This window comes from Streptomyces sp. MUM 2J, from assembly GCF_022414535.1.
GTDB lineage: Bacteria > Actinomycetota > Actinomycetes > Streptomycetales > Streptomycetaceae > Streptomyces.
The window spans coordinates 1-54,216 of record NZ_JADWYM010000033.1 but is presented as its reverse complement, the minus strand read 5'-3'; the positions used below and the strand labels follow the sequence as shown (position 1 = coordinate 54,216).

Here is a 54,216-nt window from a genome sequence, read left to right as displayed (position 1 = left end):
GACGTCCGGGCCGGGGCTCGGTCCGGACGGACGGGCAGGTGCGCCGGGCTGCCCGGCCCTTCCGGCGGATCTCGGCTACGCCGGAGGCGCCTGGCCCGCCGGACGGGACGCTCATCATGGGTTGCCGGACGTCCCGGACCCCGGGAAGGCGTACCGGGCGGGGAGCGGGACAGGGGCGGGGAATTCGTCGGCGGATGCGTGAACCGATCGGCGGGTCCCGTCCGATGAGGAGATGTGAGCGAAACGAGAAGCGACGGGGAGCTGCTGCGGGCCATCGCGGCAGACGGGGACCGTCACGCCTTCGAGGAGCTGTACCGGCGGTACGCGCCGTGGCTCGCTGCGCGCATGCGCAGCCGCTGTGCCGACGCCGGGATAGTCGACGACGTCGTACAGGAGACGTTCCTCCAGGTGTGGCGGGGCAGCGCCCGCTATCGCGAGGAGGGCGACGTGGCCGGCTGGCTGTGGCGCATCGGCTCGCGCCGGCTGGTCGACGCGCTGCGCGGCGACGGCGCCCGCGGCCGGCTGCGGCAGGCGCTGGCGCGGCTGCGGCACCGGGACGAGGCGTCGGCGGAGGAACGCGTGCTCGCGGGGGTGGAGCACGGGGACCTCGCCGGCGCCCTCATAGGGCTGTCGCCCGAACTCCGTGCCGTTCTCCAGGCAACCGTCATCGACGGGCTCAGCACCCGGGAGGCGGCCGTCGTCCTCGGCATCCCGCCCGGCACGGTCAAGACGCGGGCGCACCGGGCCCGCAAGCAACTGCGGGAGGCGCTGGCATGACGTGGCACGTGGCAGAAGAGGACCTGCGCGCGTACGTACGGAGTGACCTCGCGCCGCCGCTGCTGTGGTCGGCCGACACCCACCTCACCGCCTGCGCGGACTGCCGCGCCCTTCTGGCGGACCTGAGCGACCCGGTCGCGCTGGACACCGGCTGGGAGCGGCTGGACGCCGAGCTGGACGCGCCCCGGCGCGGTGTGTTCGAGGGGTTGCTGGTGCGGTGCGGGATCTCCGACCACTCCGCGCGGCTGCTGGCGGCCACCCCGGTCCTGCGCCGGTCGTGGCTGCTGGCGGTGGTGTTCGTGCTGACGACGACCGTGCTCATGGTCCGCCTCGCGGACAACCCGGGTCTCTTCCTCGGCCTGGCCCCGCTGCTGCCGCTGGCCGGGGTGGCGCTGTCCTACGGCCCCGTCCTCGACCCGACGTACGAGATGGCCGTCGTCGCCCCGCTGCACGGCTTCCGGCTGCTGATGCTGCGCACCGTCGCCGTCCTCAGCGCGGGCCTCGTCCTCAACGGCCTGGCCACGCTCGCCCTGCCGGCCTACGGGCTGCGGGCTCTGGCCTGGCTGCTGCCCGCGCTCGCCCTCACCGCGACCGGGCTCGCGCTCACCCCCCGCCTCGGCCCGGTCCTGGGCCCCGCGCTGGTCGGCGTGGTCTGGACGGCACTGCTGCTGATCGCCCGGGTGCGGGCCCACGGCACGCCCGCGCCGTTCACCGCGGCCGGACAGCTCGTGGCCGCACTGGTCGCCGCCGTGGCCGTCTGGCTGCTGATCCGGCTCCGCGAACGCTTCGACTCCACCTCCGCCCACACACCGTTCGCCGGCTTCACCCACGGGAGCGCCGCATGACCGTCACCGTCTCCGCCTCCGGGCTGACCCTCCGCTACGGCGGCACCCGAGCCCTCGACGAGGTCTCCCTGAGCCTGCGCCCCGGGGTGACCGGTCTGCTCGGGCCCAACGGCGCCGGCAAGACCACCCTGCTGCGGGTCCTCGCCACCGCCGTGCCCGCCGACCGGGGCTCCTTCACCGTCCTCGGGCATGCCCCCGGCAGCGCGGCCGGCCGGCAGAACCTCCGGCGCGCCCTCGGCTACCTGCCGCAGAACCCCGGCTTCCACCCGGACTTCTCGGCGTTCGAGTTCGTCGACTACGTGGCGATCCTCAAGGAGCAGACCGACCGCACCGCCCGCCATCGCGAGGTGCGGCGGGTCCTCGACGCCGTGGACCTGTCCGACGTGCGCGGCCGGCGTCTGAAGCGGCTGTCCGGCGGCATGCGGCAGCGGGTCGCCCTGGCCGCCGCGCTCGTCGGAGATCCCGGCTTCCTCGTCCTGGACGAGCCCACCGTCGGCCTCGACCCCGAGCAGCGGGTGCGTGTCCGCGAGCTGATCGCCCAGGCGGGCGAGGGCCGCACGGTGCTGCTCTCCACCCACCAGACCGAGGACGTGGCGATGCTCTGCCACCGGGTGATCGTCCTGGCCCGCGGCCGGGTCCGCTTCGAGGGGACCCCGGCCGAGCTGACCGCGCGGGCGGCCGGCCGGGTGTGGAGCAGCGCCGCACGGGACCCGGGCGCACGCGCCGGCTGGCGCACCGGCACCGGAACCTTCCGCAACGTCGGCGACCCCCCGAAGGGCGCCGATCTCCTCGACCCCGCCCTGGAGGACGGCTACCTGCTCACCCTCGACGACCCGGACGCTGCCGACGGCACACAGCAGGGGGAGGCCGCGGCGTGAGCATGACGACGATGCCGCCCGCGCCCGAGGTCACCGGGCGGCCCTCCGCCGGGGACCGCCCCTGGGCGGCGGTCCTCGCCCTCGCCCGCTTCGAGGCGCGCGAACTGCTGCTGAACATCCCGGTCCTCGTCCTCCTGGTCCTCTACCTCGGCTACTCCCTCTACGGCCTGGTGACCGCCGAGCAGGACGGCATGACGGACTATCCCGTGCTCCAGAACGCCGACCGGGCCTCCCAGACGGCGCCACAGCTCGTCGCCCTCGCGGTGCTGCTGTGCGTCAACCACGCGGTGCTGCGATCCCGGCGCCACGGAACCGACCGGCAGTTCGACGTCCTGCCTGTGCAGCCCTGGCGGCGCACCCTCGCCCACGCCCTGTCGGCCGTGCCGTTCGCGGGGCTCGTCGCCGTCGTCGTCGGCGCCGAGTTCGCCTGGGCGGCGAGCAAGCCGGGCGCGGTCGGGCACGGCTCGTTCTTCGAGCTGGCGGTCGCCCCGCTGTCGGTGCTGCTCGCCGGAGTCGTCGGGGCCCTGCTCGCCCGCCTGATCCACTCCGCCTTCGCGGCCCCGCTCTTCGTGGTCGGCCTGTACGTCCTGCTGGCCGTGTTCTCCATCCCCTCCAGCGGGTCCGACCCGCACTGGCTGCACTGGCTGTCCCCCGTCGTCCCGGAGTCGGGTGGCGACCCGCTCCCCTCCGACCTGCTGGGCCGCCCCGCCGCGTGGCACGCGCTGTACCTGGTGGGCCTGACCGTCGCGCTGCTGTGCGGTGCGGTGGCGGCGAGCGGGCAGCGGACCCGCACGGTTGCCGTGGCGACTGCCGTGGCCCTCACCGCCACGGTCGCGGGCATCGCGGGGCAGTCCCCCGGCGACGCGCGGGACCTGGCGGCGGCCAGGGCGACGGCCTCCATCCGTCCGGAGGAGGTGCAGTCCTGCTCCGTCCGCGGCACCGTCACGTACTGCGCCTTCCCGGAGTGGAGCGGTCGCACGGCCGACTGGGCCGGGGTGGTCGAGCGGGTGCAGCAGTTGGCGGGTGGCCGGCGCGACCGGCTGACCGTGCGCCAGCGCCTCGAAGCGCGCTACGGCCTGACGAGCGATGCCGCGCTCACCCCGCTGACCGGGCCCGGGCAGGTCACCGTCGGCACCGCCTGGGGCGGCAACCGGGTCCCCGAGTTCGCGGTCGGCGTCGCGTCCGTCCTCGTGGCGGGCGACGAGGAGGCGGCGAGCGCGGTGTGCGACGCGCGGGCAGTGACGATCATGTGGCTGGCACTGGCCGCCCAGCCGGATCCGGTGAGTGCCTTCGTCCACGTCCGCCTGGACGACCGCACGGAGGGTTCCGGCTTCGTCCTCGCCCCCACGGACCCGCTCGGCATGAGTGCCGGAGAGACCGCCATGGTCCGCGCGTTGCTGGACAGGCCGGGTGAGGCCGTCGCCGCGGCGGTGCGCGACCACTGGGCGGAGCTCACCTCGCCGAAGACCTCCCTGACACGGGTCGCGCAGCTGCTGGACGTGAAGGCTCCGGAGAAGGAGGACAGTCGTGATGCGTGCGAGGCGTAGCCGCGGGGAGGGGCCCGCGGTGATCCACTCCCTGCTCCGCCCGACCGCCCGGGTGCTGCCCCGCGCACCCCTGACCGCGGGCGTCGCGCTGGGGCTGCTGGTGGCGGCCCTGCCGAGGCTGCTGCCGGACGCCGAGAGCCAGCTGCTCGGTCTCGCCCTGCTCAGAGCGACCGCGCTGGCCTTCGCCCTGGGCCTGACGTTCCTCCTGGACGAACCGGCCCGGCCCACGACGGAGGCGGTACCGACAGGACGGCAGGTCAGGACCTGGCTCCGCGCCGCTCTGGCCCTCCCCGCCGCGGCCCTCGGCTGGTGTGCCGCACTGCTGCTCATACCGCAAGCCGCGCGGCCACCGCTGGCCGATGTGACGGCCGAGGCGGCGGCCCTCACCGCGACCGCACTGGCGCTGGCGGCGGCAGCCGCCCGCCGCTCCTCGGAGACCCGGCCGGGCAGGATCGCGGTCCAGGTACTGCCGGTGCTCGTCGTCGCCGGGATCCTGCTGCCCGAACGGTGGGGCCTGTTCGTCGCCCCGGGCAGCCCGGAGTGGGACGCGGCACACGACCGATGGGCCGCGGTGCTGCTCGTGGCCCTGACCCTCTGGACGGCGAGTGTGCGCGAACCGATCCGCCGGAGGGCACTCCGGAACGGGTTCGGCAGGGGCATGCTGCGGCCGTAGCAGGACAGCCGCCTGGTTCCGTGGTGGTGCTCCGGCCCTGCAACCGGGGGCCCTACGTCTCCGTGCGGTACATGAGGTCCGCCTCGTAGGTGGTGAAGCCCATCTGCTCGTACACCGACACCGCCGCCTTGTTGTCGGCATCGACGTAGAGCATCGCCGTCGGCAGGCCCTGGGCGGCCAGATGCCGCAGTCCGACGACGGTGAGGGCCTTGCCGAGGCCGCCGCCCTGGTTGCCGGGGGCGACGCCGAGGACGTAGACCTCGCCGAGCTGCTCCTCCGCGTGGACCTTGGTCCAGTGGAAGCCGACGAGTTCGAGGTCGCCGTCGGTCTCCCGCTCGGCGAGGAAGAAGCCGGCGGGGTCGAACCAGGGCTCGGCCTTGCGGTCGTCGAGGTCGCGCTGGGTGAGCGAGCCTTGCTCGGGATGGTGGGCGAAGGCGGCGGCGTTGACGGCGAGCCAGGCGGTGTCGTCCTGGCCGGGGACGAAGCTGCGGATGGTGACGCCCTCGGGCAGCACCGGCTCGGGCAGGGCCAGGCCGGTCAACGGAAGGCGCATCTGACGCAGTTCACGGAACAGCGTCAGACCGAGGACCTGGGCCAGGTGACGGGCGGCGGAGTGGCCGCCGTGGGCCCACACCCGCAGTCGCTTGCCGGAGGCGGCGAGCAGCGCGGAGCCGAGGGCACGGCCGTGCCCCTGGCCGCGGTGGGCGGGGTGGACCACGAGTTCGGCTGCGGGGGCCTCGATCGGGTCGGTGTCCTCCAGCTGGGCGTATCCGACGAGGACGCCGTCGACGGTGAGCAACAGGTGGGAGACGCCCTCCCGTTCGCCGCCGCGCAGTTGCAGCCGGCCCTGCTCGGACACCGCCTGCTGGCCGTCGGTGCGGGTGGCCTCCGTGAGCAGGCCGAGCACGGCCTCGATCTGGTCCGGGGAGAGCGCGGAGACGGTCTCGATGGAGCGTGCGCCAGGGAGCCGTGCGGTGTCGTCGCTGGTCATGCGTACGAGCGTAAAGGGAGGAGACCCCAAAGTGTCGGCAGGCGGAGGGCAAAGGGAAACCAGGATGTAACCCCGAACCCCCTGTCGTGCTACGCGCGTTGACTCTAGGCTGCGCCCGGAACAGGGCCCGTCTCGGCATTTTCCGAAGGGCCCGGCAGAGCCACGGGACCAGGTGGCGCGCACCGCCACGCCCGGTCACGAGGGCGCAGACGACCCACAGGGGGGCGACTTTGTCAGCCACAGCACAGCCGAAGCCCAGACGTCGTACGTACCGCCGGCTCGCCGCGGCCGCCGTCGGCCTCGTCACCGCCGGCGCGCTCGCCGCGGCGCTGCCCGGCACGGCGGCGGCGGGTGAGAACCACGGAAAGCCGGGCGGCCACCGGCCGGGCCGCTACCAGGACGTACAGCTGCTGTCCTTCAACGACCTGCACGGCAACCTCGAACCGCCGTCCGGGTCCTCCGGCCGCGTCACCGAGCTGCAGCCGGACGGCACGACGAAGACGGTCGACGCGGGAGGCATGGAGTACCTGGCCACGCACCTCCGCGAGGCCCGCCAGGGCCACCGCTATTCCATCACCGCGGCGGCCGGCGACATGGTCGGCGCGTCGCCGCTGCTGTCGGGCCTGTTCCACGACGAGCCCACCATCGAGGCGCTGAACAAGCTGGACCTGGACGTCACCTCCGTGGGCAACCACGAGTTCGACGAGGGCTCGACGGAGCTGGCCCGCCTGCAGAACGGCGGCTGCCACCCCACGGACGGCTGCTCCACCGAGGACGGTTTCGCGGGCGCCGACTTCCCCTACCTCGCGGCGAACGTCCTCGACGACGCGACGGGCAAGCCGATCCTCAAGCCCTACTGGGTCTGGCGGAAGGGCGGCATCAAGATCGGGTTCATCGGCGTCACCCTGGAGGGCACCCCGGGCATCGTCTCCGCCGACGGCGTCAAGGGCCTGACCTTCAAGGACGAGGTCGAGACCATCAACAAGTACGCCAGGGTGCTGCAGCGACAGGGCGTGCAGTCGATCGTGGCCCTCATCCACGAGGGCGGCTACCCGGCGTCCTCGTCGTACAACTACGACTGTGACGCGTCGGGCGCGGGTGACGGGATCTCCGGCCCCATCGTCGACATCGCCAAGAACATCACGCCGGCGGTCGACGCGCTGGTGACGGGGCACACCCACCGGGCGTACGTCTGCACGATCCCCGACCCGGCGGGCCGTCCCCGCATGGTGACGTCGGCCGCGTCCTACGGCCGCCTCTACACCGACACGACGCTGACGTACGACCGCCGGACCCGTGACATCGTCCGCACGTCGGTGAAGTCGGCGAACCGCGCGGTCACCCGTGACGTCCCCAAGGCGGCGGACATGACCTGCCTGATCGGCAGGTGGAACGCCCTCGCCGCCCCGATCGGCAACCGTCCCATCGGCTACATCGCCTCGGACGTCCCCAACACGGGCACGGAGTCCCCGATGGGCGACCTGATCGCGGATGCCCAGCTCGCGTACGCCAGAACCCTGGACCCGTCGACGGACCTGGCGCTGATGAACCCGGGCGGTGTCCGGGCCGGTCTGACCTACGCGGCCAAGGGCAGTGAGGGCGACGGCGTGGTGACGTACGCGGAGGGCTTCACGGTCCAGCCGTTCTCCAACACGGTGAACCTCCAGGACTTCACCGGCGCCCAGCTGATCCAGGTCCTCAAGGAGCAGGTCAGCGGCACCAACGCGGCTGCGCCGAGGATCCTCCAGCCGTCCACGGGTCTGTCGTACACGCTGGACCTGACCAGGACCGGCGAGGACCGCGTGGTCACGGACACCGTCCGGCTGAACGGTGCCCCGATCGACCCGGCGGCCACCTACCGCGTCGCGACGAACAGCTTCCTGGCAGGCGGCGGCGACGGCTTCCCGACGCTGGGCCAGGGCACCGGCGACCTGGTCGGCACCGACGACCTGACGGCCCTGGAGCAGTACCTGACGGCCAACTCCTCGCCCACCAGCCCGATCGCACCGCCGGCAGCGGACCGGATCACGATCGTGCAGTAGGCGGGCGGCGCCCCTCCAGCGCGTGACCGAGGGCCCGGGAGACAGCCTCCCGGGCCCTTGTCGCGTCCCGGGCCGGCGGCTCCCGCCCCATCCACCCCTCCGCCCCCCCGTCGTGCCCTCCTCCAGCGGTGCGCGGGCACGGCGCGCCCCGTCCCTCGGCCGGGGCGGCAGCCGGATCGGTCCTGCTGCGCCGCGGCAGGCCGGTGATAGGTTCGGGCACGTGAGGGAGGCTGGTTCATGACCGGGGGCGGGGAACAGCAGCAGGAGGTACTGCGGCAGTTGACCGGAACGGCGCCGCCGGCTCCCGTCGCGCCGTCGCCGACCATGGCCCCGGCCCCCCAGTCCCTGCCGACCGTCGACCCCCGTCTCGCCGTCGCCCTCGGCCCGCCCCGGCACGGCGACTCCCTGCCCCAGCGGGCCGGGCGTTCGCTGCGGAAGCTGGCCGCCGTCGGCGGGCAGGACGCGGCGGAGGAGGCACGGCTCGCGCAGGAGGTGCGGCGGCCGGTCGGGGCCGGCCGGATCGTCGCGGTGACCTCGATCCGCGGTGGCGTGGGCAAGTCGACCGTCGCCGCTCTGCTCGGCCGTACCTTCAACCACTACCGTCAGGATCCCGTGCTCACGCTGGAGGCGGACGCGGCCCTCGGCACGCTGCCGGTGCGGATGGGGGCGCAGACCGTGCGCTGGAGCGTCGCGGATCTCGCCCGGATCCTCCAGCCGCGCATGCGACTCACCGACATCATCGGCTACTTGGTGCCGGTCGCGGACGGTGGCTGGCTGCTGCCCGCGAGCCAGGGGCGGGTGGGGGCGCCGCTGGACGTGCGCACGTACCGGACGGTGACCCTGGGGCTGCAGCGGCACTTCGCGGTGACGGTCGCGGACTGCGAGACACTGCCGGGCGAGGTGGCGCGCACCGCGATGGACACGGCGCACGCGCGGGTGGTGGTGGCGCCCATGACCGCCGAGGGCATTCACGGGACCCGCCAAGTGCTGGACTGGCTGGGCCGGTTGCCGCACTCGGCGCTCGCCGCCACCGTCGTCGCGCTGATCGCCGGCTCACCGGACGCCACGCTCGACGCGAAGACCGCCGCCGCGCATCTGCGGGAGCCGGGTGTGCCGGTCGTGGCCCTGCCGTACGACCGGCACCTGGCCCAGGGCGGTCCGATCCACCCGCCGATGCTGGGGCAGAGCACCCGCGACGCCGCCGTGCGGCTGACCGCCGAGGTGATGCAGCGGGCCGTGAGCGCACCGATGCACTGAGCGGCTTCCGCGCCACCGTCGGCATGTCCGCGGCCCGATCCGGTCATCGCAGCCGCAGCCGCAGCCGCAGCCGCAGCCGCTGGTCACGCTCGCGCTCGCCGTGCCTGCCCGCCACCACCGCCGCAGCCCGGGACCGGCCCCGGCAGTCGCCCCGTCCCCTACGGGGCCGGCGGCCGGTCCGGGGGCGGATCCCGAGGCGGAGGCGTCTTCGCGCCCGGCAGCCGCACCGTCACCACCGTGCCGCCGCCCTCCGCGCGGCCGAGCGCCACCGTGCCGCCCGCTTCCTGGACCGTGCGGGCGACGATGGACAGGCCCAGGCCCGAGCCCGGGAGGGCCCGCGCGTCGGGGGAGCGCCAGAAGCGGTCGAAGACGTGGGGGAGTTCGTCCTCCGGGACGCCGGGGCCGTGGTCGCGGACGGTGAGGACGCCCTCGGACAGCCGCACCTCCACGGCCCCGCCGCCCGGGCTGAACTTCACCGCGTTGTCGAGGATGTTGACCACCGCGCGTTCGAGGGCAGCCGGTTCCGCGCGGACGAACCAGGGCTCCAGCGACGCCGTGATCGTCAGTTCCGGGCCGCGCAGGCGTGCACGGCGCAGGGCCGCCTCCACCGTCTCCTCCAGGGCCACCACCTGGACGCGTTCGCCGCGCTGACCCTGGGAGCGGGACAGCTCCTGGAGGTCGCCGATGAGCGAGGCCAGCTCGGTCATCTGCGCCTTCACCGATGTGAGCAGCGCCCTGCGGTCCGCGGGCGGGATCGGACGCCCCGTCTCCTCGCTGCGGGTGAGCAGCTCGATGTTGGTGCGCAGCGACGTCAGCGGCGTCCGCAGCTCGTGGCCGGCGTCGGCGATCAGCTGCTGCTGCAGGTCGCGTGAGCTGGCCAGGGCCGACGTCATCGAGTTGAAGGAGCGGGACAGCCGGGCCACCTCGTCCTCGCTGTCCTCGTCCACCGGGATGCGGATGCCCAGGTCCTCGGTGCGGGCCACGTGCTCGACGGCCTCCGTGAGCTTGTCGACGGGGCGCAGGCCGGCGCGGGCCACGGCGAGGCCGGCCGCGCCGGCGCCGATGACGCCGATGCCGGAGAGGAGGAGCAGCAGCAGCGCGAGCTCGTTGAGCGTGGCCTGGGTGCTGCGCAGCGGCACGGCGATGAGCAGGGCGGCGTTCTGCGCGGCGTAGCGGCCGGCGGAGCCGTCGACGACGAGCGCCGTGGTCAGCACGCGGACGGGATGGCCGTCGGTGTCGGTGCCGTTGCGGATCCGTTCGTGATCCTGGTCCGGATGCTCGGCCACGGCCTTGTCGCTCTCGGTGATCTTCACCGTGCCGTTGGCGCCGGGGAAGACGCAGACGGTCCCGTTGGCCTGCACGATCTGGGAGTAGCCCCGGACCCGGGGGCCGAACGGCCGTGAGGTCGGGGGCGTCTGCGAGCAGCTGCCGATGGCCTCCAGGAACAGGGCCTGCTGCACCGGGCGGGCCGCCGCCGAGTGCAGATCGCTGTCGAGCTCGCCGTACAGCTTGCCCCTCACGATGAACCAGCAGGTCACCGACACCGCTGCCACGGCGAACGCGACGGCCGCCGCGACCAGCAGGGCGAGCCGTGAACGGATCGGGAGGGTCCGGAACCGGCGGACGACTCTGTTCACTCGGCCCCGCCCTGTCGCAGTACGTACCCGACGCCCCGCACGGTGTGCACCAGCCGCGGCTCGCCGCCCGCCTCCGTCTTGCGGCGCAGGTACATGACGTACACGTCCAGGGAGTTGGAGCTCGGCTCGAAGTCGAAGCCCCACACCGCCTTCAGGATCTGCTCGCGGGTGAGCACCTGGCGCGGGTGCGCCATGAACATCTCCAGCAGGCTGAACTCGGTGCGCGTCAGCTCCACCGGCCGGCCGGCCCGCGTGACCTCGCGGGTGGCGAGGTCCATGCGCAGGTCGGCGAAGGAGAGGACGTCGTCCTCCTCGGCCGCCGCCGCGACGGCCGCGGCGTAGGAACTGCGCCGCAGCAGCGCGCGGATGCGGGCGAACAGCTCGTCCAGCTCGAACGGTTTGACCAGGTAGTCGTCCGCTCCGGCGTCCAGGCCGGTCACCCGGTCGCCGACGGTGTCGCGGGCCGTCAGCATCAGGATCGGGGTCGTGTCCCCGGCGCCGCGGATGCGGCGGGCGGCGGTCAGACCGTCCATGCGGGGCATCTGGATGTCGAGGACGACCAGGTCGGGCCGGTACGCCGACGCCTTCTCCAGCGCGTCGGCGCCGTCGACGGCGACCTCGGTGTCGTACCCCTCGAAGGCGAGGCTGCGCTGGAGCGCTTCGCGCACCGCGGGCTCGTCGTCGACGATCAGGATGCGCTGGATGTCACGGTCGCCTTCGGCGGGGCTCATCGGTGGCGGTTCCTCGGGGTGCGGTGGGGTGGTCGGGGGCCGTTCTCAGCCTCGCATGCCGACGGCGCGCCCGGCCAAGGTCCGGGTGTGGCGGCCGTGGGACGCCGGGGTGTCAGCCGCGGACCGCCGTCCGCCGCTTCAGCGGCACCTCGCGGCGGTGCGTCCGGGGCGTCGCGGCGGAGCGCGGCGCCGCCGGAACGGGGCCCGCGACCTCGGCGGGTCGCGCCTGCGCGGCCAGTGCGGTGGGCGCGGCGGACGGGGCCGCGGTCGTCGTGGGGGTGGGGGACGGGGCTGACGTGGTCGGCGCGTGGAGGTCGCCGGCCACCTTCAGGGCCAGGGCGGTGCCGGCCGGGTCGGTGCCGGGCACGGTGTGCGAAACCTGCTTGATCACGGGAGCCTCCTTCGGCTCTGTGGTCCGGGCGCGTGGGTCAGGTCGTGCGGGCCAGCCTTCGGGGGGTCCGGCTCCACGGGGCCGGCTCCGGGGCCCGGTTCCACGAGTCCGGTGGTGTGGATCCGGCTCTGCCCGGCGGGCGCTCCTCGCCGCGGGCTCGCCGATCAGCTCTGCGAGCCCGAGCGCAGTGCGGCCAGGTCCGCCTTGACGGTGTCGACGGGGATGGCGAAGCCCAGGCCCACGCTGCCGGCGTCCGAGGAGGAGGAGCCTGCGCCGGCCGAGTACATCGCCGAGTTGATGCCGATGACGCGGCCGTTCATGTCGATCAGCGCGCCACCGGAGTTGCCCGGGTTCAGGGACGCGTCGGTCTGGATCGCCTTGTACGTCGTCGTGGAGGAGCCGGTGTCGCCGTTGAACTGGCGGCCGCCGAACTCGAACGGCCAGCGACCGCCGCCGCCCTGCTGCCCCGGGGTCTCGTCGGTGGAGACGGTCACGTCCCGGTCGAGTGCCGAGACGATGCCGCTGGTCACGGTGCCGGTCAGGCCTTCCGGTGAGCCGATCGCCACGACCGTGTCGCCGACCTGGAGACCGGAGGAGTCGCCGAGCGTCGCCGTCTTCAGGCCCGAGGCGCCCTGCAACTTGATCAGTGCGAGGTCCTTCTTGCTGTCGGTGCCGAGGACGTCGGCGGTGTACTGCCTGCCGTCGCTGGTGGAGACCTTGATCTGCGAGGCGCCGGAGATGACGTGGTTGTTGGTGAGGATCTCGCCGTCGGAGGTGATGATCACGCCGGAGCCGGTGGAGGAACCGTCGGGCAGGGCCGCTTTGACCTCGACGATGCTCGGGGAGACCGCCGCGGCGATCGCCGCGATGTCGCCCTTCTTGCTGGAGGGCACGACGGTGGTGGCGGTGCTGCTCGCGGCGGTGCCGTTCTTGCCGGTGAGCTCCTGGATGCCATAGGCCGTGCCGCCGCCGATCGCCGCGGCCACGATCGCCACGGCGGCCAGCAGACCGACCGGTCCGCGGGTGCGCCGCGCGCGGTGGGTGCGGGCGGCGGGCTCCGTCAGGAGCGTGGTGGGGGCGGTCGCGGGAGTCCCGGGCTCACCGGTTCCCGTCGCCGGGCGGTACGGCGGCGGGGGCGGCCACTCGGGGTTCACGGGCGAGGAGCCGTGCTGCCAGGCGTTCGGGTCGGGCTGCTGGGCCCCCTGGTACGGGGAGTCGTGGTCGCCGCTGCGGCGAAAGCTCTCGGACATGCCACCGAGCTTCGTCACCGACCATGAGAGCTTCCTGAGTCCTGTCTGAGAAGCCCGGCAGAACCTCGTATGCCCGATATGAAGCCCGCCCTCGGCTGCTCCTGCGCAGCTCTGGTGCACCTCTCGGACAGCACCCGGCGAAAGCCCGGGGCGGTCCTGGTGCCCCCCGGAACCGCACGGCCGAAGTCCCGTCGAAGGAGCCGGCACGCGGGAAGGCTCCCGGTGCTCCCGGCCGGAGCCCCGAAAGGCCTCCTCGGAGGGCTCCCCGACGCCCGAAGGACTCCCTGATGCCTGAAGGACTTCCCCGTCCCCGAAGCTCCCCGGAGGGTTGTGGCCGGGCTCCGGCGGCGGCGCTGGTCACGCGGGATCTCCCCGGGGGCTCACCCGCAGCCGCAGGACCCCCGTACCACCAGCCGCGACGGGAACACCTTCAGCCGCTCGCGTCGTGATCCGGCCACCCGCAGCCCGTCGTCGAGGACGAGGTCGACCGCGGCGCGGGCCATCGCCGACCGGTCCGAGGCGACCGTCGTCAGCGGCGGGTCCGCCAGCGCGGCCTCCTTGATGTCGTCGAAGCCGGCCACCGCCAGCTCCCCCGGCACGTCGATGCGCAGCTCGCGGGCGGCGCGGAGCACGCCGAGCGCCTGGTCGTCGGTGGAGCAGAAGACCGCGGGCGGCCGGTTCGGGCCGGAGAGGATCTCCAGGGCGATCCGATAGGCGTCGTAGCGGTTGTACGGCGCCTCGAACAGCCGGCCCTCGGTGGATATGCCCGCCTCGTCCATGGCACGCCGCCAGCCCTCGACGTGGTCGGAGACCGGGTCGCCGACCGCCGGGGTCTCGGCGGTGCCGCCCATACAGGCCACGTACGCGTGGCCGTGCTCCAGCAGGTGCCGCACGGCGAGCTGGGCGCCGCCGAGGTCGTCGGTGACCACCGCGACGTCGTCGATGGCCTCGGGCCGCTCGTGCAGCAGCACCACGCGGGCGTCCCAGGCCTCGATCTCGGCGGCGGCGAGGTCGTTCAGCGCGTGTGAGACGAGGATCAGGCCGGAGACCCGCATGCCCAGGAAGGCCCGCAGGTAGTGCACCTCGCGTTCGCCGACGTAGTCGGTGTTGCCGACCAGCACCATCTTTCCGCGCTCGGCGGCAGCCCACTCGACGGCGTGCGCCATCTCCCCGAAGAAGGGCTGGCGGGCGTCGGGGATGATCAGGCCTATGAGGTCGGTGCGCCGTGACGCCATCGCCTGGGCGACCCGGTCGGGCCGGTACCCCAGCTCCTTGATCGCGGCGAGGACGCGCTCGCGCGTGGCCGGGGCGACCGGCCGGGGTCCGTTGTTGATGACATAGCTGACCACGGCGGTGGAAGTCCCCGCCAGTCGCGCCACATCGTCCCTAGTCACCTTGGCCACGCGCGGAGTCTACGCGGAGAGACCCGCTCTGGGCAGGGCGTATCAGGGCTTGGATGAGGGGCGGAGTGTGCGGAAGCAACGCCCCCGCACCCCCACCGGGTCGTCGATGGGAGCGCTTCCTAGGCGTCCGCGGCCACCTCGGCGGCCTCCGCGGGCGCCTGATTGTCCTTTTCCTTTACTTTTGCCCGCTCCGCCTTGGCCTTGGCCTCTTCGGCGGCGCGCTCCACCTTTTCAGGTGTAACGAATCGATAACCGACGTTTCGCACGGTTCCGATCAGCGACTCGTGCTCGGGGCCGAGCTTGGCGCGCAGCCGTCGTACGTGCACGTCGACGGTGCGCGTGCCGCCGAAGTAGTCGTAGCCCCAGACCTCCTGGAGCAGCTGCGCCCGGGTGAAGACCCGGCCGGGGTGCTGGGCCAGGTACTTCAGGAGCTCGAACTCCTTGAAGGTGAGGTCCAGGACGCGGCCCTTGAGCTTGGCCGAGTAGGTCGCCTCGTCCACCGACAGGTCGCCGTTGCGGATCTCCATCGGGGAGTCGTCGTTGACGATCTGCTGCCGGCCCATGGCCAGCCGCAGACGGGCCTCCACCTCGGCGGGACCTGCGGTGTCGAGCAGGACGTCGTCGATGCCCCAGTCGGCGGTGACGGCGGCGAGGCCGCCCTCGGTGACGATGAGGACGAGTGGACAGCCGGGGCCCGTGGAGCGCAGCAGCTGGCACAGGCTGCGCACCTGGGGCAGGTCACGGCGGCCGTCGATCAGGATGACGTCGGCGCCGGGGGTGTCGACGAGGGCGGGGCCCTCCGCCGGGGCGACCCGCACGTTGTGCAGCAGCAGGCCGAGCGCGGGGAGCACCTCCGTCGACGGCTGGAGGGCGTTGGTCAGGAGCAGCAGAGAACTCATACGTCTGGTTCCTCCTCGGTCCCTGCGAGGACGTTGTTCGGCACAGCACCTGCTCTGCGATCCCGGGGCCCCGTACACCCGCGGTCACCTGAGGTTTCCCGCTTCGTATACAACGCTTCCGAAAGCACAAAAGGACCCGGGGGCCACGATGCCCGGATCCTCTGCCCAGCAGAATAGCCCACATGAGCTCAGGTCCGGCAGGTCATGTGGCGCGTTCCGCCGTTCGTCCGAGGAGTGAGACGGGTGGGCGGACGTCCGTCCGTACGTTTCTGAGCACGGCCGACGGCGTGACGATCGACGCCGTGTACGACCCGGGAACGACCGCGGGCGACGCCGCGGCTTCACCTGGAAGCGGTCCGGTGTTCGTGATCGCCCACGGGTTCACCGGCGACGCGGACCGGCCGCACGTACGCCGCGCCGCGGCGGCGTTCGCGCGGTACGGCGCCGTGGTCACCTTCTCCTTCCGCGGCCACGGGGCGTCGGGCGGGCGGTCCACCGTGGGCGACCGCGAGGTGCTCGACCTGGCCGCCGCCGTCGCCTGGGCGCGCGGACTCGGCCACGCGCGCGTGGTCACCGTCGGTTTCTCCATGGGCGGCTCGGTGGTGCTGCGGCACGCCGCGCTGTACGGTCCCGGCACCGCGCGGGAGCACGAGGCGCGCACGGACGCCGTCGTCTCCGTCAGTGCGCCCGCCCGCTGGTACTACCGGGGCACGGCCCCCATGCGCCGGCTGCACTGGCTGGTGACCCGGCCGGCGGGCCGGCTGGTGGGCCGCCTCGGGTTCCGCACCCGCATCCACCACCGGCAGTGGGAACCCGTCCCGCTCTCCCCGGTGGAGGCGGTGCCCCGGATCGCCCCGGCACCCCTCCTGGTCGTCCACGGCGACCGGGACGGCTACTTCCCCCTGGACCATCCCCGCATGCTGGCCGAGGCCGCCGGTGACCACGGCGAACTCTGGCTGGAGGCGGGCATGGGGCACGCCGAGCACGCGGCCGATGACGAGCTGCTGGGGCGTATCGCGCGCTGGGCCGTCGTACGGGGCGGCTAGCCTGACGGTGTTCACTGCCGAACCGACGTGAGGGACGAGATGGCAAAGGTCACGGTGCGCTACTGGGCCGCCGCCAAGGCCGCGGCCGGGGTCGCCGAGGAGCCGCATGACGCGGACACCCTCGCCGACGCGCTGGGAGCCGTGCGGGCGCAGCACCCCGGCGAACTCGTGCGGGTGCTCCAGCGCTGCTCCTTCCTCGTCGACGGCGATCCCGTGGGCACGCGCGGGCACGAGACGGTACGGCTGACCGAGGGCGGCACGGTCGAGGTGCTCCCGCCCTTCGCAGGAGGGTGACCCACCGATGACCGACCGGCCGTACCAGCAGCCGCATCAGCAGCCGTATCAGACACATCAGCCGTATCAGACACATCAGCCGTATCAGACACATCAGCAGCCGTATCAGCCGCACCAGGCCCGGCCCGAGCCCTACGACGGTCAGGACCCGTACGCACAGCAGCAGGGGTGGCCGGCGCAGGAGCAGTGGTCGCAGCAGCAAGGGTGGCCCCAGCAGCCGCAGGCGCCCGGCGAGGATCCCCTGCAGCACACCCAGCAGTGGCAGGGGCAGACCTGGGAGACCCAGCTGCAGCAGCCGGTCGCCGCGCCGGAGTCGACGGAGACGGCCTACCTGCCGCCGCAGGGGCACGACGCCCCACCGCACCACGCCTACGCGCCCGTGCATCCCGCGCCCCACGCACCGCAGGCGCAGCACCCCCCGCGGCAGGCTCAGCCGCTGCCGGAGGAGCAGCCGCAGCCGCAGGCGCCCGCCGGCGCCGCCGGTGAGGCGTCCGGGCCCGGCTACGGGCCCGCCACGCTCTCCGGCAACGCCCGGATCACCGACTCCCAGCGGGCCCGCCTGGAGGGGCGTTCACCGATCATCGAGCCCGGCATGCAGCCCGCGGCGCTCACCGCGCTGCTCGGCCTGCTGCTGTCGGGGGCGGCGGCGATCGGGTCGTACGCGCTGCTCGTCCCGCTGGTGGCGCTCCAGGCGGTCACGGCGGCGGGCTGGTTCCGTCTGAACGGCATGTGGCCGGCCCGGCAGGGCATCGCGCTGGCCTTCCTCGGCGCCCTGGCCGCCGACGCGGCCGTCTCGGTCGCCGGGCGCGAGCACGGGCCCGCCGCGATCCTCGGCACGCTCGGGGTCTGGGTGCTGCTCTGCCTCGTGCTCCAGCTGCGCTCGCACGCGGACCCCGACGAGCGCATGTACGGCCTCATGGCGACCGTCGTCTCGTCAGCCCTGGCGATCATCGCCACCGGATACCTCGCGGCCGCGCCGGACGCCGTGTCGGTGGGGGCGGTCGCGGTCTCCGCCGCGGTGGTCGCGCGGGCGCTTCCCATGGCCACCCCCGCCTCCCTGGTGGTCGCGCTGCTGGCCGCGGCCGGCGCGGGGATCGCCGTCGGCGGGGCGACCGGCATGGGCGGGGGAGGTGCGCTGCTCGGCGCGAGCGCCGCGGCGTGCGCGTTGATCGGGCACCGGGTGGCGAGCTACGACTACCCCTCCCGTTTCGTGCACTTCACGGCGGGTGTGGCCCTGCCGCTGTCGGCGGCGGCTCCGGTGGTGTACGTGCTGGGCCGGGCGCTGGGGTAGCCGCTGCCGGCGTCTGTCACAGCTGATCGACAAACCCGCGGAGCTCCCCGCAGAGCGTTACCGTGGGTGGTCGTCGACCGCCGTCCGGGGGGCTGCACCGCATATGCGCGCACTGCGAACACTGCTGATCGTCGTCGTGGTCCTCGGGGGCCTGTTCGTGCTGGCGGACCGGCTGGCCGTGCACTTCGCCGAGGGTGAGGCGGCCGACAAGCTGAGAAGCAGCGAGAACCTGGCCGCCACGCCGGACGTGTCGATCAAGGGCTTCCCCTTCCTCACCCAGCTGGCCGGCGGCTCGCTGGACGAGGTCGAGGTCGGCATCGAGGACTACCGGGCGGACACCGGCACGAACGGTGGCACCGTCCGCATCGACGACCTCGACGCCGTCATGAAGGGCGTCGAGTTCTCCGGTGACCACAGCTCCGCCACGGCCGACTCCGCGAGCGGCACCGCCTCGATCGGCTACGCCGAACTGCTGAAGGCCGCCAGGACCGAGCCACGCCAGATCGGCCCGGCGACCGCCGAGGTGATCGGCCTGTCCGACGGCGGCAACGGCAAGATCAAGGTCAAGGTGAAGGTCTCCGCCCTCGGCCTGGAGCGCACGGCCTACGTGCTGTCCTCCGTCACGGCCGAGGACGACACCGTCCGCGTCCACGCCGACACCCTCCCCGACTTCGGCGGTCTGCGCTTCGCGGAGAGCCAGGTCCGTTCGGTCACCGACTTCGAGCAGCGGATCGAGAGGCTTCCGGGCGGCATCAAGCTGGACAAGGTCGAGGCGGAGCCGGACGGGGTGCGGATCACGGTGAAGGGCTCCCACGTCCGTCTGGCCGGGTAGGTCCGGCCCGACGGGTCGAGACGCAGGCCGGACGGGCGCGCGTCCAGTGGGTGAGACGCCTTCGTCCGCGCCTCAGAAGTGAGGCCGGGGAGGATGCGTCCGGGGGCCCCGCCCGGCCTCCCGGAAGCGTCACTTTATCCAGAATGCGGACGATCGCGTCTCGCGATATGACACGCCGGTGACATGTCCGCCTGTCCCTCCCTACGATCGACGGCATGAAGCGACAGGCGGATCTCACGAAGCGGCGGGCAGTGGACCTGTGCCGCGTTGCCGCCATGCTCTGTCGCCCGTTCTGACCGGAAGGCATCGCCTTCCGTTTCCCGCGCCCTGTCCCAGGGCATCCGTGCGTTGCTCCCCCTGAGCGCGCACCCCTCTCACCTGCACACCCCCGCCGCGACTGCCCCGGAGGAGAACGAGCATGAGCCGCAGCGACGTCCTGGTCGACGCCGACTGGCTGCAGGAGCACCTGGACGACTCGACGATCGCCATCGTCGAGGTCGACGAGGACACCTCCGCCTACGAGAAGAACCACATCAGGAACGCGATCCGGATCGACTGGACCCAGGACCTCCAGGACCCGGTCCGCCGTGACTTCGTCGACCAGGAGGGCTTCGAGAAGCTCCTGTCCGACAAGGGCATCGCCAACGACCACACGGTGATCCTCTACGGCGGCAACAACAACTGGTTCGCCTCCTACGCGTACTGGTACTTCAAGCTCTACGGCCACGGGAACGTCAAGCTTCTCGACGGTGGCCGCAAGAAGTGGGAGCTCGACGCCCGCGAGCTCGTCGCCGGTCACGAGGTGCCCGAGCGTCCCAGGACGGCGTACAAGGCCAAGCCGCAGGACGCCTCGATCCGCGCCTTCCGGGACGACGTCGTGGCCGCCATCGGCTCGTACAACCTGGTCGACGTGCGCTCGCCCGACGAGTTCTCCGGCAAGCTGCTCGCCCCGGCCCACCTGCCGCAGGAGCAGTCGCAGCGCCCGGGCCACGTCCCGACCGCCCGCAACATCCCGTGGTCGAAGAACGCCAACGACGACGGCACCTTCAAGTCGGACGAGGACCTCAAGGCCCTCTACGCCGACGAGCAGGTCGACCTGGCCAAGGACACCATCGCCTACTGCCGCATCGGTGAGCGCTCCGCGCTGACCTGGTTCGTCCTGCACGAGCTGCTCGGCGTGGAGAACGTCAAGAACTACGACGGTTCCTGGACCGAGTACGGCTCCCTCGTCGGCGTGCCGATCGAGCTCGGCGCCAACAAGTAACCCGACCGATCGACCTTCTGGTCCAACACCCCTCTGGAGAAAGACAATGTGCGGAGCGAAGGCCGGCGGCCCCGACGCCTCCACGATCAAGCCCGGTGAGACCACCATCCAGGGTCAGGTGACCCGCGACGGCGAGCCGGTGCAGGGTTACGTGCGCCTGCTCGACTCGACCGGCGAGTTCACCGCGGAGGTCCCGACCTCCGCCACCGGACAGTTCCGTTTCTACGCGGCCGAGGGCACCTGGACCCTCCGTGCCCTCGTCCCCGGTGCCACCGCCGACCGCACGGTCGTAGCCCAGCAGGGTGGCCTGGCGGAGGTCGCGATCGCGGTCTGACGCGGGCCCCGAGCGGCACGCCACGAGTGGCCGAGGGCCGCACCCCACGGGTTGGACGCCTGGGGTGCGGTCCTCCGGCGCGTCCGGCCGGTCCGCCGTACCCTGGAGCCATGTACGCCCGGCGCCGGCACGTGTATTTCGCCATGATGGGCATCTGCATCGCGCTGTTCGTCCTGGCGTGGGCCGTCGTGCGTATCTGGTCGGTGGCCGCTGCGGTCGTCATGTGCCTCGTGGCCATGGTGATCCCGCCGCTCGCCGCGATCGTCGCCAACCGGCGGGGCCCGGAGGACCGCTGGTGGGACGAACCCTCCGGGGACCCGCAGTCCGACGAGTGGTGGGACGAGCTGGACGGCAAGAAGAAGCCCCGGTAGGGCGCCGCCCGGCCCGCTCAGTAGACGAGTGCCTGCGTGTCGTCCGCGACCGCCTCCTGCACGAAGACCTGCGCCCCGGCGATCCGCACGCCCTCGATGACGTCCTTCTCCGTGATCTCCCTGCGGGCCGCGCACTGGGTGCACAGGGTGACACGGCCGCCGGCGAGCAGGGAGCCGAGGAGATCGGGCAGCGGCGCGGCGTGCGGCAACTCGAACTCCGCCGCGCGACCGGGCAGGGCGAACCACGCCGACTCCCCCGTCAGCCACAGCGACACGTCCACCCCGCTGGCCACGGCCACGGCCGCCACCGTGAACGCCTGCGAACAGCGTTCGGGGGCATCGGCCCCCGCGGTCACCTTGATCACGAGCCTCTTCGCCATGGCCGAATCGTAGTCAACTGCTTCACACCCGCTTGTGTCACCCGTGAGCCTCCCGTGCAGCGCCCCCGGAGCCACCTGCACCGTGGCCGATGCCGTTCCGGCAGACGGTCGTCCTGCAGAGCCGGCTGCCGGGCCGACGGCGGAGGTGCACCCCCGGGGCGAACCCGAGGGCGCACCTCGCCGGGAGGGCCGGGCCCCGGACGCGTAAGCTGGGGCCCGGCCTTGTGTACGCACCGCACCACCGCCCACCGCTAGGAGCACCCTGTGGAGATCTTCTTCGAAACCCTGCTGGCCCTTGTCTGCGTCGGTGTCCTCGCCTTCGCCGGGCTGACCGTGAAGAAGCTGTACCAGGGCCAGCGCTGACCCCTCTCTAGGAACCTCCGCTGATGATCGAGATCCCGTCCGACCTCCACAAGGACCTCGTCCCCCTCGCCTTCCTGCTCGGTACCTGGGCAGGCGCGGGTGTGCACGACTTCCCCGGCTCCGAGAAGTGCAACTTCGGGCAGGAGGTCACCTTCACGCACGACGGCAGGGACTTCCTCGAGTACCACTCGCACACGTGGGTGCTCGACGAGAACGGCAACAAGGTGCGCCCCCTGGAGTCCGAGTCCGGCTACTGGCGGATCGACGCCGACCGCAGGGTCGAGGTCACCATGACCCGCGACGACGGCACGGTCGAGATCTGGTACGGCGAACTCGCCCACAAGAAGCCGCAGATCGACCTGGCCACCGACGCCGTCGCCCGCACCGTCGCCTCCAGCCCCTACAGCGGCGGCAAGCGGCTGTACGGCTATGTCAAGAGCGACCTGATGTGGGTCGGTGAGAAGCAGACCCCCGAGGTCGAGCTGCGCCCCTACATGTCGGCGCACCTGAAGAAGGTCGTCTCCCCCGAAGAGGTCGAGCGCTGGGCGAAGGCCCTCCCGGACGACCTCCCGGACGGGATCACCTTCTTCCAGTAGGCCGCTTCCTTCCAGGTGGCCGCGGAGCGACTGGTCCTAGACTTGGCGGTGTGGTGAGCACCGACTGGAAGACGGACCTGCGGCAGCGCGGCTACCGGCTGACCCCGCAGCGGCAACTCGTGCTCGAAGCCGTGGACGCCCTGGAGCACGCGACCCCCGACGACATCCTCGGCGAGGTGAGGAAGACGGCGTCGGGGGTCAACATCTCCACCGTCTACCGGACGCTGGAGCTGCTGGAGGAGCTGGGACTGGTCAGCCACGCCCACCTGGGGCACGGGGCGCCGATCTACCACCTCGCCGACCGGCACCACCACATCCACCTGGTCTGCCGCGACTGCACCAACGTGATCGAGGCCGATCTCTCGGTCGCCGCCGAGTTCACCGCCAAGCTGCGCGAGCAGTTCGGCTTCGACACCGACATGAAGCACTTCGCGATCTTCGGCAGGTGCCGGAACTGCACCCTGAAGGGTTCAAGTACCGAGTCGTAGGCTTGGACCCATGAAGAGCCCTCTGCTGTCCCTGCCCGGCGCCGTCCCCGCCGAAGGCGCGGACGAAGGCGTCGCCGCCCACTACGGCGACCTGTTCCGCGAACAGCGCGCCCTCGCCGACGGCACCGGTTTCGTCGACCTCTCGCACCGCGGGGTCGTCACGGTCTCCGGTGAGGACCGGCTGGCCTGGCTGCACCTGCTGCTCACCCAGCACGTCAGCGACCTGCCCGCGGGCCGGGCCACGGAGGCGCTGATCCTGTCCGCGAACGGCCACATCGAGCACGCCCTGTACCTGGTCGACGACGGCGGGACGGTGTGGGCCCACGTCGAGCCCGGCACCCAGGACGCGCTGATCGCCTACCTGGAGTCGATGAAGTTCTTCTACCGGGTCGAGGTCGCCGACCGCACCGCCGAGTACGCGGTCGTCCATCTGCCCGCCGGTTCCATCGCCGAGGTGCCCGAGGGCGTCACCGTACGCGAGACGCCCTACGGCCGTGACCTGTTCCTGCCGCGCTCCGAGCTGGAGGCCTACGCCGCGCAGGCCGGTCCGCCCGCCGGCATCCTCGCAGCCGAGGCGCTGCGGGTGGAGCAGCACCGACCGCGCCTCGGCTTCGAGACCGACCACCGCACCATCCCGCACGAGCTGGGCTGGATCGGCACGGCGGTCCACCTGCAGAAGGGGTGCTACCGCGGGCAGGAGACGGTCGCCCGGGTGCAGAACCTGGGCCGGCCGCCGCGCAGGCTGGTCTTCCTGCACCTCGACGGCAGCGAGGTCCACCTGCCGGCGCCGGGAACCGAGATCCGGCCGGCCGGCGAGGGCCCCGACGGCCGCAAGGTCGGCTTCGTGACGACGTCCGCGCGCCACCACGAACTCGGGCCGGTCGCCCTGGCGCTGGTCAAGCGGAACGTTCCCCCGGATGCTCCGCTCCTCGCCGGCACGACCGCCGCCGCGCAGGAAGTGGTCGTGGAGCCGTAGGGGCACCCGGCCCCGGATCTCGCCTCAGATCTCCAGCAGGACCGTGAACGGGCCGTCGTTCGCCAGCGAGACCCGCATCTTCGCCCCGAACCGGCCCGTCTCCACGGTCGCGCCCAGGGCCCGCAGTTGGGCGACGACCTCGTCCACCAGCGGCTCGGCGACGTCGCCGGGGGCGGCGGCGTTCCAGGTGGGGCGGCGGCCCTTGCGGGCGTCGCCGTAGAGCGTGAACTGGCTGATCACCAGCAGCGGGGCCGCGACGTCGCTGCACGACCGCTCGTCGGCCAGTATGCGGATCGACCAGAGCTTGCGGGCGAGCTGCGCCGCCTTCTCCCTGGTGTCCTCGTGCGTCACCCCGACGAGGACGCACAGCCCCTCGCCCTTGATCTCCCCGACGGTCTCGCCGTCCACGACGACGCTCGCGCCGTCCACTCTCTGCACCACTGCACGCATACGACCATCATGCCGGGCGACCGGACCGCGCCCGTAACGAGCCATTTTTCGCCTCCTAACCGCCCATGTGCGGCCGTTCGGGGGCACTCGGTCACATAGCGGCCACTTGGGGTGGCACGATGCTGCCCAGCACCGGTCGAGGGAACGGTAGAGGCACATGAGCACATCGAGTACCGGGCAGCCTCCGGGGGCTGTCCCGCTGGCCTGTGCGGGGCACCGGGCGGCCGACCTCCGGCCGCCCGCACAGCGCACCGACAGCCCGCCCCTGCCCGCGGGGCCGACCGAGCGCGACCTGGCCGCGCTGAGCCTGCCCGAGCTGCGCGCCGTGCGCCGGGACGCGCAGCGCGACGAGGCCGACCTCAGCTACGTACGGCGCCTGCTCCAGGGGCGGATCGACATCCTGCGCGCCGAACTCGCGCGGCGCGGGCCGGCCCTGGTGGTGGCCGTCGGGGAGGCGTCCGCGGCGACCGTCGCCCCGTCGGCCGCGGGGCCCGCCGGCCCGGCGGCCCCCGGGGCCACGGTGCCCCGCGCGCGCTCCGGGCGCGCGGATTCCGCGGGCGCTCCGGGCGCGGCACGCTTCGTCGGCGCCGCGGGATCCGGGAGGCCTGTGGGCGCCGTGGGCTCGGTCGTGGAGTGGCTGCCGGAGGTCCTCACCGACGCTCCGGCCCGGCACCGCTCCTCCGCCCGGCACGTCACGCTGGGCACCCCGCACGGCGAGGAGTACCGGCGGCTGGCGGCCGAGATGCTGTCCGACGTCGAGCTGTCCGACCTGGCCGCCCGGACCGACCCGGAGCTGCACGAGGCGATGGGTCGCCTCGTCCGGTACGAGCAGCACGTCTCCCGGCGCCGGCAGCGGATGCAGCGGACCGCGGACGACTGCTCCGCGGAGATCGGCCGCCGTTACCGCGAGGGGGAGGCGCAGGTCGACGACCTGCTGGTCTGACGTCCCGGTGGGCCCGCCGGGGCCGGCGCCGCATACGTCTGCGGCGGGACCGGCACCTGCCCCGGGATCCCCGCCCGTCGTCCGGCGGAACGCCACCGGGTACGGGGCTCCAGGGGCCCGGCGGGTTCTGGCGGGGCGGGCGCGATCCGACCGTCGGGAAGCGCCACCGCCGGGCCCGCGGCACCGCCGGCCGTGTGCGCCGTTCCGGCCGCCCCGACGGCGCAACCGTCCGCCGGCGCCGCGTCACCACCGGACCGCCCGCCCCGCCTCGTACCCGGCCGCGGGAGCCTCCTCGGCCGGTCCGTCCACAGGCCCGTGGAGGAGCCCGGCGGGCGCGGCGACCGCCGGGACGGCGGGCCCCGCCCGAAATCCACGCGACGCCACCGCCCCCGCATGCCTACCGTGCCCTCATGAACCACCCCGTCCCGCACGACATCGACGTCCGTCCGATCACCGAAGACGAGTTCGCCGACTGGCAGCGCGCACTGAACACCGGGTTCCTGCGGGAGCCGGCCCTCCCCCCGGAGATCCTGGAGGCCCGCCGGCGGAACTTCGCCCCGGGCCGGCTGCTCGGCGCGTTCGACGGCGGGCGGTGCGTGGCGACGTTCCGCTCGTTCCCCCAGGAGGTCACGGCCGTCGGCGGTACGCCGGTGGCCGCCGACGCGATCACGAGCGTCACCGTCACCCCCACCCACCGCCGCCGTGGTCTGCTCACCCGGATGATGGGCAGCGATCTGGCGGCGGCCAGGGAGCGCGGCGACGTCGTCGCGTCGCTGATCGCGGCCGAGTACCCGATCTACGGCCGGTACGGCTTCGGCCCGGCGACCACGATGAACGAGTGGACCATCGACGTGCCGCGCGCCGGCTTCGGCCCGCGCGGGCCGGCGCTGCCCGAGGAGGGCGGCCGGGTCGACCTGGTGGACGCCGAGGACGTCCGCAAGCTCGGCCCGGAGCTGCACGAGCGGCTGCGGCGGGGCCAGCCCGGCGCCGTGAACCGGGACGAGCTGTGGTGGCAGGTGAACACCGGCGCCGTGCGCTTCTCCACCGATCCGTGGCAGGAGCCCTTCTACGGTGTGTACCGCTCGGCCGGCGGTGAGGTCGAGGGCATGGTGGCGTACCGGTGCGACGACAGCTGGGGCGACGCCAAGCAGCCGCTGAACACGGCGACGGTGCTCGGGCTGATGGCCGTGACCCCGGCCGCCGAGCGCGCCCTGTGGCACTACCTGTGCTCCGTCGACTGGGTGGTGCGGGTCAAGAGCGGCTGGCGCTCCCCGGACGACGTGCTGCCGCTGCTCCTGCCGGACCCACGGGCGGCGCACCTCACCACGCAGGCCGACTGGCTGTGGCTGCGGTTGCTGGACGTCGTACGGGCGCTGGAGGCCCGTCGCTACGCGGCGGCGGGCGAGCTGGTGCTGGAGGTGGCGGACGCCGCGGGGATCGCCGGCGGACGCTACCTGCTGGACGCCGCGCCCGACGGGGTGTCCTGCACGCCCACCTCCCGCGGCGCCGACCTGACGCTCGACGTGAGCGATCTGGCGCGGCTGTGGCTCGGCGACGAGTCGGCCGAGCGGCTGGCGGTCCTGGGCCGGGTGCGGGAAGAACGGGCGGGCGCCGTCCGGATGGCCGACGCCCTGCTGCGTACGTCCAGGCGGCCGTGGTGCCCGGACATGTTCTGAGGTGCTCCTTCCGTCGGTGACGGGTCCGCTGTCCGCCGCCGGTCCGTAGCAGGCCGGGCAGCGGGCTGTTGAGTTGTCGTTGTGGTCGTGGCGGTTCCGGCCGACCGGGCTCCCGGCTCCCCTCCGGAAGGGAGCCCGTCAGCCGGACTGGGCGAGCAGCATCGCGAGGACGACCGCGCCGATGCCGCCGATCATGGCGTTCCTCGCCTTGACCCCGATCGTCAGGGCCACGAGGGCGACGATGCCCATCAGGCCGAACCTCCACTGGACGAGCTGCTCGAATCCGACGGCCAGGGCGGCGAGGGCGATGGCGACGAGTGGCATGGTGGTCCCCCTTCGGCAGAGTCGGTGGCCAACCTTTCTGAGTCTCGACCAGGTTGTCGAAGTTGGCGACCAACTCCACTGTGGTTATCTCCGCCTGGAAGCGGCTCATAACCACCTTTCATAGAACTGCCCCAAGATGGCGGGAAGTTGTACCGTTTGGCTGTGGACCCGGAACACGCCTCCGCCAGTGGACGGAACCGGCCCCAGAGGCCGCGGCGGTCACAACCGACCCCTCGCGAGGTCGCCGACGAACTGCGCGCCCGGATCGTCTCGGGGCGGCTTCGGCCCGGGCAGCGCATGCCCACGCAGGCCAGACTGGCCGAGGAGTTCGGCGTGGAACGCGGGGCCGTACGCCAGGCGCTGCGCATCCTGCGGTCCGAGCACCTGCTGACCGGCGTCTCCAAGGGGGTCCCCGCCACCGTCGCCCCCGAAGCGGGCGCGGACCGGATGTCCGCCGGCCCCGCCGTCCCGCCGCAGCCGACGACCGTGGCTCTGGCCCCGCGCATCGCCGAGGCCTTCGCCGCCCCGCACGTCGAGATCGACGCCCTGTGCCTGACGGCGGTCTCCCTCACCCTCGCGATCGGCGAGCCGCTGCGCCGCATCCACGCCGGGGAGCTGGAACCGGCCAAGGTCGACGTCCGGGTCCTGCTGCCGTCGCGGGACATCGAACTCGCCTTCCCGGCGGCGGTGGACCCGGGGACCGACGGGCGGCTGCACCGGCGCTGGCTGGCGCAGCGCAACGCCCAGGGGCAGGTGCTGCGGCACAACCTGCTGGCGCTGCGCGCCACGCACGGCATCGACGTGCGGGTCGCCTTCCGGGCGCTGCCGTTCACCCCGCCCGTGAAGCTGTACCTGCTCAACGGCACCGAGGCGCTGTTCGCCTACTACACGCTGGGGCAGCGCCGGACGGAGATCGACCAGGAGGAGCTCCGGCTGTACGACGTTGAGGGCACCCGGTCGATGCTCTTCGCCTTCACGAGGGACGCGGTGGTGCGGGACGCGAGATTCGTGGAGCAGGCGCGGCTGTGGTTCGACGGGCTGTGGGAGACGATCAGCTCGGACCTGCAGCTGTCGTGACCGGCCCGGGTCAGAGCGCGGGACCGGTGACCAGCAGCGCGAGGACGACGGCTCCCAGGGAGCTGACGGCGGGGCTCTTGGCCTTCAGGCCGATGGTGAGGAGCAGCAGTCCGACGATGCCCATGGGGCCGTACTTCCACTGGACGGCCTGCTCGAAGGTGACGACGAGGACGGCGGAGAGGAGGGCGAGGGCTGGCATGTGGGATTTCCCCCTTCAGACGGTGATTCTTCCTCCTTCTGGCTGCCAACGAGGAAAAGTTGGTAGCCAACTCGGATTATCTCTACCGATGTTGTCCCCACTTGGCTCTGTCTCATAAACAGGTTTCAAACAACTCCCCCGAGATAGGTCAAAGTTGTAGCGTTTGGCCGTGACTCAGGAGAACGTGGCAGTGAACGGCAGCACCCGGCGCACGCCCCAGGAGATCGCCGACATCCTGCGCGAACGCATCCGAGTCGGCGAGCTCAAGGCAGGCGACCGCCTGCCCACCCAGGCCGAGTTGGCGGACGAGTTCGGCGTCGAGCGCGGCACCGTGCGCCAGGCGCTGCGCGCACTCCAGGAGGACGGCCTGCTGACCAATATCAGCAGGGGCAGCCCGCCGCGCATCGCGGAGCCGGCGCCGGCGGGGGAGCAGCCGCAACCGACGCTGGTCGGGCTGGCGCCGCGGCTGACCGAGGCGTTCGCAGCCCGGCGGGTCACGATCGACGCCGTCTGCCTGACGGCGGAGTCGCTCATGATCGGCCTGGGCGAGCCCATGCGCCGGCTCCACGAGGGCACACTCCGGCCCGAGTCCGTCGAGGTTCGCATCCTGCTGCCCTCGCGGGACATCTCGCTGGCCTTCCCGGCCCCCGTGCAGGGCGACGACGACGCCGTCCACCGGCGCTGGCTGCAGATGCGCAACGCGCACGGCCAGGTGCTGCGGCACAACCTGCTGGCGCTGCGCACCTCGCACGGCATCGACGTGCGGGTCGCCTTCCGCGCGCTGCCGTTCACCCCGCCGGTGAAGCTGTACCTGCTCAACGGCACCGACGCGCTGTTCGCGTTCTACATGGTCGGACGCCGCAGCGAGGAGGTCGAACCCCGGGGGGCGGGCCCCCGGGGTACGGCGGAGCTGTACGACGTCCTCGGCACCGAGTCCCTGCTCTTCCCGTTCGCCCGGGACGCCGGCCGGGACGCACGGTTCGTCGAGGAGTCCCAGATGTGGTTCGACGCCTTGTGGGAAACCATCACCACAGACCTGAACCTCGGCTGACCCGTGCACCGGACGGCCGCCGACACCACGACCGTCCCGGTGAAGACCCAGGAGAACGCCGTGAACAGCAGCACCCGGCACTCGCCCCAGGAGATCGCCGACGCCCTGCGCGCCCGCATCCGCGCCGGTGACCTCAAGAAGGGCGACCGCCTGCCCACCCAGGCCGAGCTGGCGGACGAGTTCGGCGTCGAGCGCGGCACCGTGCGCCAGGCGCTGCGCGCACTCCAGGAGGACGGCCTGCTCACCCACGTCACCAGGGGCAGCCCGCCCCGGGTGGCCGACCTCCCGGCTCAGCGGCAGCCGGGCCAGGACGCACGCGTGGTGCTCACCTCGTACCTGGAAGAGGCGTTCCAGGAGTCGGCGGTGCGGATCGACGCGGTGTGCCTGACGGCGGAGACGCTGATGTGGGCGCTGATCGACATGCACCGCCTGGTCGCGGCCGGGAAGGTGCGTCCCGCGTCGGTCGACGTGCGCTGCATGCTGCCGGGCCCGGACGCCCTGCTGCTCTATCCCACGCCCGTGTCGCGGACCGACCTCACCGACCGGGTGCAGCAGGCGCTCAGGGACCAGATCAGAAGCCAGAAGGCGGTCATCGAGGTGCAGATCCGCAGTCTCCGGCGCGATCACGGCATCGACGCCGTCGCGGACTTCCGGCCGCTGCCGTGCTCGCCGACGGTGAAGCAGTACGTGCTCAACGGCAGGCTGGGCCTGGAGGGCCGGTACACCATCGCCCGGTACACGCGCGAGCTGCCCGGCGAAGGACCGGTCGAGATCTTCGACGCCCACGGCACCCAGTCGCCCCTGTTCGAGTTCCGCCTGGAGGAGGGCGGACGGGCCGCGCAGTGCGTGCAGGACATGAGCAAACACCTGGACTCCCTCTGGGATCTGATGGCTCCCCGGCAGACACTCGCCTGGTGACGGCTGATTCGGGACGGGCCCGACGGGCGGCGGGCGGGTCCGAGGAGCTCCGGGCACTGGTCGCGCGCGCCCGGCACGTGCTGTTCGACTTCGACGGGCCGATCTGTCTGCTGTTCCACGGGTGCCCGGCCGACCGGATCGCCGTGGAGCAGGTGGAGTGGCTGGACGCGCGGGGTCTCGGCTGGATGCTCACCGACGCCGAGCGCCGCAGTCCGGACCCGCACGGCGTGCTCAGCTCGATCGCGGAACGCCACCCGGGCAGCGACCTCGTCGCCGAACTAGAGGAGCAGCTCACCCGGCACGAGCTGAGGGCGGCCCGGCTCGCCCGTCCGACCGCCTACGCCGACGTCCTGGTCCGCACCTGGGTGGCCGTGGGGGTACGGCTGGCGATCGTGACCAACAACTCGGCCCGGACCGTGTCCTCGTACCTGCACGGACGGGGCCTGCTGCGCTGCTTCGCCCCGCACATCTACGGCCGCACCCAGGACCTGAGCCTGCTCAAGCCGCACCCGAGGACCCTGAACACGGCCCTGACCGCCCTGGGCGCAGCGCCCGAGGCCGCGCTGATGATCGGCGACAGCCTCTCCGACCACACGGCGGCCGTCCGTGCCGGCGTGCCGTTCATCGGCTACGCGCGTCGTGCCGCGACGGCGGACCGGATGCGGAGGGCGGGGGTGCCCGAGCACAGCATCATGCGCTCCCTGGCGCCACTGCTGGAAGCCGTACGGCCCTCCTGAGTCCGGCACCGGCGGGGCCACGGGGTTCGGCAGGACGAGGACCGAAACGACATGACGTCCCGTCAAGATGGGGCCAGAGGTGTCCATATGGCGGAAGGATGCGTCCGTAAACGTGAGAAGTGTCACCCCCGGCATGTAGCGTCTGCCCATGCGGCCCCACCTGCCCCACCGGACCCACACAGCACTTGTGCGGTTCTTCGCGGGGCTGCGCCGGAGGAGGCACGGCGAGGTGGTCGCCGGCCACCACAACCGCAACCGCATCCTCCCGGTCGGACGGCCCCTGGCCTTCCTGCTGGGCCTGGAGTCCGGCCGGACGCGCGCCAAGTTCCGCGTCCCGTGCGACTCCGTCGTCGTTCTGGCCCGCCACTGGCGGGAGCCGGAGGTGCTGAGCGCGGTGTGCGCCCGGCTCGACGGCGTCCCGCGCTGCCTGGCCGACCTCGGTACGTGGTCGCTGCACGAGTACGTCACCGGCACCGTCCTGGCCGAGGAGACGCCGAAGGGCCCGGTCGGGCCGGTGCGCACCGCCGAACTCGCCGCGTTCTTCGCGCGTCTCGCCGCCGTGCCGGCCGACGCCCTGCCGCCGCGGCCGGCCGACTGGCCCGCGAGCGGCGACAGCCAGGGGTTCCTGGAGCGGCTGGCCCGCTTCACGGAGGAGCGGGTGTACCGGGGCAACCGGGCGCGCTTCGGGGAGCTGTTCGACGCGCTGGGGATCCCGGACGACCTCATGCGCCGCTTCCTGCGGTCGGTGCCGACGCTGACCGGCCGGCCCTTCGTCCTGCTGCACACGGACGTCCACCGGGCGAACGTGGTGGTGACGCGGACACCGGACGGGGAGCGCCTGTCCGTGCTGGACTGGGAACTCAGCCTCTACGGCGACCCGTTGCACGACCTGGCCACCCACCTGGTCCGCATGGACTACGACGACGACGAGCACCAGCGCGTCACCGGCCTGTGGGCCGAGGCGATGCACCGGGCCGGGCAGGCGCCGCTGACCGCCGGGCTCGCCCCCGATCTGACCGCTTACCTGCGGTTCGAGCACGTCCAGTCCGTCTTCCCGGACGTCATGCGGGCCGCCCTGGGCCTGCCCGGCGAAGCGCTGACGGAGGACTTCGCCCGCGCAGCCGAACGGATCCACGACGCCCTGCGGCGGGCCTGGACCGCCCTGGACGGCGCGCGTGAACCGGTCGGCGAGGCCGACGTCGTCCGCGCACTGCGCCGATGGCACGCCGCCGACACCGCGCGCCGCTCCGGCGGCGGCCCGGACGGCGAGCCGCGCACGGCCCGGCGACGGAGGCCCAGCGCGCGCGGCTCCTGCGAGGAGGCGGACCGGCCCGAGGACCTGCCCGAGCGGTCCGCCGCCCGGCCGGAGCCCGCGACGGGGCCGGAGCCTGCTCCGGCACGAACCGCGGCCGCGCCGGAGCCGCCGCCCGCTCCGCACCCCCCGGCCCGGGGCGCCGCCGGCAGGGCGGATCCGGCCGGGAAGGCAGGGCTGGAACTGCATGGACGGTGACGTCCTGGCCCCCCGGACGCCCGGACCCTGCTCGCCGGGGCCCGTGGAGTCCCCTTCGAGGATGTCCGGGTCACCGGCTTCCCACTGGCCGCCGTCGATCAGGTCGGTGACGACGCGGCGGACCTGGGCCGCGGTGACCTCGGCGACGTCGTCGTCGGGGCCGAGCCGGACCGCGTCCAGCAGCTGGCACCACGAGGTGCGGCCCGTTTCCAGGGCGGCGACGAACGAGTAGGGCCAGCCGGGGATGAACTGATCCGAGGAGCGTCCCGAGCGTCCGTAGACGTGGCAGAACAGCCGGTTGGGGCTGGTCGGCGCATCCGGGCGCAGCCATGCCGAGACATCGACGGCCAGGACCAGACGCCCGTCGGCGGCCTTGGGCTGCGGCAGCACGGCCAGGGCTTTGCGCAGCCGGACCGCGTCGATGCGGCCCCGGTTGAGCGCGTCGTACATCGCGCCGTGCCCGCGCCGGTGTTCGGCCAGCAGCGTCAGGTCGACCGGCGAGGTCACCGGGCCGTCCACGCAGAGCATCGCATCCGTGAGTTCGAACAGCGTGTCACCACGTGCGGTCAGGCACGCGTAGAAGTCTTCCCGGAAGTGTGACGTGAAGTCGAACGCACCCCGCCGGGCGTCGTGGTCCAGCACACTCACCTCTGCGGCCTTCGTACGAACGTGATTCCGTGGCGGAACGCATGGTCATTCGAAGGCCGTCAGCATGCCCGGCGAATCCCCGGATGCGCGAGCCTGTACGAGGCAACGTTCGAGGCCAGAGGCAAAAGAACAAGCTCAGCCCAGCACTCGGTCCTCGCCGTTGTGCGTCGACACCATGTAGACCTCCTGCCCGTCATCGCCGCGCGGAACGACCAGGACGGTGAACCTGGCGCCCGTGGGCGTGCGGAACCTGGTGTGGAGGCCGTACGTCTTCTCGGGGTCGAGCTTCAGGTCGAGCTTCTCCATGGTGCTGTCGGCAAAGGGCGGCCTGGTCCGGGACAGTTCCTTTCCGTCGATCGAGAACTCGGGGAACGGCCATGTGTTCGCCCGGGTGCGGTCCACCCCGTGGGCGTCGAGGTAGCCGTTCACACAGTCCTTGGGAGCCTCGAAGCGCAGCAGCAGATGCTTGTCGATCTCCTTCGACCGGCCGCTGAACCCCAGGTCCTCCACCTTGCAACCGGGCAGCGTGAGCTCGTAGCTCTCAAGGAGCTTGTCCAGGCTCTCGTTGGCGCTGGTGCCGGCCAGGGCGCGGGGGTCCGTGGTCTGGGCCGCGCACGCGGTCAGTGCGAGGGACAGCGCCGCGCAGACGGCCGTGACCGTCGCAGGGACGGTGCGCATGAACCCTCCTCCAGACACTCGGCTACGGGGTGACGACGGTGTTGACGCCAATGGTCCGGCTCCCTTGTACCGTGAAGTTCTTGGCCAGACGATAGTGGGGGGCGGCGGCGAGCGGGTCGAAGGAGAATTCGACCGGGCCGAGGTCCGCGCTCTCACCCAGGTCGAAGTTGTACGCCTTGTTGACATCGAGCCGGGCGTCCCCGCTGAGCCGGATCTTCCCGCCGTCGAGCACCGGCCACGGACGTCCCCGGACCGGGAAGCCCGGACGGGGCCGTGGTCCCCGAGGAGAACGGTCCGGCTCTCGACGCCGCCGTCGACGGCATTCGCCAGGCGCTGGAAGACGCCCTGCGGGCCGATCAGCCGAAGGCTTCCGCGCAGCCCGGCGACCTGCCGCTATGGACCCGCGCGGAGACCTCGCCCGCCGACACCGCGGCGACGGAGCCTCCGGCCGGGCCGATGGACGTCCGTACCGAGTGCCAGGCGGTGCTGGAGGCCCGGGAGGAGCACGTGCCGCCGGAGAACGGCACGGCGCAGGACCTGGTTGCCGACCTCAACGCCGACCTGGCCGCGTTGCAGCGGTCCTTCGCTCCGGCGACGGGGCGACGAGAAGGAGGCCGACGCCCCGGCCGCCGATGCTCTGCAAGGCGTCGCGGATGCCGCCGCCTCCTACAGCTCCCCCGGCGGAGGCCGCAGCGGGCCGCCGCCGGCGTCACGGGGCACCGCGTCCACCACGGTGGACATCCCGGCTATGCGTCAGCTCGGGGAGGCACTGGCCCGGCCGCTCCCTGGAGCCAGGGACGGGCGCGATACGCGCGTCTCCACGGCGGCCGCGCGGGGCAAGTCGACCACGCGGGGCACGGCGAAGAAGCCGAACGGCGCCGCAAGGAAGAAGCCGGGCGACTCCGCGGAGCAGGCGGGGCACCTGCGCCGCGGCGGCTCCGAGCCGCAGCAGCAGAACCGCAAGCCGACGCAGCGGTAGGACAAGCACCAGGGCCCGGACCACCGACTCGGTGGTCCGGGCCCTGGTGCTGCGGGTCAGCGCCTACGCTGACAGTGCCGCAGGTGCTGTCGGCCGAGGTGCTGTCGCCGGAATATCAGCAGGTCATGGGACTGCTGGCCGAACGCCGTGCCACCGGCGGCCAGCCGCTGACCTGCCGTACACCCGTACGGAACCCCCAGCCCCACACCCGGTTTCGAGAAGCCCTCCGACAACAAGCGCCGAGCTGTGACAGCCAACGCTGGAAGGCACAGGACCGGAGGGGCTCATTCCGCGCGCTGCTGCAAGCGAGGTGCTTGCAATAGTTAGCGCGATCCGGCAAGGTGGAGGTATGGCATCGCTCAACGTCGGCAGTCTCGGTGAGTACCTGCGGGAGCAGAGGCGCAACGCGCAACTGTCGCTCAGGCAGCTCGCCGATGCGGCCGGGGTGTCCAATCCGTACCTGAGCCAGATCGAGCGCGGGCTGCGCAAGCCCAGCGCGGAGGTGCTCCAGCAGGTCGCCAAGGCGCTGCGGATCTCCGCCGAGACGCTGTACGTGCGCGCCGGCATCCTCGATGCGGAGCGGGACCGGGGGGAGATCGAGACCCGTGCGGTCGTCCTCGCCGATCCCTCGCTCAACGAACGGCAGAAGCAGGTGCTGCTGCAGATCTACGAGTCGTTCCGCAAGGAGAACGGCTTCACGGCAGCGGACGGAGACGACGGCGCGTCGGGCGAGGCCGCCGCAGACGACCCCCGCACGGTCGGCGGAACAGACGCCGATCCGCAGCAGACGGCCGGCTGACCGGGCCAGGGAACGACCGGCCGCCGGCTGCGGATCACCACAACCCTCATCCGAAGAGATTCCGGGAGGACCATCACCATGGCCATCACCGACGACCTGCGCAAGACCCTAAGCGACCCGACCCCGCTCTACTTCGCCGCCGGCACCGCCGACCTCGCGTACCAGCAGGCGAAGAAGGTGCCGGCCCTGGTCGAGCAGCTGCGTTCCGAGGCGCCGGCCCGTTTCGAGGCGGTCCGCAGCACCGACCCCAAGGCGGTCCAGGAGAAGGCCGCCGCCCGCGCGAAGGAGGCCGGTGCCCGCGTCCGGGAGACGCAGGAGACGTTCCAGACCAGGGTCACGGAGTTCATGGGCTCCCTCGACTCCGACCTGAAGAAGTTCGGCGAGACCGCCCAGGACCTCGCCCTGCGCGGCGTCGGCGTCGCCGCCGAGTACGCCGTGAAGGCCCGCGAGACCTACGAGAAGGTCGCCGAGCACGGCGAGCAGACCGTGCGGACCTGGCGCGGTCAGGCCGCCGAGGGCATCGAGGACGTCGCGGAGGAGGTCGAGGAGCTGGCGATCGCCGTCGAGCCGAAGTCCGAGCCGGTCGCCGCGAAGGCGGAGCCGAAGCCGGCCGCCGCCGAGTCCGAGTCGGCCCCGGCCAAGAAGGCCGCCGCCGCCAAGAAGCCCGTGGCGCGCAAGACCACCGCCAAGAAGACCGCCCCGCCCGCCCAGTAGGGAAGACGGGACCACGCGCGGGCCGGGCACTTCACGGGTGCCCGGCCCGTTGAATGGGTACGGTGGCGGCAGAACAGACTCGAGAACGGGCGGTGGACGGGCAATGCTGATCGCAGGTTTCAGCTGGGTGATGTTCCTGCTGAGCTTGGCGCTGGTCGCGTTCAGCGGGTTCGCGCTGATCGACGCCGCGATCCGCCGGGAGGACGCCTACCGGGCGGCGGACAAGCGGACCAAGCCGTTCTGGCTGATCGTCCTCGGCCTGTCCTTCCTGGTGAACGTCATGAACGTGACGCTCGCGAGCATGTGGCTCCTGATGATCATCGGCCTCGTCGCGACGATCGTGTACATGGTCGACGTGCGGCCGGCCCTGCGCGGCATGTCCGGCGGCAGGGGCTGGGGCCGCCGGGGCTCCAGCAGCGACGGGCCGTACGGCCCGTGGAACGGCGGTCGCTGACCGCCGGCGCCGTCCGCCGGGCCCGAGCGGGCCCGAAGCGGGGCGTCACGGCACGCGGTCCAGCAGGACCACGGCCACGTCGTCCGTCAGCTCGCCGCCGTTCAGCTCGCGGACCTCGTTGACCGCGGCCTGGAGCAGTTCCTCGCCGCGCAGTCCCTGAGCCAGCTGCCGGCCGACCATCGCGACCATGCCCTCCTGGCCCAGCCGCTCCCGGCCCTCGCCGACCCGGCCCTCGATGAGGCCGTCGGTGTAGAGCATCAGGCTCCACTCGGCCCCCAGCTCCACCTGCGTCCGCGGCCACCGGGCGCCGGGCAGCAGGCCGAGAGCGGGGCCGTTGTTGTCGCAGGGCAGAAGACGCGGGCGGTGACCGGGGCGCGCGATCAGCGGGGAGGGATGCCCCGCCAGGCACAGGCCGGCGCGGCGGCCGTCCGGCGCGATGTCCACCGTGCACAGGGTCGCGAAGATCTCGTCGTCGCCGCGCTCGTGCTCCAGTACCTGCTGGAGGGTGTTCAGCAACTCGTCGCCGCACAGTCCCGCGAGCGTCAGCGCGCGCCAGGCGATCCGCAGCTCCACGCCGAGCGCCGCCTCGTCCGGGCCGTGCCCGCAGACGTCGCCGATCATGGCGTGCACCGTGCCGTCGGGGGTTCGGACGGTGTCGTAGAAGTCACCACCCAGCAGGGCGCGCGAGCGGCCGGGACGGTAGCGGGCGGCGAAGCGCAGGGAGGAGCCGTCCAGCAGGGGCGTGGGCAGCAGGCCCCGCTCCAGGCGGCGGTTCTCCTGCGCGCGCAGCCGGCCCTCGGCCAGCTTCCGTTCGGCCGTGTCGGACCGCTTCCGCTCAACGGCGTAGCGGATCGCACGGCTCAGCAGCCACCCGTCCAGCTCGTCCCGGAACAGGTAGTCCTGGGCGCCGACGCGTACGGCCTCGGCGCCGCGCTCGGCGTCGCCGGAGGCGGTCAGCGCGAGGACGGCGTGCCGGGGCGCGAGCTCCAGCACGTGCCGCAGCACGGCCAGCTCGTCCCCGCCGCCCTCCGCCCTGCCGGGCGCGGCCAGCGCGAGGTCCAGCAGGATGCAGTGGACGTCGTCGGTGAGCAGCCGCTCGGCCTCGGTGAGGTTGCGGGCGGTGCGGACACGGATCGGTTTGCCCGTCGTGTCGAGCAGATCGGGCACGATAGGTGAGCCGCCGGGATCGTCCTCGATCAGCAGCAGTGTCAGGTTGGTGGCGGCGTTGTTGTCGACCTTGGCTTCCTTGCGCGGGGTCTCTTCCCTGGAAGGGCCGCCCGGGTGGGCGACCTGCGCCTGACCACTCTCCACGGCCGGGATCGCCCTGGGCCGCGGTATGGGTACGGGCATCGTCTTCGGTTTCCTTCCCTCCCCCCGAGGGCACGGCGGAGCCGAGGGACCTCGGTTCACCGACGGGGACCTTAGCGGGTGCCGGCGCCGTAAAGGAATGGTGTGAGCCACCCCGCTGCCGGGCCGGCTCCGGTCATATGCCGCTTTTGCCAACGCAGTTGGACAGATCGACGCCGGTACCGGGATGACGAAGGTCACGCCGGTGCGGGGTTTGACGGATGATCCACGTGCGGTGAGTCACGTGGCCCCGGTCACGGGCGGGTCGTCGGGGTGTGGCGCCGGTCATGGGTGGGGTGTTGGGGTGTGCCGCCGGTCACGATGGGGTGTCGGGCTGTGCCGCCGGTCACGCGTCCGGCCGGACGACGCCCAGGATCGGCATCGAGCCCGCCCCTGTGACCGTCACGGTCCGCCCGGGGCGAGGGGCGTGCACGATCGTTCCGTCGCCGATGTACAGGCCCACATGGCTGGCGTCGCCGAAGTAGATGACCAGGTCGCCCGGGCGCATGTCCGTGACGTCGACGTGCTTCAGCCGTCTCCACTGCTCCTGCGAGGTACGCGGAATGGGGTGCCCGGCGTGCGCCCAGGCCTGCGAGGTCAGCCCCGAGCAGTCATAGGTCCTCGGCCCCTCGGCGCCCCATTCGTACGGCTTGCCCATCTGTGCGGTGGCGTACCGCACGGCCTTCGTGCCCTGGTCGGACGCCTTGTCCTGGACGTCCTTCAGCACGCCGGTGTCCAGCCACGCCGTCTGCGCCTTCAGCGCGGCCTGCCGCTCCAGTTCGGCGAGGCGCTCCTTCTCCTGTTGCTCCAGCCGGGATTCGAGCTTCTCCGCCTCGGCGATCTGCTTCTTGACCTTCTCCCGGGCGGCTTCCTTGGCCTTGCGGTTCTGTTCCAGCTTCCGCCACTGGGCGGAGGCGTCCGCGGCGTACTGCTTCAAGTCCTGCTGGGTGCGCGTCGTTTCCTCGATCAGCGCCTTGGCTGCGCGCTGGCCCTGAATGACCCTGCCCGCGCCGTCGAGGAAGTGCTGCGGGTCGTCGCTGAACACCAACTGCGCCCCGGGCGGCAGGCCGCCGCTGCGGTACTGCTGCCGGGCGGCGGCGCCGGCCCGGTCCTTCAGCCGGTCCAGGCGCTCCTGCCCCGCGACGATCTTCCTGGCCAGCTCGACGATCTGTGCGGACTGCTGCTTCGCCTTCTCCGCGGCGGCGTTGTAGGCGTCGGTGGCCACGGCCGCGTCGTGGTAGAGGGCGTCGAGTTTCCTGCGGACGGCCTCCAGGTCCCTGTTGGGCGACGCGGGCGCGGCGGAGGGTGTGGCCGAGGGTGTGCCGGAGGGCGTGGCGGAGGGCGTCGGTGCGGGGGAAGGAGCGGCGAACGCCGCGCCCGGTGCCGCCAGTACGGTGACCGCGCAGACCACGGTGACGGCCGCCGCGATCAGGCCGCGCTTGCCCGCCGTACCCATAGGTCTCCCCCAAACTGATTAACCGTCAGTAACATACGGTGCCTGGGGGATCGTGCCATGTTCGCGTCGAAAGCGACAGGGGTAGTGCTCCGATGGCAGGCGCGCTGTCTGCTCCCGGGCGGCACGGCCCGGTACGGCGTGATCCCCGCCCCTGTGACGTACCACGTGCGGAGATCGTTCCCCGCAGGTCAGGATAGGTGCCGCGATTCCGGGACGCGGGCCGGCCCGGTGGGGGAGGGGCGCGGGACGGGTTGCGCGGAGGTCGGGGCGTGGGGTGCCCGACGCCGCGGGGGCGTGGCGGCGGGGTGGGGCCCGCGGTGTCTCAGGGCCGAGGCAGTGGTGCCAGTGCCGTCCAGGCCACCGTCACCTCGCCCTGACGCCATCGCGACGGCCCGTCGGTCACCGGCCAGTCGGCGCTCAGGTCCCGCGCCGTCCGGATCCACCGCTGCCGGGCGCCGTAGGAGGCGTAGGGGGCCGCGGAGGCCCAGGCGCGGTCGAAGTCGCGCAGGAAGGCGTGGACGGGCTCGCCGGGCACATTGCGGTGGATCAGCGCCTTCGGCAGCCGTTCGGCGAGGTCGGAGGGGCGTTCCAGCGAGCCGAGCCGGGTGGCGAAGGTGACCGTGCGGGGTCCCTCGGGGCCGAGTGCCACCCACACGTGCCGCCGTCCGATCTCGTCGCAGGTCCCCTCCACCAGCAGGCCGCCACGGGAGCCGTCCCCGGCCGGGGCCAGGCGGGTGCACAGCCGCCGCCACACCGCGGCGACCGCGTCCTCGTCGTACTGCCGCAGGACGTTCGCCGCGCGGATCAGCACCGGCCTCCCGGGCATGGGCACCTCGAAGCCGCCGTGCCGGAAGGCCAGGCCGTCGCGCTCGAAGGGCCGGGCCGCCGCGACCCGCGCCGGCTCGATCTCGATGCCGACCACCCGTGCGCGTGGCGCCGCCGTCCGCAGCCGTCCGAGCAGTTCCACGGCCGTCCAGGGCGCGGCGCCGTATCCGAGGTCGACGGCCACGGGGTCGTCGGCGCGGCGCAGCTCTGCGCCGTGCGCGGCCGCGATCCAGCGGTCCATGCGGCGCAGCCGGTTGGGGTTGGTCGTCCCGCGCGTGACCGTGCCCACGGGGCGGGGAGCGGTGCGGGATGTCATGGATACGAGGGTATGCGGCCGACGGCGGGGCGCCCGCCCCTTTGGGGGGTACGCCGCGGCGACCCGGCGGCGGCGACCTGGCCACGGAAGCGCGGTCGTGGGGCGACCGCGGAGACCGCTCGCGGGGGTGCCGCCGTGGGTGGCGTGGTCGCGGAGCCGCCTCCCCGCGCGGAGGCCCCGCCGCCGTATCCCGCGGGACGCCCGGGGGTGTGGAGGGCTCCCGGGGACGCAACCCGCTATCGAACAGTTGCCCGATATCGGGTAACGCCTCGGCAAAAATCCCGGCACCCGGAATGGGAATGGCTCCCTCCGCTGTTCCTCCCCGAGGAGGGCGCCGCACGCCCTCCGAACGGCATGCCCGCAGCAAGGAGGACCGCCACGTGAGCCACTACGTCAGCAGGCTCGGGCGTCGCTCCCCGGCAACCCCCTCACGGCTCCGGCTGCACCGCCGCCCGCGCCGTGTCGCCATGCTCTCGGTGCACACCTCCCCGCTGCACCAACCCGGGACGGGCGACGCCGGCGGCATGAACGTATACATCGTCGAACTCGCGCAGCGCCTCGCCGCGATCAACATCGAGGTCGAGGTCTTCACCCGCGCGACCACGGCGGCCCTGCCACCGGTCGTCGATCTGGCCCCCGGCGTCCTGGTCCGCCACGTCGACGCCGGCCCCTACGAGGGCCTGGCCAAGGAGGACCTGCCCGCCCAGCTGTGCGCCTTCACCCACGGTGTGATGCAGGCCTGGGCCGGCCACCGCCCCGGCCACTACGACCTCGTCCACTCGCACTACTGGCTCTCCGGCCACGTGGGCTGGCTCGCCGCCCAGCGCTGGGGCGTCCCGCTCGTGCACGCCATGCACACCATGGCCAAGGTCAAGAACGCCAATCTGGCCGACGGCGACACCCCCGAGCCCGCCGCCCGCGTCATCGGCGAGACGCAGATCGTCGCCGCGGCGGACCGGCTGATCGCCAACACGGCCGAGGAGTCGGAGGAACTGGTACGGCACTACGCCGCCGACCCGGCCAAGGCCGCCGTCGTCCACCCGGGCGTCAACCTGGGCCGCTTCCGCCCGGCCGACGGCCGCGCCGCCGCGCGCGCCCGCCTGGGCCTGCCGCAGGACGCCCTGGTCCCGCTGTTCGCCGGACGCATCCAACCGCTGAAGGCCCCCGACGTGCTGCTGCGCGCGGTCGCCGCCCTGCTGGACGAACGCCCGGACCTGCGCCCGCGCGTCGTCGTCCCGGTCGTCGGCGGCCCCAGCGGCAGCGGCCTCGCCAAGCCGGAAGGGCTGCAGAAGCTCGCCGCGCGCCTCGGCATCGCCGACGTCGTCCGCTTCCACCCGCCGGTCGGGCAGGACCGGCTCGCGGACTGGTTCCGGGCGGCCTCCGTCCTCGTCGTCCCGTCCTACAGCGAGTCCTTCGGGCTGGTCGCCATAGAGGCCCAGGCCGCCGGTACGCCCGTGCTGGCCGCCGCGGTCGGCGGCCTGCCGGTCGCGGTCCGCGACGGCGAGACCGGCGTCCTGGTACAGGGCCACGATCCGGCGGCGTACGCGCGCGTGCTGGCCCGGTTCGCGGACGATCCGGGTATGTCGCCCCGCATGGGGGCGGCCGCGGCCCGCCACGCCACGGCCTTCGGCTGGGACACCGCCGCCGCGGCCACCGCCGACGTGTACACGGCCGCGATGCAGGCCCACCGCCGTCGCGTACGCTCCCACCATGGGTGATGTCGAAGAGGGCGACCGGACCGAGTCGACGGCGCGGACCGTCGAGGACGCGCTGAAGGACGCCGAAGTGGACTGGGAGAGCCCGCAGCCCGGCACCTACGTCGTCAAGCTGCCCGGCACCCGCAAGCTGTCCACGACCGTGCAGTTGGTCGTCGGCCGCCACTCGCTGTCCCTGAACGCCTTCGTCATCCGTCACCCCGACGAGAACGAGCCGGGCGTCCACCGCTGGCTGCTGGAACGCAACCTCAAGCTGTACGGCGTCTCCTACGCCGTCGACCGGCTCGGCGACGTCTACGTCACCGCCCGCCTGCCCCTCGCCTCGGTCACCCCCGACGAGATCGACCGTCTGCTGGGGCAGGTCCTGGAAGCGGCGGACGGCGCCTTCAACACCCTCCTGGAACTGGGTTTCGCCTCCGCGATCCGCAAGGAGTACGCGTGGCGGGTCTCGCGCGGGGAACCGACGCGGAACCTGGACGCGTTCCGGCACCTGACCCGGCCGGCCGACTGACGCCCTGCTCCCGCGGACGCCTCTGCACCGGCTGACGCCTCTGCACCGGCTGACGCCCCTGCACCGGCTGACGCCCCTGCACCGGCTGACGCCCGCCCTTCGGCTGGCACCCCTGCTCCGGCAGCGGCTGCTGTTCCGGCGGACACCCCTGCCCCGAACGCCGGTGGGAGCCCCGGCTCAGCCGGCGCGGGACACGCCGTCCCGGTAGCGGCCCGGCGTCACGCCGACCAGCCTCCGGAAGTGGCGGGTGAGGTGGGCCTGGTCGTGGAAGCCCGTCGCGGCGGCCGTCTCTGCCGGCGGGAGCCCGTCCAGCAGCAGCCGCCGGGCCCGGTCGACCCGCCGCGAGGTCAGGTACTGGTGCGGTGCGATGCCGTAGGCGCCGCTGAACGCCCGCACCAGATGGGCGGGATGGGCCTGAAGGACGGCGGAGGCTTCCGCCAGGGTGACCCTCTCGACGACCCGCGCGTCGAGCAGCTCGCGCAGCCGCCGGGCGAGCACCGGATCGCGGCGCGGGGGCGTGGCGGCGGCCCGCGGGCTCAGGTGCTCCCGCAGCCGCTCCCCGACGAGGGTCAGCCTGCTCTCCGCCGCCAGTTCGTCGCCGGGCCCGGTCAGAGCGGCGTGCACCTGTGCCACCCGGCGCCGCAGCAGCGGGTCCCGCAGATCGGGCCGGTCGACCGCGGCCCCGATCAGCGTCGTGGGCAGAAGCCGGCCGTCGAGGTACAGCACCCGCTTGCGGAAGCCGCCCTCGGTGGCGGACGAGCCGTTGTGCGGCACGTGCGGCGGCAGCAGCGTGACCGTGTCGTACGGGGTGCCGTGCTCGTGCCGGTCCAGGTCGTACCGCACTGCCCCGGCGTCCACGATGAGCAGCGTCCACGCCTCGTGGACGTGCATCGGATAGGCGTACTCGGTGAAGCGGGCGTGGAAGACCTCCGAGACGCCCGGGACGCGCGGGCGCCACGCGGCGACATGCTGCCCGGCGGCCATGCAAAGAACGTACAAGACGCAGCCGCACGACGGCCGGCAGGCTGCCGGCATGACCGATGAACCCACGCCGTCCGGCATCCGCTTCGACACGAAGATCGCCGTCCTGCTGCGCGCGGACCTCGAACCCTGGCAGCGCCTGAACGTCACCGCCTTCCTGGTCAGCGGCCTCGGCACGGCGGCCCCCGAGGTGATCGGAGAGCCGTACGTGGACGCGGACGGGGTGGGCTACCTGCCGATGTTCCGGCAGCCGGTGCTGGTCTTCGAGGGCACCGCGGAGACGCTGAGGGCGGCGCACGCGCGCGTGCTCTCCCGCGCGCTCCCGCGCGCCGTGTTCACCGCCGACCTCTTCGGCACGGGCAACGACCGGGACAACCGGGCGGCGGTGCGGGCCGTGCCGACGGAGGAACTGGACCTGGTGGGACTGGCCGTCCACGGCCCGCGGAACGCGGTGGACAAGGTGCTCAAGGGGTCGCGGATGCATCCGTGACGGGTGCGGCGGCCGGGGGCGTCCGCCGGACCGCGCCCTCGACGCCCTCGGCCGGCAGCCGCCGCATGAGCAGCGCGTACCCGACGCCCGCCACCGTTCCCACGGCCGCGGTGAGCCCCCACAGCCAGGCGGATCCGAACCGGTCGATGACGGTGCCGGACATCAGCGGGGCGACGAGCCCGGCGACGGACCACGACATGGTGTACATGCCCTGGTACCGCCCGCGGCCCCGGGCGGGGGAGAGCCGGACGACGAGCCCGGTCTGTGTGGGCGCGTTGACGATCTCCGCCAGGGTCCACACGCAGACGGTCAGCGCGAAGACGCCGACGGATCCGGCGAAGGCGGTGAGCCCGAAGCCGTACCCGGCGAGCAGCGAGGACACCACGAGCAGCCGCCGCGGATCGCGGTGCTCGATGAACCGGGTCACCGGGATCTGCAGGGCGACGATGAGGACGCCGTTGACGGCGATGGCGAAGCCGTAGTCGGCGGGCGTGAAGCCGGCCGCGCCCATCGCGACGGGCAGGCCCACCGACCCCTGCTGGAAGACCAGCGCCACGAGGAACGACAACCCGACGACGCCCATGAACCGCCGGTCGGCGAGCACGGTGGACAGCCGCACGGAGCCGTCTCCGGCCGCCTCGGCGTGCTCCGGGCCCGGCCGGGACTCGGGCACCTTGAAGAAGACGACGAGGGCGCAGACGAGCGTCATCCCGGCCTCGGCGAGGAAGCCGGCGAGATAGCTGAACTCGGCGATGAACCCAGCGGCCATGGACGACACGGCGAAACCCAGGTTGATCGCCCAGTAGTTCAACGAGAACGCCCGCACCCGGTCCTCGGGCCGCACGATGTCCGCCATCATCGCCTGCACGGCCGGCCGGGAGGCGTTGGAGGCCATGCCGACGGCGAACGCGACCGCCGCGATCGCCACCGGGTCCCGCACGAGCCCGAGGAGCGCCACGGACCCCGCGGTCGCCACCTGCGCGACGAGCATGGTGGGCCGCCGGCCCAGCCGGTCCGCCATCACCCCGCCGCCGAGCGCGGAGACGACGCCGCCCAGTCCGTGGAGGGAGGCGACGAGACCGGCGTAGAAGGCGGAGGCACCGCGGTCGAGGGTGAGGTAGAGCGCCATGAACGTGGCGACGAAGGACCCCAGCCGGTTGACGAGAGTGCTGGTCCACAGCCACCAGAACTCCCGGGGGAGCCCGGAGACGGACTCCCGGGCGGTGCGTCTGAGGGAGGCGGGTGACATGAGCGGGACCCCCGTGCGTGTGGCAGAGCGAGTAAGTGGCGCAAGCGGCAGGCACAACTTACGAGAGGAAGCTCACGAAGACCACTCGATTAACGGCCCCGGCCCGGAGCGGGGCGGAAGTCCGCCCTGTGAGCGCCGGCGCCGCCGCCCAGAGCCGTCGATTACGCTCATACGCATGGCCGACGCACCGTACAAGCTGATCCTCCTCCGTCACGGCGAGAGCGAGTGGAACGAGAAGAACCTGTTCACCGGCTGGGTGGACGTCAACCTGACCGCGAAGGGCGAGAAGGAGGCGACGCGCGGCGGCGAGCTGCTCAAGGACGCCGGCCTGCTCCCCGACGTCGTCCACACCTCCCTGCAGAAGCGCGCGATCCGCACCGCCCAGCTCGCGCTGGAGTCCGCCGACCGCCACTGGATCCCCGTCCACCGCTCCTGGCGCCTGAACGAGCGCCACTACGGCGCCCTCCAGGGCAAGGACAAGGCCCAGACCCTCGCCGAGTTCGGTGAGGAGCAGTTCATGCTGTGGCGCCGCTCCTACGACACCCCGCCGCCGCCCCTCGCCGACGACGCCGAGTACTCCCAGGCGCACGACGCCCGCTACGCCACGATCCCGCCGGAGCTGCGCCCGAACACGGAGTGCCTCCAGGACGTGGTGTTCCGCATGCTCCCCTACTGGTACGACGGCATCGTCCCCGACCTCCTGGCGGGCCGCACGGTCCTCGTCGCCGCGCACGGCAACTCCCTGCGTGCCCTGGTCAAGCACCTCGACGGTATCTCCGACGCCGACATCGCGGGCCTGAACATCCCCACGGGCATCCCCCTGTCCTACGAGCTCGACGCCGACTTCAAGCCGGTCGCGCCGGGTGGCACGTACCTGGACCCGGACGCGGCCGCGGCCGCGATCGAAGCGGTCAAGAACCAGGGCAAGAAGAAGTAACCGCCCACGCGCAAGCCCCCTGCCTGCGGGTTCTCCGCTGGGAGGGGGCTTTTCGCTGCCTCTGGGCCGTCTCTGGGCCGTCAGGTGCCGGGCCTGGCCGACTGGGCCGTGTCGAAGACGGAGGCGACCGCCTTGCGCGTGCGCTCCTGGCTCGACGGCATGAGGTGCGCGTACACGCGGAGCGTCAGGCCGGGGCCGGAGTGGCCGAGGTACTCGGCGAGGGCCTTGATGTTCTCTCCGGCGTCCAGGAGCACTGAGGCGTAGAAGTGGCGGAGGGCGTGCATGCCGTTCTCGCGGGACCCGGCGTACGACCCGCCCGGCTTCCGCTCGGGGATCACGCCGACCGAGGCGAGGGCGCGCTTCCACACCTCCTCGTTGAGCGACGTACGCCAGACGTGCCCGCCGCGCGGTCCGGTGAAGACCAGCCGCTTGGTCACCGGAGGCCCGTCCGCCACCTTCCACGGCAAGGTGATCTCGACCGGCGGGAACCGCTTCATATGGGTCCGCAGGGCGTCAGCGACTGGACAGGGGAGCGGTACGTCCCGGAGCTTGCCACCCTTCGGCGGGGCGAAGACCGGCTTGCTGCGACTCAGCTTGAGCTGCTGGACCACGTGGAGGGTGTCCGACTCGAAGCCGATCGCGTCGACGGCCACGCCCAGGATCTCGCCTTGCCGAAGGCCGCAGCCGCCGCCCAGGTCGACCATGGCTTGGTAGCGCTCGGGCATGCCGGCCCGGACGGCGAAGACCCGTTCCGGCGGCCAGGGCGCGACGCGTTTGTTGTCCACAGTCGGTGGACGGACTGAGCGGGCGGCGCACGGGTTCCGGGGAAGGTGCCCGTCGTCCACGGCCGCGCTGAGGGCGGCGCGCACGTTGGAGTAGATCGTCCGGGCATACGAGCCGCGGACGCCGTTCTCCTGGAGCTGTCGCACCCAATCGCGGATGTGAGCGGGCTGGAAGGAGCCGAGGGGGCGCGACCCCAGGTGGGGGTAGGCGTGCAACCGAAGCTGAGACTCCATCGAAGCCTGCGTGTTCGGGTCCGGCGCGTGGGTCACCCACTTCTCGGAGTACTGCTGGAAGGTGATCCGGGCCGCGCGGGGGTCGATGTACTGCCCCCGCGTCATGTCCGCTTCGGTCTGCGAGAGCCACTGCTCGGCGAGCCGCTTCTGACGGTCGGGGAAGCTCTTGGACTTCTCGGTGCCGTCCGGGCCCACGTAGCGGGCGCGGTAGCGCATGCCCGAGCCGTAGCGCTCGGTCTTGACTCTGCGAGTCCTGCCGTCCGCCCCCTTCTCTTCCTTGTACCAGCGGTCTTGGATGTGTCCGGCCATCAGGCAGCGACCCCCTTGATCTGGGACTCCACCCAGGCGCGTACGTCGTCCGGATCGAATCGCAGGTGCCGGCCGACCCGGAAGCCGCGAGGACCGGTGCGCCTACGGCGCCACTGGTAGACCGTCTCGACGCTGGGCAGGTCGAACATCTCCACCAGGTCGTCAGGAGTCAGGAACCGCGTGGGCAGGGGGCGCGGTGCGGCTTCCGCCACTGTGCTGCGTCGGTCAGCCACGGGTGGGTTCTCCTTCCGTTCCGGGGGCTGGTTCGAGGGACGCGGCAAGCCAGGCTTCGACGTCGGACAGGCCGGTACCGGCGAAGACCCAGTGGGCGAGGACGTACGTCGTCTCCGGCTCCTGGGCGGGGCCGTTGGCTGCTGCGGCTTGTGCGCGGCGCCATGCGGCGCGCGCGTCACGGAGGGCGCCGAGGGTGGTCGAGTAGCGGCGGGACTTGGTGGAGAAGTGGCCGCGGAAGCAAAGCATGTGGGACCAAGCGCGCAGGCGGAGGTGTGCGAGGTCCTTGCGGGCGCCGAGGGTCCAGGCGGTGCGGATGAGGCGGCGGGCGTGGTCGCTGATGTCGAGCTGGGCGAGTTCGGCGGCGAACTTCAGGGGCCGGTCGAGAGCTCCCGTCGCGGTCTCGGCGCCCTTGGTGGCGTACTTGGCGATGTAGGCGGCGACGGCCCGTTCGGTCAGCTCCCGACCGTCGTCGAAGTCGGCGGACCGGATCATGCGGACGTCGAGTTGGCGGCCGAAGGCGAAGGTGTGGGCGCGTCCGTCGACGGACGGCCCGTCCACGCGGACCTTGGCGGCGGCGGTACTGATGGCGTCGGTCAGCAGCTCGGGGGTGGCCCAGGCCGGGGGAGTGGTGTCGCCGCCTTGGGGACCGTCGAGGCGGATGACCGCGTGGAAGTGGACTGCACCGCGCTTCTGGTACTCGGCGACCTTGGCGAAGGACACGCGCGCGTGTTCGTGGAGTCGACGTTGGGGCAGACCTGCGCGCTTGGCGACCTCTCGGCGTAGGTAGATCGAGAAGCGCCGCCAGAGGGAGCCTGCGTGCGCGTTCCAGAGGACGGCGGCTTCGTAGTCGTAGGTGTCCGGGTCGAGTGCGGTGCCGAGTGTGTCGTCGTCCTGGTCGTGAATGGTGCGGCAGCGGCAAGGGCGGGCCGCCCCGGCCGGGCCGGTGGGGCGGTTGTGGACAGGGCCGAAGCTGGGGGCGGTGAAGGTGGCGAAGACGCGAGGGTGCGTGGCGACGTGTTCCGAAGTGCCCTTGCCGCCGCGCAGTCCGGCGGTGATCAGGTGGAAGGTGTCGCGGCGGTAGACCTCCGCGCAGGCCGGGCAGCGGGTGGTACGGCGGTTGTTGCAGCGGACGAGAAGCTGGCCCGCTGGCAGTTCGGTCGAGTCGAGGTGACGGAGGATGCGGCCGATCTCGCCGGTTGCCGTGTCGACGTCGTACTCGGTGCGGTGGCCGTCGAGGCGGATCGGTTGGGTGCAGCCTCCGTGGCCGGAGAGTTGGCGGAGGATACCCGGGAGGGCGCCGCCTGCGGCGAGGTTGGCGAGTTCCGTGAGCGGGGGCGGTGTGCTGCGGGCGAGGATGACTGTGCTCCTTCTGACTGGCTCGGTCAGGGGTGTGATGGCCTCCGGGGCGGCAGATGCTGGCCGTGTCCCGCCGTCCCGGAGGACCGGAGTCGTTGATCAGCGCCGCTTGTGTTCGCGGAGCAGGGAGCGCAGGACCACGGCGGCGATGGCCACGGAGACGGCCGAGACGGCGACGGCGGCCAGGAGAGCGGTGAGGACCACTCCGCCCGTGAGGACCGCCACCACGGCTCCGGTGCTGATGGAGATCGCCGGCAGGCCCCGTCGGACAGGCGCCGGGTCGGTCGTGGCATGGGTGTGCGCGGGCAGCGGGGTGGGGTTGCCGGGGTACTTCGGCAGGAACACGGCGATCTCTTTATCTACTCGTCTAGGCATGTGAGCCGTTTACGACGGTCACGCCGGTACGCGTGCCGGACTCGATGGCGGGGGCGAAGAAGGTGTGCGAGAGCCAGAAGCCGAAGAGGGCGATCAGGACGACGATCCAGGGTCGGATGCCGAGGAACTTGATCGCTCCCCAGACGAAGAAGCCGAGGACGAAGACGAGCGGCAGGCTGACGGTCACGGCGTTCGGGATCCTTTCAGCGGACGGGACAGCGGTGTGTGCGGGCGGCGAGTTCGGCGGCGGCACGGCTGTCGTAGTCGGCGGAGAAGCCGCAGCGCGGGGCGGTGCAGGCGGCGGTGTGCTTCTCGCGGCCCCGGTTGTCGTACGAGGTGGCGACCTGGACGGGACCGATGCGGGTGACGTCGCGGAAGCGGCGGTTGGCGGTCACGGTCGTTCTCCTGTCAGAGCTGGGCGGCGATGGCTTCGGCCATGGGCACGGGAACCCCGAGCCGGGTGCGGAGGGTCGCGCTGTCGATGGAGGCGCCCGTGCGGGTGCGGTGCTCGGTGGCGACCTTGCGCGCATGGTCGAGCAGAGCGGCCGGGACCGTTACGGCTGGAGGTACGGGAGCCGTCTCGGTGACCGGTCGAGAGGGCTCCTCGGGCGACGCTTTGGAGGCCTCCTCTTGGTCGTCGTCGGCCCGACCGATCTCGTCGGCTGCCGCCGGGGCGGTGTGGGCGAGGAGGGTTCCGCCGAGGAAGGCGACCGCGGGCCAACCGGCGACGAGGATGCGCAGCCAGGCCGGCACGTGGTGCATGTCGAGCAGCCCGGCGGTGGCGATGTTCGCGCCGAGGGACGCCGCGAGCGCGATGACGAACCAGCTCCAGGCGGCGGCCTTCGTGTTGCCGGTGCGGAGTCGGCGCCAGGCGGCGACGAGGAGCAGGTCGACCGAGATGGGGTAGGCCCAGGCTTTCCATCCGTCCTGTCCGGCCGCCGAGGCGACATCGTGCAGGTGGGCGAAGGACAGCGCGGCGGCGATGAGCGCCTGGACGAACACCGCGTCGATGCGGGCCAGTTGGGCGCGCATGGTGCGGCTCCTTCCGGGTTCAGGCAGGGGAGGGGCAGGGGCGTGGCACAAGGCGGTCACGCCGACCGTGAGGTGTGGGTGCAGGTCAGCTGGTCACAGGGTCCGGCTGAACAGCCCTGCCCGGCGTCTTGGCCGTCTGTACGGGGATGTTGGGCCGGAACGACTTGAGCGCGGGGATGTCGGGTACCAGGTCGGCCGACTTGCGGCAGACGTCGGCGGCGGCGCCGAGTGAGAGGTAGGGGGTGCGGATGCGGGACCAGCCGCCGGACGTGTCCCCCGCGACGGCGAGGCCGGGACATTCGGGTGCGATGGCGCAGGCGGCGGCCACTGCTTCCGGGGCGATGTCTCCGAGGGCCATCTTGGCGGAGGCTTCGTCGTTGACGCGATGGCAGACGCGGCCGGTCAGTTGGGCGCGGAGCATGGTGGCTCCCTTGCCGAGTTCGGCACCGAAGCGTTGCCCGCACACTTCCAGGTAGATGCCGGCGGCGCGGCCGAGTTGGGCGAGGCGGATGAGCTGGGTGACCATCTCGTCCCGGCGTTCCTCGTCCTTCTTGGTGGCGGTGAGGAAGAGTTCGGCCACCTCGTCCACGAACAGCACGATGGGCACGGGCCGTTCGTCCTCGGGCAGGCCCCAGATGTCGGAGGTGATCTCCTCGTCCGGGGTACCGGGCGCGATGCCCTGCCGGGCCCTGATCAGGTCGTACCGGTCCTCCATTTCCCCGACCAGCACGGGCAGCAGCTCGGCCGCTTCGTCCGGGTCGGTCGCCAGTGCGGACAGACGTGCGGCGAAGGGCGCCAGCTCCACGCCACGCTTGCAGTCGATGCCCACAAGGGCCACGGGTTGAGGGGCGAGCCCGGAGATGAGGTGGCGCAGGTACATGGACTTGCCGGACAGCGTTGCTCCGAGGACGAGTCCGTGTGGCACGGTCCGGTAGTCGCGCACGAAGGGCGTGGCGTCCTCCCGCAGCGCGACCGGCACTTTCAGGAACTCGTGGTCGGCTTTGCGGGGCATCCGTACGCGCCGCAGCACGTCGTACCCGACGAGTCGCAGTTCGACGACGCCGGGCCTGACAGTGGTGACGTACACGGCGTGAACACCCCAGGCGTGACGTAGCCGTTCGGCCGAGGCGGCGACGTCGGCGGGTTCCTGTCCGGGGGCGAGACGGAGCCGAAGGCGCAGGCCGGTCGTCGTGGGCCGGATGATGCCGCGGCGTGGTGGAACGGCCCGAATCTCCCGTCGCGTGGTCGCCTTGAGGGCGAGGACGCGAAGCCGGGACGGCGCCACGGTCAGGCCGCAGGCTTCCATGACCGCGCTGTACGAGCTGAGCAGTCGGACCGTGGATAACGGGAGGCCGACCGCGGACCAGTAGACGCCCGGGTGCCTGGCCCGGGTGTAGGCGGCCCCACCGCCGAGCGCGGCGACAGGACCACCCACCTCCAGGAGCGTCGCGAGATCGGTCATCAGGCGGTTGCCCCCATGGCAGCCGGGAAGGCGGCCGGGGTGACGGCGGCGGCGCGGTAGGCGATGCCGTGGCGCTGCTGCCCGTTGAACACGCTCTCCCACGGCCGGGCGACGAGCCCCGGCAGCGAAACGGGCGAGCCGAGGACCAGCCCTTCGGAGACCCCGCTCTCCGGGACGGTGACCTTGATCAGGGACGACTCCCCGTCCTCGATGTGGACGACACCGATCGTCATCAGGGCCTCTCCGCTCACGGCGTCCTTGGCGATCTCGCCCGTCTGCCGGTCGCGGACCTTGGGTTCAGGGGCCTCGGTGAGCAGGATCGTCGCCGCCGAGGTCTCCACACGGATGGTGCGCAAGGCACACTCTCCCATCTACTCGTCTATACAAGATGCGTCGTGCGAACCCGATTCCCGGGATCACGCTAACCACCTTGCCACACAACTTGCCCACTCGTCTATACGAGTAAGCATGTTGGGGTGTACGAGTTCGGAGAACCAGCCCCGCGCACCACCGCCGGTCATACGCTCACGTCGCCGGGAGCTGGTACGACAGCACGTATGCGTCTGCCGCCATGACCGTGTCGCAGACCTCGACCGGCCGCCCCTCTGTGTCGAAGGCGGTCCGGATCAGATGGATCACGGGCACGCCGGCCGCGAGGTGCAGTGTCTTGACCTCCGCGGGCGAGGGCATCCGGGCGCGGATCTCCTCCTCGAAGTGGTCGAGGCGGTGGCCCAGCTCTTCGAGGCGGGCATAGATACCTCCAGGGCCGGGGTTGGGCTCTGCGATCTGCGTTCCGCGTGCGATGTCGAGCGGAAGATACGAGGAGGCGAACTCCACAGGCCGCCCGTCCAGCAGATAACGCCGACGGCGAACCAGCACCCGCCGCACGGACCCGAGCCGGGTGGAGATGTCCTGACCGGCCTTCTCCTCCTTGACCTCCAGACTGTCGACCTGCGGGTGACTGCCGGCGGCGTCGGCCTCGACGATGAACGCCGATTTCCCCTGCTCCCTGTGCCGCCGGGCGAACCGGTCGGAGGCGAGACGGCGCACGGGCGGGCGCGGCCGGACGAACACGCCCTTGCCGTGCTCGGCGTGCACGAGGCCCTCACCCGTGAGGACGGAGAAGGAGTTCCGGACCGTCATCCGGGACACGCCGTAGTGCTCGACGAGTTCGGCCTCCGACGGCAGCTTTTCGCCTTCGCGGAATCGCCCACGGTCGATGGCCTCGCGAAGCTGGTCGGCGATCTGCCGGAAGACCGCACGATCGCTCGTGGGGTCGAGATCACCGAGAAGGCCCGAAGGGAGAGGGCTCACGTGTACTCCTTTAGGTATCTAGACGAGTGGGCGAGTGAAGTTGCTACGGTGGAGAGCCTAGCCAGCCGAGAGGGCCGAGGAACGTGAGCACTGAACGCCCGCACTCCGTGAGCGTGGCCGGGGTCGTCGTCGACGCCCGCGGCCGGGCCCTCTTGATCCAGCGCCGCGACAACGGCAAGTGGGAGCCCCCGGGCGGCGTCCTCGAACGCGCGGAGACCATCCCCGAGGCCCTCCAACGCGAGGTCCTCGAAGAGACCGGCATCAAGATCGCACTTCCCGCGACCCTGACCGGCGTCTACAAGAACATGACGGGCTTGATCGTCTCCATGGTCTTCCGCTGCGAGGCCGCCGACGGCACGCCCACCACCGGTGACGAGACCCGCGCATTGCGCTGGGCCACCCGCGAAGAGGTCACCGAGCTTGCCGACGAGGCGTACGCGATCCGCGTCCTGGACGCACTCGACGCGGTGTCCCCGCCAGCTATACGCGCCCACGACGGCGTGAAACTCGTCTAGGGCCTGTTCCAGGTTCGGATCATGTTGGTCGGAGGCTGCGGATCCAGATCACGGCACCGCGTA

General features: G+C 72.5%; 62 protein-coding genes and 1 pseudogene. 34 read left to right on the top strand and 29 right to left on the bottom strand.

Annotated features, from left to right (window positions below):
• The first annotated feature begins 234 nt into the window (after positions 1–234).
• Genes I3F54_RS23605 through I3F54_RS23585 form a run of 5 tightly spaced genes read left to right on the top strand, consistent with a single transcriptional unit; the run spans position 235 to position 4,720 of the window.
• Complete coding sequence (locus tag I3F54_RS23605; RefSeq protein WP_240120859.1) at positions 235–777, top strand: RNA polymerase sigma factor; 543 nt, start codon at positions 235–237, stop codon at positions 775–777.
• Positions 774–1,622: a zf-HC2 domain-containing protein gene (locus tag I3F54_RS23600; RefSeq protein ID WP_240120858.1), complete on the top strand. Its 849-nt coding sequence runs from the start codon at positions 774–776 to the stop codon at positions 1,620–1,622. The genes I3F54_RS23605 and I3F54_RS23600 overlap by 4 nt, the downstream gene beginning before the upstream one ends.
• A complete protein-coding gene (locus I3F54_RS23595) occupies positions 1,619–2,500 on the top strand; it encodes an ABC transporter ATP-binding protein (RefSeq protein WP_240120857.1) in 882 nt (293 codons plus the stop codon). The genes I3F54_RS23600 and I3F54_RS23595 overlap by 4 nt, the downstream gene beginning before the upstream one ends.
• Positions 2,501–2,502: 2 nt before the next feature.
• Complete coding sequence (locus I3F54_RS23590; protein WP_240120885.1) at positions 2,503–4,047, top strand: ABC transporter permease; 1,545 nt, start codon at positions 2,503–2,505, stop codon at positions 4,045–4,047.
• The gene (locus I3F54_RS23585) at positions 4,031–4,720 is read left to right on the top strand and encodes an ABC transporter (RefSeq protein WP_240120856.1); all 690 of its coding nucleotides are present in this window, start codon (positions 4,031–4,033) and stop codon (positions 4,718–4,720) included. Before I3F54_RS23590 ends, I3F54_RS23585 begins: the two co-directional genes overlap by 17 nt.
• Before the next feature lie 52 nt (positions 4,721–4,772).
• On the opposite strand, the gene mshD is transcribed toward I3F54_RS23585, so the two are convergent.
• A complete protein-coding gene (mshD, locus tag I3F54_RS23580; RefSeq protein WP_240120855.1) occupies positions 4,773–5,711 on the bottom strand; it encodes a mycothiol synthase in 939 nt (312 codons plus the stop codon).
• A 230-nt stretch (positions 5,712–5,941) separates the two neighbouring features.
• Here mshD and I3F54_RS23575 point away from each other — a divergent pair, with 230 nt between their 5' ends.
• Both I3F54_RS23575 and I3F54_RS23570 read left to right on the top strand, forming a co-directional pair.
• A complete protein-coding gene (locus I3F54_RS23575) occupies positions 5,942–7,753 on the top strand; it encodes a bifunctional UDP-sugar hydrolase/5'-nucleotidase (protein WP_240120854.1) in 1,812 nt (603 codons plus the stop codon).
• Positions 7,754–7,990: 237 nt separating this feature from the next.
• On the top strand, positions 7,991–9,010 hold the full coding sequence (locus tag I3F54_RS23570) for a type VII secretion protein (RefSeq protein ID WP_240120853.1): 1,020 nt from the start codon (positions 7,991–7,993) through the stop codon (positions 9,008–9,010).
• A gap of 158 nt (positions 9,011–9,168) precedes the next feature.
• Here the strand turns inward: I3F54_RS23570 and I3F54_RS23565 are convergent, their stop codons facing one another.
• The 6 genes from I3F54_RS23565 to I3F54_RS23540 form a co-directional block, all read right to left on the bottom strand.
• Positions 9,169–10,647, bottom strand: coding sequence for a HAMP domain-containing sensor histidine kinase (locus I3F54_RS23565; RefSeq protein WP_240120852.1), 1,479 nt, complete (start codon positions 10,645–10,647; stop codon positions 9,169–9,171).
• Positions 10,644–11,378 carry a response regulator transcription factor gene (locus tag I3F54_RS23560; protein ID WP_240120851.1) on the bottom strand — a complete coding sequence of 245 codons (735 nt, stop codon included), beginning with the start codon at positions 11,376–11,378 and terminating at the stop codon, positions 10,644–10,646. The genes I3F54_RS23565 and I3F54_RS23560 overlap by 4 nt, the downstream gene beginning before the upstream one ends.
• A 112-nt stretch (positions 11,379–11,490) precedes the next feature.
• On the bottom strand, positions 11,491–11,769 hold the full coding sequence (locus I3F54_RS23555; RefSeq protein ID WP_240120850.1) for a hypothetical protein: 279 nt from the start codon (positions 11,767–11,769) through the stop codon (positions 11,491–11,493).
• A 164-nt stretch (positions 11,770–11,933) separates the two neighbouring features.
• Complete coding sequence (locus I3F54_RS23550) at positions 11,934–13,019, bottom strand: S1C family serine protease (protein ID WP_240120849.1); 1,086 nt, start codon at positions 13,017–13,019, stop codon at positions 11,934–11,936.
• Positions 13,020–13,399: 380 nt separating this feature from the next.
• Positions 13,400–14,422 carry a LacI family DNA-binding transcriptional regulator gene (locus I3F54_RS23545; RefSeq protein ID WP_240120848.1) on the bottom strand — a complete coding sequence of 341 codons (1,023 nt, stop codon included), beginning with the start codon at positions 14,420–14,422 and terminating at the stop codon, positions 13,400–13,402.
• Positions 14,423–14,541: 119 nt separating this feature from the next.
• Positions 14,542–15,321, bottom strand: a complete 780-nt coding sequence (locus I3F54_RS23540) for a response regulator transcription factor (RefSeq protein WP_240120847.1) — start codon at positions 15,319–15,321, stop codon at positions 14,542–14,544.
• A gap of 182 nt (positions 15,322–15,503) precedes the next feature.
• Here I3F54_RS23540 and I3F54_RS23535 point away from each other — a divergent pair, with 182 nt between their 5' ends.
• From I3F54_RS23535 to I3F54_RS23505, 8 genes are all read left to right on the top strand, one after another.
• Positions 15,504–16,367, top strand: coding sequence for an alpha/beta hydrolase (locus tag I3F54_RS23535; protein WP_240120846.1), 864 nt, complete (start codon positions 15,504–15,506; stop codon positions 16,365–16,367).
• Between the two features lie 39 nt (positions 16,368–16,406).
• Positions 16,407–16,661 carry a MoaD/ThiS family protein gene (locus tag I3F54_RS23530; protein ID WP_240120845.1) on the top strand — a complete coding sequence of 85 codons (255 nt, stop codon included), beginning with the start codon at positions 16,407–16,409 and terminating at the stop codon, positions 16,659–16,661.
• Positions 16,662–16,668: 7 nt separating this feature from the next.
• Positions 16,669–17,952 (top strand): hypothetical protein, encoded by a 1,284-nt coding sequence (locus tag I3F54_RS23525; protein WP_240120844.1) that lies wholly within the window; start codon positions 16,669–16,671, stop codon positions 17,950–17,952.
• A 103-nt stretch (positions 17,953–18,055) separates the two neighbouring features.
• Positions 18,056–18,784, top strand: coding sequence for a DUF2993 domain-containing protein (locus I3F54_RS23520; RefSeq protein WP_240120843.1), 729 nt, complete (start codon positions 18,056–18,058; stop codon positions 18,782–18,784).
• 215 nt (positions 18,785–18,999) lie between these two features.
• Complete coding sequence (locus I3F54_RS32580; protein WP_350751515.1) at positions 19,000–19,080, top strand: Ms5788A family Cys-rich leader peptide; 81 nt, start codon at positions 19,000–19,002, stop codon at positions 19,078–19,080.
• Between the two features lie 122 nt (positions 19,081–19,202).
• Positions 19,203–20,048, top strand: coding sequence for a sulfurtransferase (locus I3F54_RS23515; RefSeq protein ID WP_240120842.1), 846 nt, complete (start codon positions 19,203–19,205; stop codon positions 20,046–20,048).
• A 46-nt stretch (positions 20,049–20,094) separates the two neighbouring features.
• Positions 20,095–20,382: a DUF1416 domain-containing protein gene (locus tag I3F54_RS23510; protein WP_240120841.1), complete on the top strand. Its 288-nt coding sequence runs from the start codon at positions 20,095–20,097 to the stop codon at positions 20,380–20,382.
• A gap of 110 nt (positions 20,383–20,492) precedes the next feature.
• Positions 20,493–20,753 (top strand): DUF3099 domain-containing protein, encoded by a 261-nt coding sequence (locus I3F54_RS23505; RefSeq protein ID WP_240120840.1) that lies wholly within the window; start codon positions 20,493–20,495, stop codon positions 20,751–20,753.
• Between the two features lie 17 nt (positions 20,754–20,770).
• On the opposite strand, the gene I3F54_RS23500 is transcribed toward I3F54_RS23505, so the two are convergent.
• A complete protein-coding gene (locus I3F54_RS23500; protein WP_240120839.1) occupies positions 20,771–21,133 on the bottom strand; it encodes a DsrE family protein in 363 nt (120 codons plus the stop codon).
• A 386-nt stretch (positions 21,134–21,519) separates the two neighbouring features.
• Between I3F54_RS23500 and I3F54_RS23495 the strand changes: the two genes are divergently transcribed.
• Genes I3F54_RS23495 through I3F54_RS23485 form a run of 3 tightly spaced genes read left to right on the top strand, consistent with a single transcriptional unit; the run spans position 21,520 to position 23,556 of the window.
• The gene (locus tag I3F54_RS23495) at positions 21,520–22,092 is read left to right on the top strand and encodes an FABP family protein (RefSeq protein ID WP_240120838.1); all 573 of its coding nucleotides are present in this window, start codon (positions 21,520–21,522) and stop codon (positions 22,090–22,092) included.
• Positions 22,093–22,142: 50 nt separating this feature from the next.
• Positions 22,143–22,580 carry a Fur family transcriptional regulator gene (locus tag I3F54_RS23490; protein ID WP_240120837.1) on the top strand — a complete coding sequence of 146 codons (438 nt, stop codon included), beginning with the start codon at positions 22,143–22,145 and terminating at the stop codon, positions 22,578–22,580.
• Between the two features lie 10 nt (positions 22,581–22,590).
• Positions 22,591–23,556 (top strand): folate-binding protein YgfZ, encoded by a 966-nt coding sequence (locus I3F54_RS23485; RefSeq protein ID WP_240120836.1) that lies wholly within the window; start codon positions 22,591–22,593, stop codon positions 23,554–23,556.
• 24 nt (positions 23,557–23,580) lie between these two features.
• Here I3F54_RS23485 and dtd read toward each other — a convergent pair whose 3' ends face one another.
• Positions 23,581–24,006 (bottom strand): D-aminoacyl-tRNA deacylase, encoded by a 426-nt coding sequence (gene dtd / locus I3F54_RS23480; RefSeq protein WP_240120835.1) that lies wholly within the window; start codon positions 24,004–24,006, stop codon positions 23,581–23,583.
• Between the two features lie 157 nt (positions 24,007–24,163).
• On the opposite strand from dtd, the gene I3F54_RS23475 reads away from it, so the two are divergent.
• Both I3F54_RS23475 and I3F54_RS23470 read left to right on the top strand, forming a co-directional pair.
• Positions 24,164–24,949, top strand: a complete 786-nt coding sequence (locus tag I3F54_RS23475) for a hypothetical protein (protein ID WP_240120834.1) — start codon at positions 24,164–24,166, stop codon at positions 24,947–24,949.
• A gap of 410 nt (positions 24,950–25,359) precedes the next feature.
• Entirely contained in the window at positions 25,360–26,625 is a 1,266-nt protein-coding gene (locus I3F54_RS23470) for a GNAT family N-acetyltransferase (protein ID WP_240120833.1), read from the top strand.
• Positions 26,626–26,763: 138 nt separating this feature from the next.
• On the opposite strand, the gene I3F54_RS23465 is transcribed toward I3F54_RS23470, so the two are convergent.
• Entirely contained in the window at positions 26,764–26,949 is a 186-nt protein-coding gene (locus I3F54_RS23465; RefSeq protein ID WP_240120832.1) for a hypothetical protein, read from the bottom strand.
• A gap of 156 nt (positions 26,950–27,105) precedes the next feature.
• On the opposite strand from I3F54_RS23465, the gene I3F54_RS23460 reads away from it, so the two are divergent.
• A complete protein-coding gene (locus I3F54_RS23460) occupies positions 27,106–28,026 on the top strand; it encodes a winged helix-turn-helix domain-containing protein (RefSeq protein WP_240120831.1) in 921 nt (306 codons plus the stop codon).
• Positions 28,027–28,036: 10 nt separating this feature from the next.
• On the opposite strand, the gene I3F54_RS23455 is transcribed toward I3F54_RS23460, so the two are convergent.
• Positions 28,037–28,225 carry a hypothetical protein gene (locus I3F54_RS23455; RefSeq protein WP_240120830.1) on the bottom strand — a complete coding sequence of 63 codons (189 nt, stop codon included), beginning with the start codon at positions 28,223–28,225 and terminating at the stop codon, positions 28,037–28,039.
• A gap of 163 nt (positions 28,226–28,388) precedes the next feature.
• Here I3F54_RS23455 and I3F54_RS23450 point away from each other — a divergent pair, with 163 nt between their 5' ends.
• From I3F54_RS23450 to I3F54_RS23435, 4 genes are all read left to right on the top strand, one after another.
• A complete protein-coding gene (locus tag I3F54_RS23450; protein WP_240120829.1) occupies positions 28,389–29,276 on the top strand; it encodes a GntR family transcriptional regulator in 888 nt (295 codons plus the stop codon).
• A gap of 60 nt (positions 29,277–29,336) precedes the next feature.
• Positions 29,337–30,194: a winged helix-turn-helix domain-containing protein gene (locus tag I3F54_RS23445; RefSeq protein ID WP_240120828.1), complete on the top strand. Its 858-nt coding sequence runs from the start codon at positions 29,337–29,339 to the stop codon at positions 30,192–30,194.
• Entirely contained in the window at positions 30,191–30,931 is a 741-nt protein-coding gene (locus tag I3F54_RS23440; RefSeq protein WP_240120827.1) for an HAD family hydrolase, read from the top strand. The genes I3F54_RS23445 and I3F54_RS23440 overlap by 4 nt, the downstream gene beginning before the upstream one ends.
• Positions 30,932–31,079: 148 nt before the next feature.
• A complete protein-coding gene (locus I3F54_RS23435) occupies positions 31,080–32,441 on the top strand; it encodes a phosphotransferase family protein (protein ID WP_240120826.1) in 1,362 nt (453 codons plus the stop codon).
• Between the two features lie 57 nt (positions 32,442–32,498).
• On the opposite strand, the pseudogene I3F54_RS23430 reads toward I3F54_RS23435, so the two are convergent.
• The 3 genes and pseudogenes from I3F54_RS23430 to I3F54_RS23420 all read right to left on the bottom strand — a co-directional run.
• Positions 32,499–33,083 (bottom strand): annotated as a pseudogene (locus I3F54_RS23430) (transposase); the annotation flags it as partial.
• 141 nt (positions 33,084–33,224) lie between these two features.
• A complete protein-coding gene (locus tag I3F54_RS23425) occupies positions 33,225–33,767 on the bottom strand; it encodes a hypothetical protein (RefSeq protein WP_240120825.1) in 543 nt (180 codons plus the stop codon).
• Positions 33,768–33,789: 22 nt separating this feature from the next.
• Positions 33,790–33,999: a hypothetical protein gene (locus I3F54_RS23420; RefSeq protein ID WP_240120824.1), complete on the bottom strand. Its 210-nt coding sequence runs from the start codon at positions 33,997–33,999 to the stop codon at positions 33,790–33,792.
• Positions 34,000–34,515: 516 nt separating this feature from the next.
• Between I3F54_RS23420 and I3F54_RS23415 the strand changes: the two genes are divergently transcribed.
• The 4 genes from I3F54_RS23415 (at position 34,516) to I3F54_RS23400 (ending at position 36,713) form a co-directional block, all read left to right on the top strand.
• Positions 34,516–34,746, top strand: coding sequence for a hypothetical protein (locus I3F54_RS23415; RefSeq protein WP_240120823.1), 231 nt, complete (start codon positions 34,516–34,518; stop codon positions 34,744–34,746).
• 349 nt (positions 34,747–35,095) lie between these two features.
• Positions 35,096–35,545, top strand: a complete 450-nt coding sequence (locus tag I3F54_RS23410; RefSeq protein ID WP_240120822.1) for a helix-turn-helix domain-containing protein — start codon at positions 35,096–35,098, stop codon at positions 35,543–35,545.
• A 78-nt stretch (positions 35,546–35,623) separates the two neighbouring features.
• On the top strand, positions 35,624–36,259 hold the full coding sequence (locus tag I3F54_RS23405; protein WP_240120821.1) for a hypothetical protein: 636 nt from the start codon (positions 35,624–35,626) through the stop codon (positions 36,257–36,259).
• Positions 36,260–36,362: 103 nt separating this feature from the next.
• Positions 36,363–36,713, top strand: a complete 351-nt coding sequence (locus I3F54_RS23400; protein ID WP_240120820.1) for a DUF2516 family protein — start codon at positions 36,363–36,365, stop codon at positions 36,711–36,713.
• 45 nt (positions 36,714–36,758) lie between these two features.
• On the opposite strand, the gene I3F54_RS23395 is transcribed toward I3F54_RS23400, so the two are convergent.
• From I3F54_RS23395 to I3F54_RS23385, 3 genes are all read right to left on the bottom strand, one after another.
• Complete coding sequence (locus I3F54_RS23395; RefSeq protein ID WP_240120819.1) at positions 36,759–38,063, bottom strand: PP2C family protein-serine/threonine phosphatase; 1,305 nt, start codon at positions 38,061–38,063, stop codon at positions 36,759–36,761.
• Between the two features lie 343 nt (positions 38,064–38,406).
• A complete protein-coding gene (locus I3F54_RS23390; protein WP_240120818.1) occupies positions 38,407–39,516 on the bottom strand; it encodes a C40 family peptidase in 1,110 nt (369 codons plus the stop codon).
• Positions 39,517–39,838: 322 nt separating this feature from the next.
• Positions 39,839–40,657, bottom strand: coding sequence for a class I SAM-dependent methyltransferase (locus I3F54_RS23385; protein WP_240120817.1), 819 nt, complete (start codon positions 40,655–40,657; stop codon positions 39,839–39,841).
• Positions 40,658–41,037: 380 nt separating this feature from the next.
• Here I3F54_RS23385 and mshA point away from each other — a divergent pair, with 380 nt between their 5' ends.
• Both mshA and I3F54_RS23375 read left to right on the top strand, forming a co-directional pair.
• On the top strand, positions 41,038–42,375 hold the full coding sequence (gene mshA / locus I3F54_RS23380) for a D-inositol-3-phosphate glycosyltransferase (protein WP_240120816.1): 1,338 nt from the start codon (positions 41,038–41,040) through the stop codon (positions 42,373–42,375).
• A complete protein-coding gene (locus I3F54_RS23375) occupies positions 42,368–42,883 on the top strand; it encodes a YbjN domain-containing protein (RefSeq protein ID WP_240120815.1) in 516 nt (171 codons plus the stop codon). The genes mshA and I3F54_RS23375 overlap by 8 nt, the downstream gene beginning before the upstream one ends.
• Before the next feature lie 177 nt (positions 42,884–43,060).
• Here the strand turns inward: I3F54_RS23375 and I3F54_RS23370 are convergent, their stop codons facing one another.
• Positions 43,061–43,867 carry an AraC family transcriptional regulator gene (locus tag I3F54_RS23370; RefSeq protein WP_240120814.1) on the bottom strand — a complete coding sequence of 269 codons (807 nt, stop codon included), beginning with the start codon at positions 43,865–43,867 and terminating at the stop codon, positions 43,061–43,063.
• Between I3F54_RS23370 and I3F54_RS23365 the strand changes: the two genes are divergently transcribed.
• Complete coding sequence (locus I3F54_RS23365) at positions 43,866–44,354, top strand: DUF2000 family protein (protein WP_374205957.1); 489 nt, start codon at positions 43,866–43,868, stop codon at positions 44,352–44,354. The two genes, I3F54_RS23370 and I3F54_RS23365, sit on opposite strands and share 2 nt — an antisense overlap.
• Here I3F54_RS23365 and I3F54_RS23360 read toward each other — a convergent pair.
• Positions 44,329–45,603: an MFS transporter gene (locus I3F54_RS23360; RefSeq protein WP_240120812.1), complete on the bottom strand. Its 1,275-nt coding sequence runs from the start codon at positions 45,601–45,603 to the stop codon at positions 44,329–44,331. The two genes, I3F54_RS23365 and I3F54_RS23360, sit on opposite strands and share 26 nt — an antisense overlap.
• Positions 45,604–45,778: 175 nt before the next feature.
• Between I3F54_RS23360 and I3F54_RS23355 the strand changes: the two genes are divergently transcribed.
• Complete coding sequence (locus I3F54_RS23355; protein WP_240120811.1) at positions 45,779–46,540, top strand: phosphoglyceromutase; 762 nt, start codon at positions 45,779–45,781, stop codon at positions 46,538–46,540.
• A gap of 80 nt (positions 46,541–46,620) precedes the next feature.
• Here the strand turns inward: I3F54_RS23355 and I3F54_RS23350 are convergent, their stop codons facing one another.
• The 10 genes from I3F54_RS23350 to I3F54_RS23305 form a co-directional block, all read right to left on the bottom strand.
• A complete protein-coding gene (locus tag I3F54_RS23350; protein ID WP_240120810.1) occupies positions 46,621–47,865 on the bottom strand; it encodes a tyrosine-type recombinase/integrase in 1,245 nt (414 codons plus the stop codon).
• Positions 47,865–48,098, bottom strand: a complete 234-nt coding sequence (locus I3F54_RS23345; RefSeq protein WP_240120809.1) for an AlpA family transcriptional regulator — start codon at positions 48,096–48,098, stop codon at positions 47,865–47,867. Before I3F54_RS23345 ends, I3F54_RS23350 begins: the two co-directional genes overlap by 1 nt.
• Positions 48,091–49,383 carry a replication initiator gene (locus tag I3F54_RS23340; RefSeq protein ID WP_240120884.1) on the bottom strand — a complete coding sequence of 431 codons (1,293 nt, stop codon included), beginning with the start codon at positions 49,381–49,383 and terminating at the stop codon, positions 48,091–48,093. Before I3F54_RS23340 ends, I3F54_RS23345 begins: the two co-directional genes overlap by 8 nt.
• Before the next feature lie 171 nt (positions 49,384–49,554).
• Positions 49,555–49,800, bottom strand: a complete 246-nt coding sequence (locus I3F54_RS23335; RefSeq protein ID WP_240120882.1) for a SpdD protein — start codon at positions 49,798–49,800, stop codon at positions 49,555–49,557.
• A gap of 22 nt (positions 49,801–49,822) precedes the next feature.
• Complete coding sequence (locus I3F54_RS23330) at positions 49,823–50,017, bottom strand: hypothetical protein (protein ID WP_240120808.1); 195 nt, start codon at positions 50,015–50,017, stop codon at positions 49,823–49,825.
• A gap of 16 nt (positions 50,018–50,033) precedes the next feature.
• Positions 50,034–50,225 carry a mobile element transfer protein gene (locus tag I3F54_RS23325; protein ID WP_240120807.1) on the bottom strand — a complete coding sequence of 64 codons (192 nt, stop codon included), beginning with the start codon at positions 50,223–50,225 and terminating at the stop codon, positions 50,034–50,036.
• Positions 50,226–50,238: 13 nt separating this feature from the next.
• Positions 50,239–50,862 (bottom strand): DUF2637 domain-containing protein, encoded by a 624-nt coding sequence (locus I3F54_RS23320; RefSeq protein ID WP_240120806.1) that lies wholly within the window; start codon positions 50,860–50,862, stop codon positions 50,239–50,241.
• Positions 50,863–50,947: 85 nt separating this feature from the next.
• Complete coding sequence (locus I3F54_RS23315; RefSeq protein WP_240120805.1) at positions 50,948–52,324, bottom strand: FtsK/SpoIIIE domain-containing protein; 1,377 nt, start codon at positions 52,322–52,324, stop codon at positions 50,948–50,950.
• Complete coding sequence (locus I3F54_RS23310) at positions 52,324–52,680, bottom strand: hypothetical protein (protein WP_240120804.1); 357 nt, start codon at positions 52,678–52,680, stop codon at positions 52,324–52,326. The genes I3F54_RS23315 and I3F54_RS23310 overlap by 1 nt, the downstream gene beginning before the upstream one ends.
• Positions 52,681–52,849: 169 nt before the next feature.
• Positions 52,850–53,638 carry a GntR family transcriptional regulator gene (locus I3F54_RS23305; protein ID WP_240120803.1) on the bottom strand — a complete coding sequence of 263 codons (789 nt, stop codon included), beginning with the start codon at positions 53,636–53,638 and terminating at the stop codon, positions 52,850–52,852.
• Between the two features lie 107 nt (positions 53,639–53,745).
• Here I3F54_RS23305 and I3F54_RS23300 point away from each other — a divergent pair, with 107 nt between their 5' ends.
• A complete protein-coding gene (locus tag I3F54_RS23300; RefSeq protein WP_240120881.1) occupies positions 53,746–54,153 on the top strand; it encodes an NUDIX hydrolase in 408 nt (135 codons plus the stop codon).
• Positions 54,154–54,216: the final 63 nt, after the last annotated feature.

Excerpts from the sequence above, each read along its gene's own strand:
- I3F54_RS23355 (WP_240120811.1), top strand. The coding sequence starts at position 45,779 with ATGGCCGACGCACCGTACAAGCTGATCCTCCTCCGTCACGGCGAGAGC.
- I3F54_RS23415 (WP_240120823.1), top strand. The coding sequence starts at position 34,516 with ATGCGTCAGCTCGGGGAGGCACTGGCCCGGCCGCTCCCTGGAGCCAGG.
- I3F54_RS23550 (WP_240120849.1), bottom strand. The coding sequence starts at position 13,019 with ATGTCCGAGAGCTTTCGCCGCAGCGGCGACCACGACTCCCCGTACCAG.
- I3F54_RS23390 (WP_240120818.1), bottom strand. The coding sequence starts at position 39,516 with ATGGGTACGGCGGGCAAGCGCGGCCTGATCGCGGCGGCCGTCACCGTG.
- I3F54_RS23505 (WP_240120840.1), top strand. The coding sequence starts at position 20,493 with ATGTACGCCCGGCGCCGGCACGTGTATTTCGCCATGATGGGCATCTGC.
- I3F54_RS23520 (WP_240120843.1), top strand. The coding sequence starts at position 18,056 with ATGCGCGCACTGCGAACACTGCTGATCGTCGTCGTGGTCCTCGGGGGC.
- I3F54_RS23375 (WP_240120815.1), top strand. The coding sequence starts at position 42,368 with ATGGGTGATGTCGAAGAGGGCGACCGGACCGAGTCGACGGCGCGGACC.
- I3F54_RS23600 (WP_240120858.1), top strand. The coding sequence starts at position 774 with ATGACGTGGCACGTGGCAGAAGAGGACCTGCGCGCGTACGTACGGAGT.
- I3F54_RS23395 (WP_240120819.1), bottom strand. The coding sequence starts at position 38,063 with ATGCCCGTACCCATACCGCGGCCCAGGGCGATCCCGGCCGTGGAGAGT.
- I3F54_RS23540 (WP_240120847.1), bottom strand. The coding sequence starts at position 15,321 with ATGAGTTCTCTGCTGCTCCTGACCAACGCCCTCCAGCCGTCGACGGAG.
- I3F54_RS23400 (WP_240120820.1), top strand. The coding sequence starts at position 36,363 with ATGCTGATCGCAGGTTTCAGCTGGGTGATGTTCCTGCTGAGCTTGGCG.
- I3F54_RS23500 (WP_240120839.1), bottom strand. The coding sequence starts at position 21,133 with ATGGCGAAGAGGCTCGTGATCAAGGTGACCGCGGGGGCCGATGCCCCC.
- I3F54_RS23360 (WP_240120812.1), bottom strand. The coding sequence starts at position 45,603 with ATGTCACCCGCCTCCCTCAGACGCACCGCCCGGGAGTCCGTCTCCGGG.
- I3F54_RS23410 (WP_240120822.1), top strand. The coding sequence starts at position 35,096 with ATGGCATCGCTCAACGTCGGCAGTCTCGGTGAGTACCTGCGGGAGCAG.
- I3F54_RS23350 (WP_240120810.1), bottom strand. The coding sequence starts at position 47,865 with ATGGCCGGACACATCCAAGACCGCTGGTACAAGGAAGAGAAGGGGGCG.
- I3F54_RS23560 (WP_240120851.1), bottom strand. The coding sequence starts at position 11,378 with ATGAGCCCCGCCGAAGGCGACCGTGACATCCAGCGCATCCTGATCGTC.
- I3F54_RS23455 (WP_240120830.1), bottom strand. The coding sequence starts at position 28,225 with ATGCCAGCCCTCGCCCTCCTCTCCGCCGTCCTCGTCGTCACCTTCGAG.
- I3F54_RS23585 (WP_240120856.1), top strand. The coding sequence starts at position 4,031 with ATGCGTGCGAGGCGTAGCCGCGGGGAGGGGCCCGCGGTGATCCACTCC.
- I3F54_RS23435 (WP_240120826.1), top strand. The coding sequence starts at position 31,080 with ATGCGGCCCCACCTGCCCCACCGGACCCACACAGCACTTGTGCGGTTC.
- I3F54_RS23475 (WP_240120834.1), top strand. The coding sequence starts at position 24,164 with ATGAGCACATCGAGTACCGGGCAGCCTCCGGGGGCTGTCCCGCTGGCC.
- I3F54_RS23570 (WP_240120853.1), top strand. The coding sequence starts at position 7,991 with ATGACCGGGGGCGGGGAACAGCAGCAGGAGGTACTGCGGCAGTTGACC.
- I3F54_RS23470 (WP_240120833.1), top strand. The coding sequence starts at position 25,360 with ATGAACCACCCCGTCCCGCACGACATCGACGTCCGTCCGATCACCGAA.
- mshD (WP_240120855.1), bottom strand. The coding sequence starts at position 5,711 with ATGACCAGCGACGACACCGCACGGCTCCCTGGCGCACGCTCCATCGAG.
- I3F54_RS32580 (WP_350751515.1), top strand. The coding sequence starts at position 19,000 with ATGAAGCGACAGGCGGATCTCACGAAGCGGCGGGCAGTGGACCTGTGC.
- I3F54_RS23495 (WP_240120838.1), top strand. The coding sequence starts at position 21,520 with ATGATCGAGATCCCGTCCGACCTCCACAAGGACCTCGTCCCCCTCGCC.
- I3F54_RS23465 (WP_240120832.1), bottom strand. The coding sequence starts at position 26,949 with ATGCCACTCGTCGCCATCGCCCTCGCCGCCCTGGCCGTCGGATTCGAG.
- I3F54_RS23320 (WP_240120806.1), bottom strand. The coding sequence starts at position 50,862 with ATGCGCGCCCAACTGGCCCGCATCGACGCGGTGTTCGTCCAGGCGCTC.
- I3F54_RS23510 (WP_240120841.1), top strand. The coding sequence starts at position 20,095 with ATGTGCGGAGCGAAGGCCGGCGGCCCCGACGCCTCCACGATCAAGCCC.
- I3F54_RS23425 (WP_240120825.1), bottom strand. The coding sequence starts at position 33,767 with ATGCGCACCGTCCCTGCGACGGTCACGGCCGTCTGCGCGGCGCTGTCC.
- I3F54_RS23315 (WP_240120805.1), bottom strand. The coding sequence starts at position 52,324 with ATGACCGATCTCGCGACGCTCCTGGAGGTGGGTGGTCCTGTCGCCGCG.
- I3F54_RS23590 (WP_240120885.1), top strand. The coding sequence starts at position 2,503 with ATGACGACGATGCCGCCCGCGCCCGAGGTCACCGGGCGGCCCTCCGCC.
- dtd (WP_240120835.1), bottom strand. The coding sequence starts at position 24,006 with ATGCGTGCAGTGGTGCAGAGAGTGGACGGCGCGAGCGTCGTCGTGGAC.
- I3F54_RS23530 (WP_240120845.1), top strand. The coding sequence starts at position 16,407 with ATGGCAAAGGTCACGGTGCGCTACTGGGCCGCCGCCAAGGCCGCGGCC.
- I3F54_RS23535 (WP_240120846.1), top strand. The coding sequence starts at position 15,504 with ATGAGCTCAGGTCCGGCAGGTCATGTGGCGCGTTCCGCCGTTCGTCCG.
- I3F54_RS23365 (WP_374205957.1), top strand. The coding sequence starts at position 43,866 with ATGCAAAGAACGTACAAGACGCAGCCGCACGACGGCCGGCAGGCTGCC.
- I3F54_RS23595 (WP_240120857.1), top strand. The coding sequence starts at position 1,619 with ATGACCGTCACCGTCTCCGCCTCCGGGCTGACCCTCCGCTACGGCGGC.
- I3F54_RS23370 (WP_240120814.1), bottom strand. The coding sequence starts at position 43,867 with ATGGCCGCCGGGCAGCATGTCGCCGCGTGGCGCCCGCGCGTCCCGGGC.
- I3F54_RS23515 (WP_240120842.1), top strand. The coding sequence starts at position 19,203 with ATGAGCCGCAGCGACGTCCTGGTCGACGCCGACTGGCTGCAGGAGCAC.
- I3F54_RS23525 (WP_240120844.1), top strand. The coding sequence starts at position 16,669 with ATGACCGACCGGCCGTACCAGCAGCCGCATCAGCAGCCGTATCAGACA.
- I3F54_RS23485 (WP_240120836.1), top strand. The coding sequence starts at position 22,591 with ATGAAGAGCCCTCTGCTGTCCCTGCCCGGCGCCGTCCCCGCCGAAGGC.
- I3F54_RS23405 (WP_240120821.1), top strand. The coding sequence starts at position 35,624 with ATGGCCATCACCGACGACCTGCGCAAGACCCTAAGCGACCCGACCCCG.
- I3F54_RS23385 (WP_240120817.1), bottom strand. The coding sequence starts at position 40,657 with ATGACATCCCGCACCGCTCCCCGCCCCGTGGGCACGGTCACGCGCGGG.